Below are 49014 nucleotides of genomic sequence, written 5' to 3' on the forward strand. Positions count from 1 at the left end.
AACAAGAGAAAACATATCTACCTCTATGATCGTAACGGGACCCTGCTGGAGCATGTTCAAAAATCCTATACTATCGATCTTGTCGAAAGCGACAACGATGTCTTCATTGGCGGTGTCAAATATAGCAGGGGCAACAAAAAATATTCATTCGATGGTTGGCTCGACAAAGTGATGGTGTTTAGAAAAGTTTTGCAGCAGGGGGATATCGAAGATATTCTCAGGAACCAACTCCACGGGAAATATTACGATAGCCTGCCAATGGCGGTATGCCCGATATGCCCGGTTGCCGATTATCGGATGGATGTATGCGGTTTCAGCGGTTATCAGGGAGAGGTCGAAGACAGCAGTGGATACGAGCATAACGGAACGGCGCTTAACGGTGTCTCGACCGCCTCGGGAGCACTCTGTATGTCGGCGGCGCTGGATGGCGTGGATGACATGATCAAAGTGCCCGATTCTGATAAACTGGATGGAACGCGTCAACTGACAATAACGCTCTGGATGAATCCGGTAGAGCTGAGACAGACCAACGGAAGCAATGCCCGGGGCGTCATTTCCAAACGCAGAAGTGCTGGAAGCAATGAGTCGTACGGCATTTTTTTCTGGAATGGTCACCAGATGGCCGACGATGACGGAGACGGTGAATACGACAGGGCGAGACTCTACATCGATATCGATGGCAATAATGACCGTTTTGCTACACAGGCTTTTATTCAACGTGGAAAGTGGACCCATCTGGCCGTTGTCTATGATGGGTTCTCGCCGCCAAACGAGCGTGTAAAAGTCTATATTGACGGCCGGTTTGACAAAGCGGCGAGAGAGGGGAGCGATATCCTGGCGAACTACGCGTCGGATCTCTACATCGGCGATCTTCACTATCCCAATCAAAACAAAGTGTTCAAGGGGCTTCTCGATGAAGTCAAAATTGTTGATTATGCATTGACGCATGAAGAGATTCTGCGCATCTACGAGAATGAGCGCACCCATCACTCCTACGATGGAACATACAGAAACTGCCCGGACTGCAGCAATCCCGTAGTGGAGCAGTACCGTTTCGATGCCTGGGATACCGGGCGATCGATTGACGATCGGAACATTTCGACCAAACTCGTGAACGAACCGTTTTCTCTCCAGGTGGCATCGCTCAATGAAACCAATGACGGACTTGAAAATTTCGATGGAACAATCTGCATTCGTCTGAAAGACGACCGGGATACCCCACTGACGCCATGGAACACACTCCATTGGCAGGATCGAAACAGTACGGATCTTCTCTTCACTATCGACCATGCGGTTGGTGGTGCCCGGTCGGTTTTGGCCGATTTGCACTGGAAACAGGATGTCAATGAAAGCTGCCCGCTTCAACAGGAGGAGAATGCATCGACATCCAGTGACGCATTTTCCGTCCGCCCTCTCAAAATCGTATTTGTACAACCCGGAGAGGATGCGAATTTGACATCGGAACACCCCTATCAGTTTCCAAACGGTATCGAAGCGCTCGATACCCATGGCAATGTTGCCAGAGAGTACAACACGACACTCTCTCTCATCTATCGGCTCAAGATGAAGAACGGTGAAACCAACACTTCTCTGGCCGGCACTCTGAATCAGTCGCTCTCCTCCTTTGCCGACGGCATAGCCGACTACAATCTCAGTTTCGACGATGTGGCGATCGTCTCGCTGGAACTCAACGATACCCAATGGACGGCTATCGATGCGGACGACACCCCCGAGTCGAACCGGACAATCTATGGCGTACTCGATGTCCGGTTCATACCCCACCATTTCAATGTAACTTTTTCGTCGACCCCCGTGATGGAGGACAACGATACGGCCAACGGTTTCACCTATCTCTCGAATGATTTGACGATGAGTGCCTGGCTGCGCGGATTGAATATCGATGTTTCGGCACGGGGAGAAAACGATGGGGTGATGATGAACTTCAGCAATCCCATGGATCGTCTCTTTGCCGACCCTGTCGATATCGCACCGCTTTTGCAACTGCCCGATCGGCACTCCGCTCCCAATATCATGGGTGAACCACAGCCGCAGACAGGTGTCGATCTCGGTTTCGTTTCGGGCAACGCGGTTCTGACCTATTCGGATGTGGCTTTCAATTACGCTCGGCTCTACGATTCGCCGATCGATCCGTTTGCGGTACTGGGAAGCGAAGGGAATATCACGGTTGCGGTACAGGATTCGATTTTTCCCGGGGTCGTCGGCAATCTGTTGTCAAATTTCTCCGGCGGTGCACTCTTTTATTATGGCAGGCTGCGTGCGGAAGATATCCGAACGACCGAACCGAGTGTCGAGAACATTGTCGATTTCGAAGTATTCGACAGATACACGCCTGCCTATGTTGCGGGTTTCCGTCAGAATTCGCTCTACTGGTATCGTAACGAAAAGCATCGCAGTCGGATGAATGGTCACATCATCGAGGCCAACGCCACGGCGGATGTGCAGCTCGGCAGTGCGGCGGATGCGAATATGGTCATGCAATACGAGAGATTCGGCAGCGGCACGCTGACAATGGAGATCAATACGACGGAAAACGTTGCGAAAACCCGTGTGATCCATCTGAATATCGATCCGTGGCTCTGGTATGTTCCGAAAGGGTTTGGCGGCGATTATGCGTACACACCCGGTAGCGACTGTATGGTTCATCCCTGTTTCAACTATCGGTTCGATCGTCCGGGAGGCGGCCGACGGGTACAAAGTGGAGATTTCAACGGGTCCGATTTCGATGCCGGATCTCTCGATACAAACGTGACCTATCGACGTAAACACGGAGTCAAGGTTTTCCGATGAGGCGGGGAGTGACTCTGATCGAGTTGATTATCACGATGGTCATCGTGGGACTGGTCTTTATGGTCGTACCGAAAATTGTATTTGTGACCAACAAGAGTTTCGAAACGATCGTCAAAGAGGATGCACTCTACAATGCGATGGCGCTGATGGGTATCGTCATCCATCTGCCGTGGGACGAGGAGAATACGAAAATGGACCAAATTCTGAGTGTCTCCTCGGGCCATAGTTCCTACACATGCGATACGACTACCGGTTTCTACCGGATCGGAGGCTTCAAAGGGTCGCGCAACTGCATCGACAACAGTGTTGTACCGATGAATGCTTCGTCAGCGCCGGGGCGTGAAGATGCCTTTTTCAACGATATCGACGACTATGACGGGTACCGTGTCGAGACGGCGACACCGGCGGGGGCGAAATATCGGCTGGACGTGGGCGTGCGCTATCTGGCCGATCCCGCTCCGGGGAACAGTGTGGATCTTTCGGTGCTCTCTCCCGCATCCGGATCCACGAATGTCAAGGAGATCAATGTCACCGTATCCAATGCACCCGGCAGAAAAAAAGCCCCCTTCTCCACATCGATCTTCTACCATTCGGTCAATATCGGACAGGTCTATGTCAATAAAAGGGCATGGCGGTGAAACGGGCGTTCACGCTGATCGAGATCATTATGGTCATCGTCATTACCGGCATTCTGGCTCTCGGCACCTTCAAAGCGTTGAACGCCCTCTATATTCGAAGCGTCAAAGCGCAGGCCGTGACCGAGCTCTCTCTCGATTCGCAGGTCGTGCTCGATCAGTTGAGTATGCTGCTCTACAGCCGGGTACCGGCATCGGTCATCGGCTACGACACTGCCGATGCAACCTTCCAGCCTCTCGGAGAGCTTGCGGTGCCCAAACCGGTATTGGAGTGGCTCGGTGTGGCGGAGGAGTCTCTTGTCCGCCGGGACTACAGCGGTTTTATCGATATGAATGCCAGTGACACTCTTTCCAATACGCTGATCTCACCAAACAGCAACGGTTTGAAAGTCAATGCGACAGAAGCGTTGAAATTTGCTCTATCGAGTGATATGTTTGCCAACGATTCGATCCGCCTTGTGTTTGCGGGAACATTCGATACGGGCATATCGGGGCACCTCGATTTTCCAAATACGTTTGGCTGGCATGGCGGGGGAGCCGGTGAAATTTTTGCCATCGGCATGGATGCCGACGGAAATATCACACTCCAGGGCTCTCCGAGTTTTGTATACGAAAAATATTATCTCGTCGATACGGCCTACGGCGTGGCCCGGGGCGGGGAGATCGACAAAAATGCCCAGTGTATTCGTGATCTCGGTTTGAACCTGGATAACGATACGCTGCTTCTCTTTTACGACTATCGTCCGTGGAGAGCGGAAACCTTCTGTGCCGATCCCAATGGAAGCGGACAGTCCGGACGGGTTACCGTACTGGGGCGGAATGTGACAGGATTTCGTGCCGAACTGGTCAATTACACGATCCGTCTCAGTATCGATATGGTGCGCCCGATCCGCGGTTCCACTCCTGTGCATATCTCCAAGCAGAAGGTGGTGTTTTGATGATGGAACATGCTCCTTGTAAACCGTTGTTGTTTCGACTTCTTCCATCCCGAATGCGGTCCGCATTCGGGATCTGGCAGGCGATCATCATCATTCTGATCGTCGGAGGGATCATGGCCGTCGCGATGCGCTATGCCAGAATCGGAACCGTCCATACCGCCGACAGCTATATTCGGGAACAGGCGGAACTCTTTTTGCAAAGTGCTGTCGAGATCGCGATGCTGCAGATCAGCGGTCATGACAGAAGCAGCGGCTGCCTTGACCATCTGCAGGTGATGTCGCGGGATGGCAAATTTGTCGCCGACATCAATATTACACACTATTATCTGATGCAGGGAAGCGGCGATCTTGCCCGATGCGGATCGCTCGGCTATCCCATCGGTACCGAAGAGTCGCACGGCATGGTCATGATGGAAACGGTCGTGACAACCAATCCGGACCATCCCAAAGTTGTCCATCCGGTCAGACTCGTACGAAGGAGCCTTCAACGACCATGAAGATCCATGTGAGATATTTGCGGGCCTTTACATTGATCGAATTGATTTTCGTCATTCTGCTCATCGGTATTCTCGGGGCAGTGGGAACTTCGCTCTACCGGCCGCAGCATCTTCTTAACGACGCGAAATTCATACGGGCCAAAATCATGAAAACACGTTATGAGGCGGTCGGTTACGATCAACGAAATTTCGACGGCACATTTCGCGGAGACAATATCGGGTGTATAACAGTCGACAGAGCCGGAATCGAAGGAAATATTGCAAAAGCGGGTGCGTACCGGTTGCATAAACATACACAGATACGCTTGGCAGGAATGTCAGGGAACGTTATTTGCTTTGATGTGAGCGGCAGGCCTCACGATGGCGATTTCAGCCTCGTTTCACTCCTGCATGATGCGGCCGATATTAATGTAACTGACGGAAAACGGAGTTACAGTCTGAAACTCTATCCGCTGAGCGGGTATGTGACGATCGATTAAATGATAAAAACGGAAAAGGGATGGGAAAACACGCGGTCTTTATTTGTTCGGATGAGGAGAAGAGTCTTCTCCGATTCGATGGCAACCAATTTGTAGCGGCAGAATCGAGGCATGCAAAAAAAGGATATTGCGGTACGGTATTGCCGGTCGATCTGGTTCATTCGCATACCTTCAAAATTCCTTTGGGCACAAGCGAAGAGAAGCTTGCAACGATCGTAGAGATCACGATGTTCGAAGAGGGAGGACTCGATCTCGAGAAAGAGTACGCCATTGCATTCATCAAATATCCCCTCGATTTTGAATCCTCCTGGCTGGTCGAAGCATTTGCCGTGGAGCATGACCATCTTCATCAACGGTATGATCCTGCTCTGCGGGTTACCGGACATATCGATCTGCTGGCGATCCCCTACCTGATCTACGAAGCACTCTATCTGTTCGATAAAGCGGACAGCAGTGCCGTCGAACTCTTTCTCTATCTCGGGGATGAAACCTCGTATGCAGTGCTTTGCAAAGAGGGACGTTATATCACACACCGAAGACTTCCTTCGCTTGAATCGATTGCACTCAAGGCGGAGGTCAGTGTCGAAGCACTGAAAGACGCACTTCGAAAACGGGGATTGGAGAAAGAGAAATATGGAGCGGACGAAACACTTCTGATCGAGACGATAGAGGCATCCTTTACCGGTATTGTCGAACGTGTTTCACAGGCGGTCAACCATAAACGCGGTATCTTCGGAATAGGGAAGGTGGATACACTTCTGATCGACTTCGAGCAGCAGACAATTCCGGGCCTGTGGGAGATTTTCGACGGATACGGTTTTGAAACGAGCCGCAAGGGTACACTCAGCTGTTGCGAAACACTTGAGCCCTCCATGCAGCATAAAGGTATCGAGGCACTCTATATTTTTGCGGCTTCCGAGGGAAAAATCGAAGCACCGAATCTGACCATTTTCGAAAAACGTCCCGCTTTTTTCCAGACACATACCGGACGTTTTATCACGGTTGTTTCCGCCGCGGTATTGCTTACGGCAGGTATGGGAATTTTCAACGAGATCAAATTTGAAACGCTGCAGGCAAGGATAACCAATCTTCAGAAACAGCTCGACACCCTGAAACAGAAGTCGAAATATTTCAGCCAGAAACTGAAAGAGGAGAGGGATCTTCGGGATAAAACGGCAAAAAAACTGGAAGAGAGAGAGCTGGAGCTGATGGCATTTGACGAAGCGGCGGATACGATGATGCTGATCAAGGCTTCCAAAGCGAAGCGGCAGGCGATGATGCGTGATGTGGACAGGGCACTGGAGAAGTATCATCTTTCGGCGACCTCGATGGAGCAGAATGGTTCGAAAACGATGCGGGTGGATATTTTGACGAGCTATGCCAAACGTGACAGGATCGCGAAATTCATGAAGGAGTTGGTCGACAAGGGATACAGCAGTGTCGGGACACGGGCGATCCGACTCGATGAAGATGTCTACCAAAGCGGTGTGGAGATCGTACGATGAGTCTTCTTCGCGATACGGAAAATCAGTTCGAATCCTTTTCTCCGATCAAGCGATTGGCCGTGACAGTGGGTGCTGCCGTCATGATCGTGGCGATGGGGTGGTATCTGTGGATCGATCCGCTCAATGAAGAGATCGAGGCATCGTCGATCCGTTGTGATCAGATTCAACAGCAGATTGCACGTGTCAATCTGAGGCGTATCAGTACGAAACTCGAACAGGTCAAACGGGAACGGCTGAAACTGCAGGAGGATCTCCGTGAGGCGGAAGCCGCCAAGCGGTATCTGCAGAGTCGTGCCAGACAGCTCGATTTTATCTGGTTTGAGCAGAAGAGTTTTCTCGACATGCTGGATCGTGTTTTGAAACGTTCGGTCGATCTGGGATTGCGAATCGATCTGATCGAAAGTGTTGAGATCAACGGAGAGGTGATGCCGCTCATCGAGAAAAAAAAGGCGGTCCATATCGAAGGAGAAGGGCGGTTCGCGGATATTGTGAAACTGATTCAGTTTATCGAAAGCTTCAATGCATTGCTCAAAGTCGAACACATGAAAATATGGCTTGCTGAAACGGGCGAAACGCTTTTCCGCATCGATCTTCTCAGCTATGGAGCGAAATTATGAGAAACTGTATGGCCATTGTCATATCGGTACTCTATACGACACTGCTTGCAGCTGCACCTGTCGATGTTGCATCCATTGCGAAAAAGTTTGAAAAACTTGGAGAGTGGCAGCTGCCGCAGACGCCGGACTATACCATATACGATCCGTTCAGGCGGGCCGAACCTCTGATCAGGCAGGCCAAAGCGGTGAAACGCAAACCGAAACCAATCACGCTGAGAATTACCGCGATTATGAACGACCGTGCTTTTGTCAATGGCAGATGGGTACGTTCCGGCGATAGAATCGGAGAGTACAAGGTCGTTGGAATACGGAGCCGCGGTATCGTGCTGAAGGCACATAACCGCACCCTTTTTCTGCCGATGAGAGAGAAAAAGAGATTATTGAAAGTCAAGGAACCAGAACAATGAAACGGATTATAGCCGCACTCGTTTTTTCGGCACTCATGCTTTATGGGTCGGTCGATTGTCAAAACAAACTCTTTTCATTTTCAACCAGCAGCCAGAATGGCAGAATCACGATACTTGACATTGTGCAGAATCTTGCCGACACCTGTGAATTCAGCGTCATGTTCACGGATGAAGAGGCAAAAAAAGTGGTACGCACACCGCTGACACTGGTCCATATCCGAGACTATACGCTGAACGAGATGTTTTCGTTCCTCTTTGACGAACACAATATGTTCTATCGGTACGATCCGCAGCGTCGCCTTCTCTCCATCTCCTACATCGAAACGAAATCGTTTCATATCGACTATGTCAATCTGAGTGAACTGAAAACCGAGTCGATCAAGTCGATCACGGTCGGGGCATCGAATAACAACAATGACAATTACGGGGCATACGGCGGCGGATACAATACGGGGAACGTGGGAGGTACGGGCTATAATAATGAAAATGGCGGCGACAATTCGGATTACACGACGATCAAAACGGTGACGGAGTTCAAATTCTGGGACAATTTCAAAGAGCAGATCGACGCGATTTTGCAGCGTGATGAAGACAGCCATACGATCAAAAGCAAATCGTTGATCAACAAAGAGGCCGGTATTGTCACGGTTACAGGCACGAAACGGCAAATCGAGCGGGTCGAGGAGTATATCGATCACGTGACGGGACGCCTGCACAAACAGATCATGCTCGAAGCGAGTCTCATCGAGTTGCGTTATGCCGACAAAAATACGACGGGCGTCGACTGGAGCCGTTTCGATCTGAAACTCCGCGGTCTGGCGCGTAAGGGGGGCGCCTTCCTTTTCCCCGATGGCTATAAACTCGGATATCAGTTTACGATGGATGGTCTCCTCAATTTTCTTCAGCACTATGGCGATGTCAACACGATCTCCAATCCGAAAGTGATGACACTCAACAACCAGCCTGCCGTTATCAATGTGGGTGACCAGGTCAACTACAAATACCAGACCGGAGCCATTACGACCACGACGACCGGCAATCCCGTCGGGACGAATACCTATACGATCGGTTCGGTCTTCGTCGGTCTGACACTCAATATCGTACCGGAAGTGACGGATGACGGCTTCATTATTCTCAAAATCAACCCTGTTTTCAGCGAACCGATTCAGCAAAACGAAGGGCTCGATTACAATATGCGGTCGGATGAAGGAGATTTTCTGCCCATCGATCCGACCGACCCGGGAAGCGATTCGACGATACGCCAGATGCCTCCGGATGTCAAAATCAAGCAGCTTACGTCGATCGTCAAAGTCAAAAACGGACACAAGGTTGTAATCGGAGGATTGATCAGTAAGCGTGTGATCCACTCCAATACCAAGGTGCCGCTTCTTGGAGACATTCCGCTTCTTGGGCGCGCATTCCACCATACAGGCACAGAGGTGCAGAAGATCGAACTGATCGTCGTCATCACACCGAAAATTGTCGACGGTACCGCCGTGCCATCTATCGATGAAGCGCTTCAGATGGGAGTGGACTAGATGCGTGATTTTCAAAAAGCATCCCGACTTTTTGAAGACCGGGTCGACCGGGACGACTATTTCGATGCAACCAGTGCCGAAATCTCGAAAACGACCCTTCTCTCTCTCGTCGACGAACCGGAGCGCAAACTTCTTTTTCTGCTCGGTGAGCCGGGTGTCGGGAAGACGAAGATGCTGCATACGCTCAAAGCGGCGCTGCGCGAGAAGGGCGATGAGCGTCTCGTCGTACATCTGAATGAACCCTTTTTCGATCCGCACCCTTTTTTGCAGAGGCTATTGAAAGAGAGTGGTCTCTCCAGGGAGGGAACACTCGACGAATTGAAAGAGCGGGCAATAGAACATTTCGGTCAACATGAACATTTGATCATGATCGACGAAGCGCAGCTGATGAGCGAACCGTCGCTGGAGTTTTTGAGGATTCTGGCCGATACGAAGTCGTTTCGTATTCTGCTTTCGATGCATAAGGCGGAGGGTGAGGAGATTTTGGCGAAACCGCACTTCAAATCACGAAGTCACAGGGTTGTCGAAATCGGGACACTCTCGGGCGGGGAGGTGGGTGAGTATATCCGTACCCTTCTTGCGAAGGAGGAGATGACGGGAGTCGCCGAGATGATCGATGCCAAGTCGATCAAACGTATCCACCGCTATACGGGAGGGAACTTTCGGCATATCAAGCGAATGATGCAGGTACTTTTCGAATTGATGGATCATGCCAAAGCCAACGGGATGCGGAAATTTTCCAGGCCCAATCCCTGTCTGCTCGATATGGCGGCGATCGATCTGGAGCTACTGGATGCATAATCGATTCGAAACGCTGCTGACTCGATGCAAAAAGCGTAAAAGAAAACTCGTGTTCAAACGCATTGCACTCTTGATAACCGCCCTGCTCGTGATCGGCGGCGGTGTGGTTTATATGGAGATTTCATCGGTTACTCCGGTTTCAATGGATGGTGTCTCTGCGAGGCCGGTATCCCGACCTGTTCCTGAACAGCCGATTTCGAAGCCGAAAACCGATATGAAGAGAGCCAAAAAAGGTGAAGAAACTGCAAAAAAAGAGGGAACGTTCGTCAAACAGGAACTGATTCTCCTCAACAAAGCGGAGAGAACGATGTCGGCGGGCGCCGAACGATCTTCAAAAAGACCTGAAAAGCTGAAACAGACTCAACAAAAAGAGAGATTGAAAACAGTTGCACCAAAACAAATGAAGTCGGCAAACGAGGAGACGATTCTCTTTTCGGAAAGGAGAAAGGATGCCGCCGAACCGCATATCAAACCGGTGATCGAAGTGAAAGATGTAACCGATCTCGATGCACTTGTCAGGCAGTTCGACAAATATCCGCGTTATGCGACGGCACTGAAGATTGCACAGATACACTATGAAAAGGGTGATTTTGAGAATGCTTCCCTCTGGGCACGCAAAGCCAATCTTCTCGACCGGGACGATGAAGAGGCATGGATCCTTTATGCGAAATCGGAGTATGCGTTGGGCAGAAAAGAGCGTGCATCGCGTATTTTGAGACTCTACCTCGACTACAAGGACTCTCCCAAAGCGAGAACGCTTCTTCTGACATGGAGTAAAGAGTGAATATGGCAATGGGGGCATTCGGAAAAATCGGAGTCGGTGCCGAGGAGGAAAAGAGATGATACGGCAGACAATACGTCTGGGAGATTTGCTGGTCGAGAAGGGATTGATTGCCGACGAGGAGCTGCACCATGCCCTCCGTATGCAGAAAGAGAGCAACTTTTCGAAAAAACTGGGCGAGATTCTGATCGACGAGGGGTTCGTGACCGAAAGAGAGATCGCCGAACAGTTGGCGGAGCAGCTCCATCTGGAGTTTATCGATCTCTACGGGGTGGAACTCGATTTCAAACTGCTTGGACGGTTTCCGATACAGGTACTGAAAAATGCGTGGGCCGTGCCATTCAAAGAGGATGAGGAATACATCTATGTCGCCACGGCGGATCCGTTGAATTACGATGCTCTGGAGATACTCGAGCGGTCGGTCGTCAGCAAACCTCTCAAACTCTATATGGCGATGAAAGGGGATATTTTCCACATCTTCCAACGCCTCGAAATCATCCACAACACCAAATCGATCGTCGAAGAGGTCAAGCGCGAGATCAAACAGCATGGAATCAAAAACGAGAGTGAAGAGAGTGCCGTTCTCAAGCTGATTCGGCTCATTATCCGCGATGCGGTCCTGCGCAATGCCAGTGATCTGCATATCGAACCGGACGATCACGATGTCTCGATTCGGGCACGTGTGGATGGTGTATTGCACGAAACGTTCATTTTTGATCTGGAAATCTATACCGCACTTGCATCACGTATCAAAATTCTTGGAAATCTCGATATATCGGAACGGCGCCGTTCGCAGGATGGCCGTTTTATGCTGATCATCGACGGCAAGGAGTATGATTTCAGACTTTCGACGACACCGACACTGCATGGCGAATCGATCGTTATGCGTATCCTGGACCAGCAGAAGGTTCTGCTCAAAATGTCGGAGCTCGGTTTCGAAGATGAAAATCTCAAGACGTTTCAGGACGTGATCCATCAGCCGTACGGTATCGTTCTTCTGACAGGTCCGACCGGAAGTGGTAAGACGACGACTCTCTATGCCGCCCTCAACGAGGTCAAAAGTATCGAAAACAAAGTGTTGACGATCGAAGACCCGGTGGAGTACCAGCTTCCGCTTATTCAACAGGTCCAAGTCAACGAAAAGATCGGCTTCACGTTCGCCGAAGCACTCAAGTCGTTTTTGCGTCAGGATCCCGATATCATCATGGTGGGTGAGATACGGGATTTCGAAACGCTCAATGCGGCTGCGCAGGCGTCGCTGACAGGCCATCTTGTCTTCTCCACTCTCCATACCAACGATGCACCGAGCGCCATCAGCCGCATGATGCAGATGGGACTGGAACCCTATCTGATCGCGGATGCCCTGATCGCGATCGTTGCACAGCGGCTCGTCAGGAAAATCTGTCCCTATTGCAAAAGTGAGATCAAACCGCATCACGACCTGATACAAAAGGTGGAGAAATGGCTGCCTCCGCATCCGACATTTTATAAAGGAGCGGGATGCCCCCAGTGCGAGATGACAGGATACATCGGCAGAACGCTTATCGTCGAAATTCTGCGGGTCGACGAAACGGTGGCCCAAAAAATATCGGAAGGGGCGACCAAGCTGGAGATCGCAAAGATCGCGAGTGAACAGAAGGTCTACAGTCCTATGATCGAAAATGGTATCGAGAAGGTGATGAAAGGGGTGACAACCCTTGAAGAGATACTGCGTGTGACACGGAGCTGACCGATATGCGTTACTTCCGAATCGACTACCGCAACGGAAAACGGCGTGACTCCATTGTGCTGGAAGCCTCGTCGAAAATCGATGCGATCAAACTTTTTCAGCAGCGGACGCTGGGAGTGATGCTTTCGGTGAAGGAGGTTTCCAAACCTCTCTCCATCGTCATGGAAAAATGGATCGAAACATTTCGTTCTCCGGTGAAAAACAGGCGGATCGCCCAGGAACCCTATATCGCGGCCCTTCGTCAGATTGCTGTTATGCTAGATGCGGGTATTCCGATCAACCAGGCGATCGAGGAGGCGGTACGTTCGACCGACGATGAGATGCTCCGGTCGATTCTGAAGAATGTTCTGGCCGATGTCGAGAGCGGTATCAGTCTCAGTGAAGCGGTCGAGCCGTATGGGAGACAGCTCGGAAATCTTTCGCTTTCGATGTTCCATCTCGGAGAGCAGACGGGTACACTCTCGGAATCGATTATCAAACTGGCGGATATTTTGGAACAGATTCAGGAAAACCGTCGCCAGCTGATTCGTGCGACCCGCTATCCGCTCTTCACCATCTTCGCCATGCTTGTCGCGTTCACTGTTGTCATTCTGATGGTTATCCCGCAGTTTCAGGAACTGTTTGCCGAGAGCGGGGCGGAACTTCCCTATCCGACACAGTTTCTGATATGGATAGAACATGCGCTTGTCTACTACGGTCCCTATATACTCGTTGGCGCATTTCTCATGGCTACGGGATTTTCCTATCTATACAAAAAATATGACCGTGTCCGCCTAAAAACCGATGAGTGGCTTCTGCGGGTCTACATCGTCGGCAAAGTCACACACTATGCGATGATCGGCCGCTTCGTCTATATCTTCAACGTTCTTCTCCATTCGGGTATTCCGATTACCGATGCACTCGATGCGGCTGTGGGTGTTGTGGACAATGCCTATATGCGGGAACGTCTCTCCGGTGTCAAACGGGCGATTGAAGAGGGACGGCCACTCTACAGCGGTTTCGAAGAGAGCAATATGTTCAAAAACATGATAACCCAGATGATCAAAGCCGGTGAACAGGGAGGGGCGTTGACGACGATGCTCGAAAAGGTTACCCGGTATTATCAGAACCGGTATCAATACATTGTCGACAATGTCGCTTCGATGATCGAACCGATTCTGATTGCCGCAATTGCCGGTTTTGTACTGGTTCTCGCACTTGGAATTTTTCTGCCGATGTGGAGCATGGCGGAAGCGATGGGTATGTAAAGAAGGGGATTTGTGAATCGTGTGAAATGAAAAATCCGATTGAGGAATCACGCTTCACGAAAAAAAGGAGTGTCAATGGAGAGTGAGATCGGAACGATCGCGATTGCCGTTTTCAGTGCGGTGATTCTCGCTTTTGGTTTCTGGATTATCAAAAAAATTACGGAAATGTAAATGGGCTATTCATTGTTTTCGACCAACCTGAATTCGCCTGTCGCACTCTCGTAGACCCAGTAGTCGTCAAAATCTGGCTTGCCCCGAAGCTGCCGTTTGACTCCATTGTTGGATGCCGGCCCCCTGTAGTGCCCGCTACTCTCCCGTACCCATTTGACATTGGAACCGTTTTTCAGAATACGGTCGAGCGGTGTCGTGTCGCCGGAACCGAGTCGCAGAGGGTATCCGCTGCTGGCATTGAAGTCGGAAGGATCGGAAGGATCGATATCCTTGCCGCATCGAAAATTCCCTTCGTTGATGATCCATTCGCCGTGGCATGCATCGATGGCGGTTTGGACTGAGGCAGCTGTTGAGAGTTCGGAAGTGACTTTTGCGTTGTCACGCATTCCGGAAAATTTCGGAATAGCGACGGCACTCAACACCCCTATCAAAAGAATGACGAAGATCAGCTCGATAAGGGTGAAGCCGCGCATCGGTTTATTGCAGATCGATCGTAACGGCATAGGTGCCGTTGAACGTACCGGTGTTGCCCGTTACCAGTCGGCGCAGTTTTTGATATTTGAGATTGTTGGCATCGTTGACAACCGTAATCTCGGCGTAAAGCTGGGCGGGGGTGGTTCCGTTGTTGATCGTGATCGTCGCGTTCAGATCGTTTTTGGACGGATTGTTGTACTGCCATGCCGAGTAGCCGGTACTGTTGTAGTTGCTGTTGACAGTCCAGTAGGGTGAACCGCGCACTTCGAAAATATCGGTAATGTTGGCTTCCGAACCATTCAAATCCTCGAGGTTGAGGTAGGCAGGCGGAACGGACGAGATGGCATCCTGAACCACTTTGAAGACGTTCGTCACTTCGGCATTGTCTTTCATTCCCTTGTATTTCGGCAGTGCCACACCGGCCAAAATACCGATGATGATGATCACGAAGATCAATTCAATAAGCGTAAATCCTTTTCGCATTGTGAACTCCTGTAAAAATTGTCCTGTTAACAACCATATCGTCCATTGGACGGAAAAGATTATATGTGGAAACGCGCGATCGATACGGTGTGGACTTATACAGATGTTTGCATTTTTTTTCTAATTCAAGTATAATTGCATCCCTCCCCCTATGTAGCAGCGGTTCCGCAAATTTCCGGACCGCTGTTGTATGTGACGCCAAATCAATACACAAGGAAACAGTTATGAAAAAAGGGATCCATCCAGAGTATGTCGAATGCCACGTAAGTTGTGCATGCGGAAACAGTTTTACCGTACTCTCCAACAAGCCGGAAATGCGCATCGATATCTGCAATGCATGCCATCCGTTCTTTACAGGTTCTGAAAAGATCGTCGACGCGACAGGACGTGTCGAGAAATTTAAAAACAAATACAAACTGGGCAAATAACTGCTTACACTCCTTCCAACCCCGATCGGCAACATCGAAGACATATCGTTTCGTGCGCTGCGGGTTTTGGAAGAGGCGGAGATTCTTCTCTGCGAAGATACGCGTATCGCCAAAAAACTTCTTCATCTTCTTGTCGAACGCCACGGGCTTCGGCACCATATCCGAACATTCATTTCACTCCACAGTCACAACGAATCCGAAACACTGCAGTCGTTTGATCCATCTTTTTTCGATCGGAATGTCGTCTACATGAGCGATGCGGGCATGCCGTGTATCAGCGATCCGGGTGCGTTGCTGGTCGCCTATTGCCAGGAGCATGGTATCGACTACACCGTTTTGCCGGGCCCTTCGGCTTTTTCCACGGCCTATGCGGCCAGCGGCTTTCTCTCGCCGCATTTCATTTTTTACGGTTTTTTGCCGCACAAAGGGAAGGCACGCGAATATGCGTTACAGGCACTTCTGCACGAGCGTTTTCCCGTCATCCTCTATGAAGCGCCCCACCGTCTGCAAAGACTCCTCGACGAGCTGGAGCGCACCGTTCCCGACCGTCCCCTTTTCGCTGCCAAGGAGATCACGAAAAAACATGAACGTTTCTTCAAAGGAACGGCAGCCATGTTGAAGTCCGAAATCACCGGTCCGCTGCTCAAAGGTGAATGGGTTGTCATTCTCGAAGCGGCACCGTCGGCTGCCGGCGTGTCGGAGATCTCCGCCGACGATATCGAGAGACTCGATCTTCCACCGCGGCAAAAGGCGAAACTTCTCGCCAAGGCGACAGGGAAAAGTGTCAAAGAGTGTTATGAGATGCTTTTGAAAAGTGACGGGTAGGCGGAAAACCAAAATAGGAGGACCGTACCATTCCCGCCTATAGAGATGTTTGAGATGGGTTCTTACCACTTTTAATAATACTTTCGATAGAATCTATCCATGATAGTCTACGGCAAACAGATTTGCAGATTTCTGATTGATCGCCATCCGGAACTGATTGAACGGTTCATATTGGCCAAAGAGGTCGGTAAGAGAGAGTTTGCAACGATTCGACAAACCGGAAAACCGATTGAGCGTGTCGATGCCAAAAAAGCACAGGCTCTGGCCAGGGGCGGAAATCACCAGGGGTGGCTCTGTGAGATCAGACCCTATCGTTATGTCGATACCGGTCAACTGAAAGAGAGCGATTTTCTGGTGGTGTTGGCCGGATTGACCGATGTGGGCAATATCGGGGCGATCATTCGGACGGCGTATGCGTTGGGAGCCGATGGTGTGATTGTCAGCGGTATCAAACAGTTGCAGAGCGAAGCAGTCGTGCGTACAAGTGCAGGGGCGATGTTCGATCTTCCGGTTGCGGTTGTTCCGAATCTGTTGGATCTGCTCAACGAATTGAAACAGTGGGGGTATACACTGTATGGTGCCGGTATGGAGGGGGATTCCATCGAGGCGATCGAGATGGCTCCCAGGCGTGTACTGGTTCTTGGAAGCGAGGGAAGCGGCATCCCGAAACGGGCCATGGAAAAGGTCGACAGAGTTGTCACAATCGAAATGGCCAGGCCTTTCGACTCGTTGAATGTCAGTGCCGCAGCGGCGATACTAATCTACAGGATGAGAGATGTTTGAGACGATACTGGAAAAATATTCGATCGAGGTTGTAGTCAACCGGACCAAAATTTCAAGAAAAAACCTTGAAAAACTGAAAAACGGAAATTTCGAAGGCTTTACGCGGCCGCAGGCGTACGGATTCATCAGGATTTTGGAACGGGAATTCAACGAGAGTTTCGATGATCTGAAACGGGAAATGGATGCATGGTTTGAAGAGTTGCCATCCGAGATCTCCGAACCGATCTTCCAGCGGGAGGATCATCAGGAAGAGGGGAGCTCCAGAAAGTGGATCGTAGCGGGATTGGTCGCGATGGTTCTGCTGCTGGGGTTCTATCTTTTTCAGAAGGAGTTCGCATCTCCATCGCAGAAAGAAGCCGAGTCTCGGATCGCAGTGACGACGAAAAATATCACACCCGTCCAAAAGGCGGAAAAGCACGAAAGCGATCTCACACCCGAAGATCGGGGAGCTGCGATGGAAAAGAGTATCGCTTCTCCGGCCGAGTCGAATATGACACAGGAACCGGCAGCCAAGGCAGCGGAACAGGGGGTCGCCCAACCTGCCAAAGAAAAAGCGGAACCCGAGCCCTATGTGCCGCTTGAAGATGTGGCGTTGACACCGGTTATCAAACTTTGGTTCGGTATCATCGATCTCAAAACGAAAAAACGGCTTGCAAAAGTGTCGGATGCACCCTACGAAATCGAATCACGTGGGAAAAAACTGATCGTTACGGGTCATGGGCGTTTCGAGATCAGTGATGCATTTGGCAACCTTTTTAAATTCAACGATGCCAAAAAGCACTATTTTCTTATCGATGACGGTATGGTGAAAGAGATTGCAGAAAGTGAATTCAGGCGCCTGAACGGAGGAAAAGGTTGGTAAAAAAAGCATGTCTGATTCTACTGCTGGCTGTCGGGTTGTATGCCGACAGCCTGCTCGAGCGTGTCTCTTTGCTGATGGATCCGTCCGACTACGATTCCCACAAAAAACTGATCGCTCTCCTCTTTGAGGATGAAACGGCTTTCCGGGCCGGCCCGGATTACGATATGGTCAAAATCGCTACGGTACTTGAAGAGAACGGCTTGCTTCGTCTCTCTTTGGGAGAGAATGAAGAGATCGGCCTGATCTTCGAATACGAAGGTGAAAATCCTCTCTTTTTCATGAAATTGATTGCCGACACGTTGCGCAGTCTCGGACTCTCTTCGGTTTTGACAAAACGTGCATCGTTCGATGAAAACGGTTTTGTCTGGCGGGTCGGTTTCGTGTCAAGCAGTGTACCCGATCCGGTTCTGATTGCCGAGCGTCTCAAAAAACGAGATGCCAAAGTAGCAGATATCGAACGAATCGATGCCGCTCTCTGGCGCTATCGTGTCGATCTGAACGAAGCAGATATGAGTGCTCTGCCAATGGAAGCGGGAGATGTGAGAAAGATTGTTCGTCCGGTGCGGCCTGTCTGGATCGATGTTTCCCATATCAGAAAGTTGACGATTCGGGAATTGCCGGGAAGCCACTGGCATGCCGATGTCGTGGTTTATGATAAAATGCTGCATATTTTATCCATGCGACAGAACGATACGCGCACCCGTTTTATGCGGCTTCGGCTGCCTGGTGACGCCGCCTATGTGAAAATCAGTGATCGTTTTACACTGGAGAATCTTCGTAGCGGACTGAAACTGAACGCCCAGGGCGCGAGGTGACGGTTCCAAAAGGTAGACAAAAGCGATGTTTGACGAGATAGAATTTGAAAAGCTGAAGCGATTGCCGAAATATGTTTTTGCCGAAGTGAATGATCTCAAAATGGCTGCGAGACGCGCCGGTGAGGATGTCATCGACTTCAGTATGGGCAATCCCGACGGCCCGCCGTCTGAAAAAATTATCGAGAAGCTGATCGAATCGGCGAAAAAGCCGAAAACACACGGCTACTCGGCAAGCAAAGGCATCTACAAACTCCGCCTGGCGATCTGCAACTGGTACGAACGTCGATACGGCGTCGCACTCGATCCCGAAACCGAAGCGGTCGCGACGATGGGGAGCAAAGAGGGGTATGTCCACCTCGTTCAGGCGATCACGAATCCGGGTGATACGGCGGTCGTTCCCGATCCGACCTATCCGATCCACTCCTACGCTTTCATGCTGGCGGGTGGTGCGGTTCGCAAGATGGAGCTCGTTTTCAACGAACACTACGAAGTGGACGAAGATCTCTTCTTCATCAATCTCAGGAAAGCTCTGATAGAGTCGGTGCCGCGTCCCAAATATATCGTCGTCAACTTCCCCCACAATCCCAGTACAGCGACCGTGACCCCCGCTTTTTACGAGCGGCTGGTCGATATGGCGAAAAAGGAGCGTTTCTACATCATCAGTGACATCGCCTATGCGGATATCACGTTTGACGGATACAAAACCCCCTCGATACTCAGTGTGGAGGGTGCGAAAGATGTGGCAGTGGAGAGCTTCACACTCTCCAAAAGCTACAATATGGCGGGTTGGCGTGTCGGATTTATCGTGGGCAATCGCAAAATGGTGGGAGCGGTACAGAAGATAAAGAGCTGGCTCGACTACGGGATGTTCACGCCGATACAGGTCGCGGCAACGATCGCGCTCAACGAACTCGAATACGAGGTGCAAAATACGATCGAGAAATATCGCAAACGCCGCGATGTACTCATCGATGCTTTCGGCAAAGCGGGATGGGAGATCGAAAAACCGCAGGCGACCATGTTTGTCTGGGCCAAACTCCCGAAAGGGGCACTCCATCTGGGGAGCCTCGAATTTTCCAAAAAACTTCTGACCGAAGCGAAGGTGGCCGTCAGCCCCGGTATCGGTTTCGGTGAATATGGCGACCAGTACGTCCGCATCGCTCTGATAGAAAACGAAAAACGAATCAGGCAGGCGGCCCGGAACATCAAGAAGTACCTGAAAGAACTCAAATCCGAATAAATTTTCGACAAGAAGGGAACGAAGTGACCATCCATAAGTATTCACTATTCACCAGTCATTGTTCATTCCATGCGCAACGGAGTGGTGCATGATCCGGATAGGTATTATCGGAGTAGGAACGGTCGGGACGAGTGTCGCCGAAATTCTCGAATCCAATCGCGATATCATCTGCGCCAGAGCCGGGAAAGAGATTGTTGTCAAAAAGGGTGTCGTACGCGATCTGTCGCGTCAGCGCACCATCGATATTCCACTGACCGACAATGTCGACGACGTGCTTGACGATCCTGAGATCGACATCATTGTCGAGTTGATGGGTGGTGTCGAAGAACCCTACGCGGTCGTCAAAAAAGCGTTGCAAAACGGCAAGGCGGTCGTCACGGCGAACAAAGCCCTTCTGGCGTATCACCGTTATGAACTGCAGGAGGTCGCAGGGGAATTGCCTTTCGAGTTCGAAGCGAGTGTGGCGGGCGGTATTCCGATTATCAAGGCATTGCGCGAAGGATTGAGCGCCAACCATATCGAGTCGATCAAGGGGATCATCAACGGTACGGCCAACTATATACTGACCAAGATGATGAATGAAGGGGCTGATTTCACGCCGGTACTGAAAGAGGCACAGGCCCTGGGATATGCAGAAGCGGATCCTACGTTTGATATCGGAGGTTTCGATGCGGCACACAAACTGCTTATTCTCGCTTCGATCGCCTATGGCATCGAGACGAAACCGGAAGATATTCTGATCGAAGGGATCGAAAGTGTAACGCAGGATGATATCAGTTTTGCGAAAGAGTTCGGTTATACACTCAAACTGCTTGGCATTGCCAAAAAAGTCGGTGACTATGTGGAGCTTCGGGTACACCCTGCATTGGTTCCCCAGAGACAGATGATCGCCAAAGTCGACGGTGTTATGAATGGAATCAGTGTGATCGGCGACAAAGTGGGCGAAACGATGTACTATGGTCCTGGCGCAGGCGGCGACGCTACGGCGAGCGCCGTTATCAGTGATATTATCGCGATCGCACGCGGAGGAAAATCTTCGCCGATGCTCGGTTTCAAGCGCCCGCTCGAAAGCGGACTGGTACTACTCGAACGGGATGCCGTTGTCACCAAATACTATCTTCGTCTGAAAGTTGCCGACAGACCCGGTGTTCTGGCGAAAGTCTCCCAGGTGATGGGTGAGCAGAACATCTCGATCGAGACAATGCTTCAAAAGCCGGCTCGTGGGGATGCGGCGACGCTTCTGCTTTCTACTCACGCATGTAAAGAACGTGCGATGCAGGATGCCCTCAAAGATCTATTCAGGCTTGACAGTGTCAAAGAGAGGCCGGTAATGATACGGATAGAAGATTAGGGCCATCTCGAAAATTCCTGCATACTGCAACGGAGATGGATCCGGTCACAGAGTATTGAGCATCGTAACTCAGAAAGGGGAAAACCTTGCAGTTCAAAGAGATTGAAAGTGTCTGCACCTACTGCGGTGTCGGGTGTGACATCGTTGCACAGGTAAAGCAGAACCGTGTCCATAAAATCTATGCCGACAAAGATGGGTATGTGAGTCAGGGCAAACTCTGCATCAAAGGCAAATACGGTTTTGACTTTATCGACTCCGAAGCCAGAATACGTGAACCCCGTATCGCCAAACGTTTTTTGGAGAACAATCCCCATATCAAAGCCGAGATTGATTCGACTCTGAGGCCGCTCGACGAGCAGTGGTTCACGACCGATCTCGGCAGTGCTGTCAAGGCGGCGGCGATGAAGCTGAGCGAGATACGCGAAACCCACGGTGACGAGAGTTTCTGTGCGATCGGCGGGGCCCGGACGAGCTGCGAGAGTGCCTATCTGTTCCAGAAGTTTACACGCGATTCGATGAACTCCCCCCATGTCGACAACTGCGCACGCGTCTGCCACTCTCCCAGTCTCAAGGGGATGCGCGCCACGATTGGCGAAGGTGCCGCCACCAACCCGTACAACGATATCTATGAAACCGAATTCATTCTGATTATCGGATCCAATACGACCGAGGCGCATCCGATCGTCGCCAACCGCATCATCGATGCCGCACGTCTGCACGACAATGTCGCCGTGATCGACGTGCGCGACATCAAAATGATGAAGTATGCGAAGCACAAGGCGATCATTCCGCACGAAGCCAATCTGCTGGTGCTCAACATGATGGCGCGCGTTATCATCGAGGAGGAGCTGTACGACAGGAAATTCATCGAATCGCGGACGACGGGATTCGAGATGTACCGCGAAGCGATCATGAACGATCCCTATGCCGACCCGATCTTTTTCCGCTCCATTCCGGGGTACGAGCATCTGGCTACGAAGATACCGGTGATCGCGCGGGAGTATGCCCTGAAAAAGTCGATGATTTTCTGGGGTCTCGGTGTGACGGAACATCTCGACGGCAGTTACGCGGTCATGGCGATCACCCACCTGGCACTGCTGACGGGAAATATCGGCAAAACCGGCGCCGGCTTGATGCCCCTGCGCGGACAGAACAATGTGCAGGGTGCCTGCGACATGGGATGCCTGCCCTATTACGATCCCGACTATCAGACACCGAAAAAAGTCGGACTCATGACCCCACAACTCGTCGATGCGATGCTGGAAGGGAAGATCAAAGCACTGCTCAACATGGGAGAGGATATCGCGCATATCCATCCCAACCAGAACAAGATCGACAAAGCGTTGAAAACGCTCGACTTCATCATGGTACAGGAACTTTTCATGACCGAAATTGCCAAGCGGGCCGATATCGTCATCGGTGTCAAATCGGCCTATGAGAAAGAGGGAGTCTACGTCAACGCGATGCGGCGTCTGCATCTTTCACAACCGCTTGTGCAGAGCGATCTGCCGGATGATTGGGAAGTGATCAAGATGCTGGACAATGCGATGGGCGGAGACTACGATTACGAGAACAGCGAAGATGTCTGGAACGAAGTACGGGAAGTTGCGCACCGCCGTTTCAGCGGTGCGAGTTATCTGCGTTTGAAACGTCACCGCAAACGGGGATTGCAGTGGCCGGTCTATATCGAGGATACACCGGTTCTGCATCTTCTCGACTTCCGGACCGAGGATGGGCTCGGACGCTACCACTATCATCAGTACCAGCCCAGAGGAATGATCGCAGAGCTGATCGAAAAGGGTGCTGTGGAGCAAGGCTTCTACCTGACTACGGGCCGCACCCTTCCGCAATACAACAATGCGGCACAAACGAATCGAAGCGAAAAACTCAGCGGTCGTTATGGGGAAGATCTATTGCTCGCCAGCGAGGAAGACAAGAGTCGTTTTCCCGATACGGAGAGGGTTGTACTGAAGAGTGCATATGGTGAAAGTGCGCCGCTGCGCGTCAAATTCAGCGACAAAATCAGTCGGAATACTCTTTTCGTCACGTTTCACCATGCCGGGTCGAAGATCAATTCTCTCTTTGGCGATGCAAGCGACGAACTGATCCTGACGGCGGTGTTCAAATCGATCAAAGTCGGGGTATTGCCTGCTTGAGCCGCGTCAAAGGAGATGCCGCCGAGACGATTGCCTGTAACTTTTTGATACAGGAAGGGTGCCGCATTCTGGCACGAAATGTCTATTCAAGATTCGGCGAGATCGATATAGTTGCACAAAAAGGGGGAGTCATCCACTTTGTCGAAGTCAAAAGCGGTACGACGTATGAACCCATTTACAACATCACACCGGCCAAACTTGCCAAGCTTCAACGTTCGATTGATGTCTATCTCAAACAGCATCGCCCTGATTGTCCCTATCAGCTCGACGCCCTGATTGTCAAGGGGCACAGGTGTGAGTGGGTACAGAATATTACGATGTGACAGAAAGCTCTCTTTGTAACCGCCCGGGGGTCTCTTCGCGACGACTTCCGGGGATAAATATTTTACGAAATGGGTTAATGTCTGATAACAAAAAAATTTAAAGTTATACCCGCTATAATCTAACCATTAATTTTCTCAAGGAGTTCCGTAATGGGCAAATATATTGAACTGACAGGCAGCAATTTTGACGAAACAGTCAAAGAGGGTGTAACACTGGTCGATTTCTGGGCACCGTGGTGTGGACCGTGCCGCATGATCGCACCGGTTATCGAAGAACTTGCCGAAGAGTATGAAGGCAAAGCGAAAATCGCGAAAGTCAATACGGACGAAGAGCAGGATCTTGCGATCAAATTTGGTATCCGTTCCATTCCGAGCATCCTCTTTTTCAAAGACGGTCAGGTTGTTGACCAAATGGTCGGTGCCGCTTCCAAGCAGGCATTTGCCGAAAAACTCGACGCACTTCTCGGCTGATTTTCCACTACCATGCATCAAGGAAGGAGAAAATCCCTTTTCTCCTTTTCCTATGTGTTCGCCTCCTTTTTCGGGGCGGCGATGATCGCACTCGCTTTCGGCTATTTCAACTACAAATATTCCCAATACAAATTTATCAATTTCAAAGAGACGATACTCTATACTAAATCAAAACTGTTCGAGCCCGATAAAAAACGGTATATCGTCGTTGTCTACAGCTCGCATATGGGGGAGATCGACAAGACGCTGGAGCCTTTGTCGAGACAGAACAGCGTTCTGGCGATCGATCTGTATCAAAAGCGCAAAGCGCGAAAAGAGAATATCATCTATCTGACGGCAGGAACGAATACGCTGCTTAAAATCATCCATCGATTTCATATCCGGGAAGTACCGAGCTATTTTATGATTGAAAAACAGAACGAAAACGGACTCTACAAACAGGCAAGCAAGATCTATCTATTGGAGGTAAAATGATGTTGGATTTGGCGATTATCGGCGGAGGGCCGGCGGGATTGACGGCAGGGCTCTATGCCACACGGGGCGGTCTGGAACATGTCGTCATGTATGAAAAGGGCATGCCGGGCGGTGCCATCACCCAGAGCAGCGAGGTCGAGAACTATCCTGGGATTACCGAGGTGGTGACGGGTATGGAACTGATGCAGGATTGGCCGAAACAGTGTATGCGTTTCGGTCTGAAGCATGAAATGGCCGAGGTGACCCGAGTCAGCCGGCCGGAAGGACTCTGTTTCAAAATCGAGTTGAGCGACGGGAGCGTCGAAACGGCCAAAAGTGTCATCGTCTGTACCGGAAGTACACCAAAACGTGCCGGCTTCAAAGGAGAGGATGAATTTTTTGGGCGGGGTGTCAGCACCTGTGCCACCTGCGACGGCTTTTTCTACAAGGGCAAGGAGGTCGCCGTTATCGGAGGCGGCGATACGGCACTCGAAGAGGCACTCTACCTGGCCAATATCTGCTCGAAAGTCTATGTCGTGCACCGGCGCGACGAGTTTCGTGCCTCACCCGCCACGGTCAGGCGCGTCAAAGAGAACGAAAAGATCGAACTGGTACTCAATGTCGTGCCGGATGAAGTCTATGGCGACGCGATGGGCGTGCAGGGACTGAAAGTTCAAAAACGGGATACGGACGAGATCATCGATCTTCCTGTACCGGGCATCTTTATTTTTGTCGGCAACAATGTCAACAACGGTGTTCTGAAACAGGAGGACGGCACCTTTCTCTGCGAGGTGAACGAGTATGGTGAAGTGGTCGTGGACCTGCTCATGCAGACCAGCGAGAAAGGTCTTTTTGCAGCCGGCGATCTTCGTGTACTGGCACCCAAACAGGTTGTCTGTGCCGCCGGTGACGGCGCGAATGCCGCGATCGGTGCGATCGCTTACGTTGAACATCTACATCGGGAGAATCTATGCTAAAAGTCGGAGTCTATGGGGCGAACGGCCGGGTCGGTCAACTGCTCGTCAAAAATCTTTCGGATGATCCGGAAACCGAAGTCGCCGCGTTGTGCGAGCGTGACCGTATCGATTTTCATGCGCCGGAAGGATCGGTCGTGACCAACGATGCGAAAATTTTTCTCGACAGTTGTGAAGCAGCCATCGATTTTACCGTTCCGGAGGCGACCGAAGCGTTGCTGAGAGCGGCAATGGATCGTCCGCGTCCGCTTGTCATCGGAACGACGGGTCTCGATGATGCCCAGAAAGCGTTGCTTGAAGAGGCCAGCGAAACGATGCCAATCCTCTATGCCACCAACATGTCCGCGGGTATCGCATTGTTGAAAAAACTGGTACAGTTGACAGCCGAGAAACTGGGTGATTTCGATATCGAGATTGTCGAGCAGCATCACCGATTCAAAAAGGATGCACCGAGCGGTACGGCGCTGACGCTGGCCGAATTTGCCGCGAACGGCCGCGGCCTCGACCTCGACAGGGTACGGGTCAGCTGCCGCGACGGCATGACGGGCGAGAGGACAAAAGAGGAGATCGGTGTCATGGCGATCCGTGGCGGGGATGTCGTCGGGCGTCATACAGTCGGCTTCTACAACGATGGCGAATTCATTGAGCTCAACCATACGGCCACCAGTCGCGAAACCTTTTCGAAAGGGGCGGTTCGCGCCTGCAAATGGCTGGCGGACCAGCCGGCAGGGCTTTATGACATCAGTGATTGTCTGGGACTTTGATATGGAACGATTTCTGAATGAAAAGTGTGCGGTTGTCGGAGTTTTCGATGTCAAAGGGGCGGCGCAGATCGCTTTTTTCGGGCTTTTTGCCCTGCAGCATCGCGGCCAGGAGGCGGCGGGTATCTGCTCGAACAGGGACGGCAAGTTCCATCTGATCAAAGACCGCGGCCTCGTGACGCGGGTCTTCAGTGAGAAGAAGATCAAAAAACTGAAAGGTGACATGGCGATCGGCCACACCCGATACTCCACCGCCGGAGACGACTCCATACTCGATGCCCAGCCCGTTTTCGCCCGTTACGATCTTGGGGAAATCGCGATCGTCCACAACGGCAACCTGACCAATGCCCAGGAGGTGCGCGAGCAGCTCATCAAGCGGGGGGCCATTTTCCAAACCTTTATGGATACCGAAAATATGATCCACCTGATCGCCAAGAGCGAGAAGGATCGTCTGATCGACCGTATTGTCGATGCACTGCACAAGGTGGAAGGTGCCTACAGTTTCATCATACAGAGCCGAAGCAAAATGTACGCGGTGCGCGATCGGTTCGGTTTCCGGCCGCTCTCGCTCGCGAAACTGGGGGATGGCTATATGGTCGCCAGTGAAACATGTGCATTCGACCTGGTGGGCGCGGAATTTGTCCGAGATATCAGACCGGGCGAGATGCTGATTTTTGAAAAGGGAAAACCACCGAAATCGATTCAGGTGTTTGATCCCAATCCACACAAATGTATTTTCGAATATATCTATTTCGCACGCCCAGACAGTGTTGTTTTCGGCAAAAATGTCTACACGCTTCGCAAGAAGATGGGACGGGAACTGGCCAAAGAGCTTCCTGTGGATGCCGACATGGTCATACCGGTACCAGATAGCGGTGTCGCGGCGGCACTCGGATATTCGCAGGAGAGCGGCATACCGTTCGAACTCGGCATCATGCGAAACCATTATGTCGGGCGTACGTTTATCGAGCCGACCCAGGAGCTGCGCAATCTGAAAGTCAAAATGAAACTGAGTCCGATTCGCGAAGTGATCGAGGGGAAACGTCTGATCGTCATCGACGATTCGATCGTGCGGGGAACGACCAGCAAGCAGATTGTCTCGATGCTCAAAGAGGCGGGCGCGAAAGAGGTGCATATGCGTATCTCCTCGCCCCCTACGACAGGACCGTGCTATTACGGTGTCGACACGCCCGACAAAGAGAAGCTGATCAGTGCGCAGATGAGCACGGAGGAGGTCTGTGACTATATCGGTGCCGATACGCTGGCATTCATTTCGATTGACGGTATGATGAAGGCTGTGGGCGACGATCAGAACTACTGCAAAGCCTGCTTTGACGGAAATTATATTGTCTAAATAGATGTCCGATCTTAACATTTTGAAAAACCGTCCGGATATAATCCGGGCAATGTGTATGCACAATCAAAGGGGGAGTGTGAAGAAAGTATTCACGATCGGACGCTATTTTCGCAAAAAATTTGGCGAGGATGTCTACAAAGTACCGCTCAGTATTCTTGGGTTTACCTGTCCGAATATTGACGGCACTGTAGCCAAGGGGGGGTGCACATTCTGCCTGAACGAATCGTTCAGCCCCAATCTCGCCAAACCGTCGAAAAAGTTCTATCTCAACCCGGACTCTTCCGACAATCCGTTGCTCGAAAAACAGCTCGACCAGGTGCGTATCCAGTATCGTGAGACAAGTCGGCGACTGGCCGGAAAGTATGGTGTCAAAAAATTCCTGGCCTATTTTCAGTCGTTTACCAACACCTATGCCCCCATCGAAACACTCAAAGCGCTTTATGAAGAGGCGTTGCGCCAGCCCGGCTGCATCGGCCTGAGTATTGGAACACGCAGCGACAGCGTCACCGAGGAGATTCTGGACTATCTGGCCGAGCTTTCGGAAACGTATGAAATCTGGATCGAGTATGGCATTCAATCGATCTATGACGAAACTCTTGAGGCGATCAATCGGGGACATGACAGTGCCAATGTCAGGGCGTGGATCGCGAAAAGCAAGGCGAGGGGGCTCAATGTCTGCGGCCATATCATTTTCGGACTGCCCGGTGAAACGGAAGCGATGATGCTCGATACGGTTCGCGAGTCGATCGCATGGGGTATTGACTCGATCAAGATCCATCCGCTCTATGTCGTCAGAAATACGGCGCTCGCTGTCGATTATCTGAAAGGCAAATTTACACCGATCGACGAGGCGACCTATATCAGATTGCTGGTCGAATCGATCAGGATGTTGCCGCCGACGATCAGTGTCCAGCGTGTTACGGCAGGCATCGAAGACGACTCGCTGCTTGCACCCGAATGGTGCCGCAGCAAACACGAGCAGATGAAACATATCCGTGCCGCGCTCAGAGAAGCAGGATATATCTATTGAAACGAAGTGAACGGTAAACGAAGGAGGAAAGCCGGGGGGCTTCGCCCATTTTTATTTTGGATGAAGCTGACGTGTATCAGCTTCCACTACCCACTACTCAGTGGCAGTGCAGCTTATAGATTAAACGTGTTTTCGTGAAATAGGGAGGGTAGTGCATCCGTATCGTGAAAGGGCGCGTTTCGTCCGGCTTGAGGCGTTTGGCCACGATAAATTCCCTTTTGATGGTGTTGGGGCGCTCTTTCAGCTCTTTTTTCGATTTCAGAAAGTTTCCGAATCCGGAAGGCTGGTAGATCTGGCTTCCGCTCAATTTGCCGGATTCGACAGGATTGTTGATCATTTTGATCGTCAGTTTGCATTTCCCGATCATGAATTTCCCGACATTCTGCACTTTGCCTTTGAAAATGATCTCTTCCGTACGCAGGATTCTGTGATTTTCGACGGAGAGCAGTTTCCCCTTCTTGGTATATTTGTCGAGTACGAACATGCTGAACACAGCCGCCGTCGTCGTAACGAGAAACGATGCGAAGACCATCGACCAGAATACGTTGGGACGTGTCTCTTTTCTCGAGATGATAACGAGAAGAATGAATAGAGCCAAAAAAAAGAGAAGAACCAGCCAATGAACGATGGTCAGGTAGATCATGGGTAGCACCTCGCACGCACGCTTACATTGAAATCATCTTTGTTGCTAAAATGATCGACGATAATCTTGAAGGGTTTAGCTATCCCGCGCTCCAGTGGCATTTCGAAATGCTCGATGTCGACTCTGTGCGGCTTCAAAACGGCGGACCACTCTTTCAGCAGACCATTCGGCCGATAGACGGAGAGAACGATATCGCAGGATGAGAAATCGATCCTGCCACTGTTTTCGATCGTCCCTTCGACGATCAGTGAGCGGCTGAAATTGAGAGGTTTCACCTTTTCGATTGTGACCGTGGCGGCCCGCAGATAGAGATCCATGGCCATTTTAATGACAGGAGGACCGAAAAAGAGGAGAAAAAGGCCGAAAAAGAGAAGAGAGTAGGAGAGACTTCTGCGTTTGATGAAGGCACCGAGTACCATCAGAAGAATGGCCAGGAAAAGAATCCATCCGATGGCCATATAGTCGTATTTCGTCAATGAATGAAACGAATAGAGGAGATAGTGTCTGAGCAGTTCAGTCATCGGTGCGGCTGTTTTTCTCTTCGATTCCGCTCATTCCGAACCGGCGGGCCAGTTCCTGCCTGATACGGTCCGGTGATATCTCCGTCTTTCCCAGAGCAACCAGCACATGGTAAGTGAGATCGGCGCATTCGTAAACGATCTCCTCTTCATCGCCATCCTTGACGGCGAAGCAGAACTCCCCCGCCTCCTCGACCACTTTTTTCAGCATACTGTTCTCTTTGCCCTGCAGGAGCTTGGCGGTGTAGGAGCTGGCGGGGTCGCTATGTTTCCGCTCCAGAATCGTATGGTAGAGTGTGTCGATAACGCCATATACAGCCGTCGTGTCGATATCCGCTTCGCAGACCGTTTTTTCTGCTTTGATATCGGTAAAAAAGCAGCTTTTTCGGCCGGTATGGCAGGCCACACCCTGTTGATGGACGAGAAGCAGAAGCGTATCGGCATCGCAGTCGAGCAGCATCTGGGCAATCTCCTGCGTATGTCCGCTGGTTTCCCCTTTTTTCCAGAGCCGTTTGCGGCTTCGGGAGTAGTAGTGGGCAAAGCCGGTATCCCGGCTCAGCTCGAAAGCCTCCCGGTTCATGTAGGCGAGCATCAATACCTCTTTGGTATCGACATCCTGCACGATGACCGGAATCAGCGGACTCTTTTCCCAATCGATTTTCATGGTTTCACCCATTTTCTGCCTTTGTATCTTTCTCCGTTATTGGCCGACTACGGAGCTTCGCTGTTTATCTTTCGTGTCGATCCAGATATTCGGCACTGCACCGCCGGGTGTCAGGAATATTTTTGCATCTCTGTTGGTCTTGAGCGCTTCGTTGAATTTGCCCTGGACTTCGATCTGGCGAAGCCGGAGAAGTTCGTTGGTGAGCGAATTGCTGATCAGCTTGTTCGCTTTCGCCTGCGCTTCCGCTTCGATGCGGATGCGATCCGCTTCGCCCTGCGCCTGGATCTTTTTCGCTTCGGCGGTACCGTGTGCCAGTGCCGCTTTCTTCTCCGCCTCCTGCTTGGCTCTCAACACTTCGTACTTGACGCGTTCCGCCTCTTGCTTGGCGATCTGGACCCGTTCGATCTGCTCCTTGATCTTCTGCGGAAGGATGATGGAGCGCAGCTGCACGGCAACCAGTTCGACCGGATTGTGCTCCAGTTTGTCGATCTCTTTCGCGATGTCATTCTGAATTTTGATTGCGATTTCGTTCCGTTTGACCGGAAGCTCTTCGGCTTTGTACTGCCCGATGACGTTACGCACCACGTCACGCACGACGGGGTTGATGATTTTTTCTTCCCAGTTCAGGCCCCATTCGGCGACCGTCTGCGGGGCACGCATCGGATTGAGGCGGTACTGTACCGTCAGTTCGATGTTGACGGGAAGGCCCCGTGCGTCCAACACTTCGATCGCCGGTTTGATCAATACGCCGCCGCGCCGGTCAAAATCACCTTCGCCGGCCGTTGTCTTGTAGTTGACGATCCGCACACGCGTATCGACGACGATGACATCCTGAATGGCCGGAATGAAGAGATGCAGTCCCGGCTGAAGCGGATCGGGATTGAACTTACCCGCTGTTTTGAGAATGCCCACTTCACCCGAATTGATGACGACGAAAGGCTTGAAAAAGATCAGGAGTGCCGCAACGATGATCAATACATAGAGTACGGTCGCCTTTTTGCTGAAATCCTGGATAAACTGAGGGGGCTTCGGGGGCCGGTTCTCTCCCCCTTCGCCCCGCTGTTTGTTGAAATAGTCGTTCATGTCTGCTGGCATGATAATCCTTTTTTATTTGGTCGGAAGGTGAGAAGGTGAGTTCGCCGTTTCACGGCTGGTAAGAGGAGATGGTAAAGACTTTTTCTTTCCTACCCTCTCACCTTCCTACCCTCTCACTTGTTTTTAGATATAGGTCAAATAGTGTTCGAAATCTTTGTTGCGCCCGTAGACGACATTGAAATACTCCTGCTGCAAATGCTCGGTGATCGGGCCCCGGTGTCCTTCGCCGATGATGCGGGCGTCAACTTCGCGTACCGGTGTCACTTCCGCCGCGGTACCGGTGAAGAAAGCTTCGTCGGCGATGTAGACTTCGTCGCGCGTGATGCGGCGGTGCTCGACCGTATAGCCCAATTTTTCCGCCAGTTCGATGACGGTCGCCTGTGTGATCGATTCGAGACTGTTGTCGTTTGGCGGTGTGATGATTTTTCCGTTTCTGACGATAAAGAAACATTCGCCGCTTCCTTCGGCGATAAATCCTTCGTCATCGAGCAGGAGAGCCTCTTCATAGCCCGCTTCGAGTGCTTCGAATTTTGCCATCTGGCTGTTGAGGTAGTTGGCGACCGCTTTGGCTTTTCCCATCGTCGATTTGACCGAGTTGCGCGCGAACGACGAGATTTTGACACGGATGCCCTTTTCGAGCCCTTCGTCACCCAGATAGCTTCCCCACTCCCATGCCGCGATGGCGACTTCGACCGGGGCGTTGATATGGTAGAGACCCATCACGCCATAGCCCAGATAGATCAGCGGACGAATGTAGACATTGCCATCGAAATGGTTTTCACGCAGCAATTCAAGCTGTGCCGCTTCCAGCTCTTCGAGCGTATAGGGCGATTTGATCATCGTGATTTTCGCGGAATCGAGAAGACGCTTCGTATGGTCTCTCAGACGGAAAATGGCCAGCCCCTTTTCGGTTTTGTAGGCGCGTGTGCCTTCGAAAACGCCGTTTCCGTAGTGCAGTGTATGTGTCAGAATGTGAACATTTGCCTCGTCCCACGGAACGAGTCGGCCGTTCATCCAGATGGTATCGGCTTTTTTCATTCATCTCTCCAGATTGTTGTCGTTTCAATAAAAAGTGGTTGATTTTATCTTATAATAGATTAAAAGCAGTTTTGAAAAAAAACGAGGAGCAAAAAGGATGGTGAAAGCAAAAATATATATGGGTTCCAACGCATTGGAGAGTGACAAAAAAGGAGAGAGAAAGTCGCCTTACAGCGGTGAAACGGTGTCGAGCTATCCTCTCTGCGGTGCAGACGATGCCAGAGCCGCACTGAAAATAGCCGAACAGGCATTCGAGGATACCAGAAAAGCACCCCTGTCGCAACGTATCGCCTGGCTCAGGGACGTTGCCAAACGGCTGAGAGAGCAGAAAGAGATGTTTGCCAGAACCATTACGGACGAAATCGGCAAGCCGATCATGTTCAGCCGAATCGAAGTGGACCGCTGTGTCGAGACGATCGAATTGACGGCGGATGCCCTGACACATTTTCGGGGTGAAACCATTCCGACCGACGCGACACCGAGCGGGCGCAAGTCGACCGCGTTCTGGCGCCGCGTGCCGGCCGGTGTTGTCGTCGCCATCACACCGTTCAACTTTCCGCTCAATCTCGCCGCGCACAAGCTTGCCCCTGCGCTGGGAGCCGGCTGTAGCGTCGTGCTCAAGCCGACGCCGGAAGCGCCGGCGACGGGCTATCTGTTCGCCAAACTTTTTATCGAAAGCGACTATGCCGTCGAAGATGCCCTCAGTCTCGTATATGGTGATGCGGAAGTCGGCAGTGCGCTCGTGACAAACGATATTCCCCGTGTCATCAGTTTTACCGGCAGCGTACCGGTCGGCAATATCATCACGAAGAGTGCCGGTATCAAGAAGGTGAGCCTGGAGCTGGGAGGCAATGCGGCGACATTCGTCGAAAGAAGTGCCGATATCGGCTATGCTGCGGCGCGATGTGCCGTCGGAGCCTTCGTCAATTCCGGCCAGGTCTGTATCTCGCTGCAGCGCATCTATGTCGATGCTGCCATCTACGAGGATTTCGCTGCAGCCATGACCGAAGAGACGAAGAAACTGAAAGTGGGAAGCCCGTACGAGGATGATACGTTTATGGGGCCGTTGATCAATGAGGAGGCGCGAGAGCGGGCGATGAAGTGGGTCGAAAGCGCGAAAGGAGAAGGTGCCCGTGTCGTGGTTGGCGGGGAGCTTGTCGACGGTATATTCGCACCCACCGTAATGGGAGATGTGACAGACGATATGGCGATCGTCTGCGAAGAGGTCTTTGCACCGATCGTCAGTCTCGTCAAAGTCGAAAGTTTCGATGAAGCGGTAGCAAAGATGAACGATTCACCCTACGGTCTGCAGTTCTCCGTCTTTACCAACGATCTGAAGATGACACAGCGTGCACTCGATGAATTCGAGTGCGGCGGGATTGTCGTCAACGACGTTCCCACGGTGCGATTCGACATTCAACCCTACGGCGGGATGAAACTCAGCGGTGTCGGCCGCGAGGGACCGGAATTCGCTCTCGAAGAGTTCACGGAGATCCAGTCGGTGGTGATTTTCTGAGATGGGCTCTAAAAAAAGAGTTGCCGTCAGTGCCTGTCTGGCCGGCCATAACTGCCGCTACAACGCCGAACCGAAGGGCAATCCGGAGGTGATAAAAAAACTGGAAAAGGAGGGGTGTGAAATCGTGCTTTTCTGTCCCGAAGATGCTTGTTTCGGCACGCCGCGGGAAGCGATGGATCTCACCGCAACCTCCGAAGGAGTCAAAGCACTGACCAAATTTTCCAGAGAGGATCGCACGGGTCCGATTGTCGACTACGCTGAAAAGTTTTTCGATGACAATCCCGAAATCGATCTGTTTGTCGGAAAAGCGCGCAGTCCGAGCTGTGGAGTCTGTACGGGCAGACTGTATGACGAAGAGGGCAATCTGCTGAGCGAAAAAGAGGCGGGAATTATGACCGCTGAAGCGAAAGCGAGAGGCATTAAAACGGTAGATGATGAATCGCTATGACTCTTTTTTGAATTGCTGCAGCCACTCAAAATTCTCTTCCACCATCTTCTCATATTTCTCTTCCAGACCCTTTTTGATCGACTCGAGCTCTTCGATGCTGAAATAGGCGAGATAGTCCGGATTGATAGTGGTCGGATTGCCATCGAAACTCAGCAGCTTTTCGATCTCCTTGAGCAGTTCATCTTTTTCCATAATGGTATACTAACGCAAAAAAAGCGAGGAGGGATTGATATATGTTGGAAGTGGGTCAAAAAGCGCCGGATTTCTGTCTTCCGAATCAGGACCACGTCGAAATCTGTCTGCGTGATCTGAAGGGGAAATGGATCGTACTCTATTTCTATCCGAAAGATCTGACGCCGGGTTGTACGACGGAAGCGTGCGAATTTACCGAAGCGATGCCCTCATTCGAAGAACTCGATGCCGTCATTCTGGGTGTGAGTCCCGACTCGCCGCAGAAGCACCAAAAATTCATCGAGAAAAAAGAGCTGAAGATCACACTGCTGAGCGACGAGAACAAAGAGGTTCTCAAAGCGTATGGGGCCTGGGGTCCCAAGAAACTTTACGGAAAAGAGTATGAAGGGGTGATCCGTTCCACATTTCTTATAAATCCCGAAGGTAAAATCGTCGCAGTGTGGCCGAAAGTGCGTGTCAAAGGCCATGTCGAAGCGGTGAAGGAGAAGCTGGAAGAGTTAAAAACTAAAAACTAAAAGTGAAAAGTTGAAGATACGGATGCGCGGCTCACCAAAACGCAACTATCCACTAAGCCCGCGAAGCGGGCGTCTCACTATCGTTAAATAAAGCTGAAATTCAGCTGGTATTCAGTATTATTGCAATCCCTTTTTCCATAAGTGGGAAAGGAAACCTCGCATGTGTCAATCCTTGACAGGTTGCACGGAAAACCGTGTTGATGGGCACAGAGGAAGCGCATCAGGCGCTGAAAACCTGGCCATATGGCACAGTAAAACATTATCATTCAAGGAGAACCCATGGTCACTATGAAAGACCTTCTCGAGTGCGGTATGCACTTTGGACACCAGACACGTCGTTGGAACCCGAAGATGAAAAAATTCATTTTCGGCGTACGAAAAAACATTCATATTATCGACCTGCAGAAGACGCTTCGATACTTCCGTTACACCTACAATGTCGTTCGCGATGCGGCTGCCGAAGGCAAAACCGTCATGTTCGTCGGTACGAAAAAGCAGGCGCGCAATGCGATTGTCGAGCATGCACAGCGCAGCGGCATGCCGTATGTCCAGACACGCTGGCTTGGCGGTATGCTGACCAACTACCAGACGATCCGCAAATCGATCCGCAAACTCGAAGTGATCGAAGAGATGGAAGAGAGCGGAAAGATGGATCTTCTGACAAAAAAAGAGGCGCTGATGCTCAAGCGCAAAAAAGAGAAACTCGAAAACTATCTCGGCGGTATCCGCAATATGAAAAAACTGCCGGATTATCTCTTCGTCGTCGATGCAGTCAAAGAGCGCATCGCGATCAAAGAGGCCCAACGTCTTGGCATTCCTGTTATCGCGCCGCTCGATACCAACTGTGATCCGGATGTCATCGACTATCCGATTCCGGGCAACGACGACGCGATTCGTTCGATTCAGCTTTTCTGCCGCGAAATGGCTGATGCGATCATCGAGGGGCGTGAACTTGCGGCTCAGGAAGCCGAAGAGGAAGAGGCTGTGACCGAGGAGGAGATGGCTGCCGTGACGGAAGAAGCGGTTGCAGAGGGCGAAGCGGAAGGTGCGGAAGAGGCATCCGAAGAAACCGACGAAACAAAAGGAGAATAACCATGGCAGTAACAGCAGCGATGGTCAAAGAACTCCGCCAGCGAACCAACGCGGGGATGATGGACTGTAAAAAAGCGCTCACCGAAACGAACGGTGACATGGAAGCGGCCGTCGAGTGGCTTCGCAAAAAAGGGCTCTCCAGCGCCGCGAAAAAAGCGGGCCGTGTTGCCAGCGAAGGTGCAATCAGCATCGAAATCAGCGACGATCACCGCAAAGGGACGATTGCCGAGATCAACTCCGAAACCGACTTCGTCGCCCAGAATGACAATTTCAAATCGCTTGTAAAAAAAGCGACGCGCCACGTCCACTGCTCGACAGCGACGACGGTCGAGGATCTGCTTCAGACGGAGATCGACGGCACGACCTTCGAAGAGTATCTCAAAGGCGAAATCGCGAAAATCGGCGAAAACATTGTCATGCGACGCTTCGTCACGATCGATGCGGGTGAGAATGGCACGGTCGAGGGCTACATCCACGGCAACGGAAAAGTGGGCGTACTCGTCGCCGCCAAGTGCGACAGCGACAAAACCTGCGAAGCGGTCCGTCCGACTCTGAAAAACATCGCGATGCATATCGCTGCGATGAACCCCGCCTACCTCGATGAAGAGGCCGTTCCGGCCGAAACGATCGAGAAAGAGAAAGAGATCGCGATCGAGCAGCTCAAAAAAGAGGGCAAGCCCGAAAAGATCTGGGACAAGATTCTCCCGGGCAAGATCAAACGATTCCTCAAAGACAATACGCTCGTCAACCAGCCGTTTGTTATGGACGACAAAAAAACGGTTGGCCAGGTGCTCGACGAAGCGGCCAAAGCGGCGGGCGGTACGGCGAAAATCGTCGAATTCATCCGCTTCGAACTTGGCGAAGGCATCGAAAAGAAAGAGGAAGATTTCGCAGCGGAAGTTGCGGCACAAATGGGCCAATAATCTTTTATGCCTTTGTCAATCCCTTCCGGTGCGTCTGTCGACGCGCCGGTACTGCTTCAGGCAGAACAGCTCTCCCACGCATTCGACTATCCCCTTTTTGAAGAGATCGATCTATCCATCCGCGAAAATGAACGTGTCGCCGTCATCGGTGTCAGCGGCAGTGGAAAATCGACGCTTCTGCATATTCTGGCGACCCTTCTGCCGCCTCTTCATGGTCATGTCCGTCTGCTCGGTTCGGATGTCTACAATCTCGGTGCGAAAGACCGGCTTGCGATACGGCGGTACGAAATCGGTATCATTTTTCAGTTTCACTATCTTTTCAAAGGAATGAGTGCGGCGGAAAACATCGAAATCGCAACCCTTTTAAGCGATACGGAACCGGATGGGAAACTGATGAAAAGGCTGGGTATCGAAGGGGTACTGCATCAGCGTGTGACCGAACTGTCGGGAGGACAGCAGCAGCGTATTTCGATCGCAAGGGTTCTTTCGAAAAATCCGCGAATCATTTTCGCTGACGAACCAACCGGCAATCTCGATGACGAGACAGCGCATATCGTGATGGATGCCGTTTTCGAGCATATCGAAAAGGTCAATGGTGCTCTGTTCCTTGTTACGCACGACGAGAGAATCGCCAACAGCTGCGACAGAGTCTATCGGTTGGAACATACGAAACTGGAGCGTATCCGGTGAGCTGGTACAGCTTGCTGCAACCCGATCACATCTACACCTTTCTGCTGCTTTTTGTGAGGCTTTCGACGCTTTTCGTCTTCCTGCCGTTTTATAACCACATGTCAGTGTCACCGCAAATCAAGGCGGCATTCGCATTCTATCTTACACTTGTGCTTTACCCGATAGTACCCATTACGCCGGAGCCGATGGCGGCTTCACTTTTTATAACCGCACTCCTTTCCGAAATCGTCATGGGATTGATAGCCGGGGTTGCTCTGAATATTGTTTTCGGCATCTTCTCCTATGCCGGCGAGCAGATCGCTTTTGTGATGGGCTTTTCGCTCGCGAGTGTCATGGATCCGCAAAGCCAGATCCAGTCGCCGCTTGTAAGTCAGTTTCTGACAATGATGGCACTGCTCATTCTGCTTGCATTCAACGGTCACTACATGATATTGATGTGGATGGTCGAAGCGCTCAGGCAGGCACCCCTTGGCGGTTTTGTACTCGATCACGACATGTTTGACTATCTCATCAATGCGATGGGCCATCTTTTTCTGATGGGATTTTCGGTTGCATTTCCGATCGTTGCACTCTCTCTGCTTTCCGATATCATATTCGGCATGCTGATGAAAACGATGCCCCAATTCAACCTCCTCGTTGTCGGTTTCCCTATCAAAATCGCGCTTGCCCTGCTTGTCTGGTCCGTCGTGCTCGGTTCGATGATGCTGATTTTCAAAGATGAGTTTTTGAAAGCCATCCACATATTGATGGCGTGGATTTGAGATCTCTTTCTCAGTAGACTTCGGTTCGTTTTACCATTCTTTCGAACGCACGTTCCAACTGTTTGGCCATTCCATAATCGTCGATGAAACAGAGTACTTCATAGTTTTTTCCGAATCCCGAATAGGTCCAGTTGGCCGAACCCATGACGACACGGCGGTTATCGACGATCATCACCTTCATATGCATCAGCGCTTTTTCGGACCTATTCTTCCGATAGGGTTTTCCTTCCAGTACCAACGTTTCTATATTGCGGTATTTGGCGAGATATCCAAGCTGACTTTTTCGGTTGTGAAGATTGGCCGATTTGTCGAAAATGATCCGTATTTTGACACCGCGTTTGGCCGCTTTTGCCAAATGTTTCGCAATGGTTTTGTGGGTAAAACTGTAGATGGCCGCATCGATTCGATTGTGGGATGAATCGATTGTTTTGATTATCCGCTGAAGAGCGCTGTCGGCTTCGAAGGGGAGTGTATACAAGTGTGTGGATAGCGGCTCCGCCGAAAGGAACGAAAGGTGCGTGACGAGGAGTAGAAAGGTCCACAAACGGCACATGGTGGAATCCTAAAGCAAAAATAAATGATGTTGATTATACAATAAAACCAATGTCACAAACCATTTCAACCAAAGGCTTCCAATATGCATATGCTTCTGATCAACCAGAATCCGATTGTCTCCAAGCTGGCAGGGCTCAGTGCCCAGAAATCCGGTTTTGAAATTGTGGAAGAGCTGTCGGTCGATACGATCGAAAACGCTCCTTACGATGTGCTTTTCATTGACGATGCGAAACTCGAGAGTATGAGTCCCGAAGCGTTGAAAGAGAAGACGGGCGCCAAAAAAATCTGTCTGATCTATGCCGACGACGAAGAGAGGGCACCCGGCTTCGACTATTACATCAAAAAACCGTTTCTTCCGACGGAGATGGTCGATTTGATGGCCGAAATACATGACGATATGCTGCTGCCTGAGGTAGAAGAGGAGGGGGAGGGCGAAACGGTTCCCGAAACAGCGGTCGAAGAGAAAGAAGAGGGTGTCGTAGCCGAGGGTGAAAGTGTGGCGGAGATGCCCGAAGAGGTATCGCAAAAGGAAGAGGAGAGTGGTGAGTCCGAAGATTTCGATGCCCTTCTGGAAGAGTTGGAAGCTGAAAACTCCGAAAAGGGGAAAGAGGAGGAACCGGAAGAGGATTTCGAAGCGTTGATGGCTTCTCTCGAAGAGGAAGGCGGCGAGGAGAAAAAAGAAGAGGGAATGCCGCCAAGCGAAGAGGCTGCAGCGGAAGAAGCACCGAAAGAGGAGAAAAGCACGGAAGAAGAGAAGATTGAGGAACTCGACCTCGATGCACTGCTTGAAGAGGCCGAAGCCGGGGAAACGACGGAGATCATGGAAAGGGAGGAAGAGGAGGAACTCGATCTTGTCCTGGAAGGGCTTGACCTCGAAGGGCTGGAGGGTGAAGGTGCGGAAAGAGAGGAGCCTGCCACACTTCCGGAGACGGAAGAGCCGTTTGGTGGCGTTCTCGATGAAGAACTGGTCAGCGAAGTGAAAGAGTTGCTTGAAGAGGAGGTTCCTGTGGCCGAGGAAGAGAATGTCGCCGAAGAGGAGCTGCTTCCGGAAGAGCCTGGTGCCATGGAGAGTGAAGAGGAAGAAGAGGAAGCCGAGAAACCGGAAGAGGAGGAGACGGAGGCGGAAGAGCTTGCCGAAATCGCTCCTGCCGAGGAACTCGAAGCACTGGCGGAAATAGCATTGGAAGAGCCAAGAGAAGAGGAGCTCGATCTCCTTTCCGAAGAGGAACTTGCTACGGTGCTTGGAGAGCCCCTGTCGGAAGAGGGTGTCGAAGAGGAGAAAGGGAGAGAAGAGGCAGAAGAGGAGCTCGTTGCTGCGGAATCCGAACAGGAAAAAGGGGCTGGAACGGAAAAGGAGAGCGCATTGATTTCCACGTTGCTCGGAACCGATCCGAAAGCCCTCAGAAAACTACTGGCCGGTGCACAGATCACAATCAACATCACGTTTCCGAAAGATGTATAGATGGCGGATCGATTTGGATCGATACTGATCATCTCAGGTCCCAGTGGTGCCGGAAAAAGTTCGCTGATCAAAGCGGCAAGTGACAAAATAGGTGATTACTACTTTTCAATTTCCACGACGACGCGTTCCCCAAGAGAGGGGGAGCGCGATGGTTTCGACTACCATTTTGTCGACAAGGAGACATTCGAAGCCGATATCCGGGCAGGAGAGTTTCTGGAGTATGCACAGGTCCACGGGAATTATTACGGTACGTCGCTCAAGCCGATTCGTGAAGCGCTGGAGGCGGGAAAACTCGTCATTTTCGATATCGATGTGCAGGGACACGCCATTGCACGCGAGAGAATGGGGGATCTGATCACGTCGGTTTTTGTGACGACGCCGACGCTCGAAGAGCTCGAAAAGCGCCTGAAAAGCAGAGGAACGGATGATGAGAGCATTATTAAAAACCGTATCGAGAACGCCTTGATCGAAATCGAATATATCACCGCCTACGATTTTCTGATCGTCAACGATGATTTCGAAAGAGCACTTGACTCTTTCGTCGCCGTCGCCAAAGCGGCACGCCTGAAAAAAGGGCGCAAACAGACACTCCAATTCGTCAACGAGTGGCGCGGCACGTAACGCTTGCCGCGTAGATGGGTTCTATAAGGCCTGCAACAGGCAACGATAGATATAATAAATCGAAATTTTACAACCACAAATTATGAGGAGACAACTATGGGTATGCCATCAATGCCGGAACTTCTGATTATTCTCGCGATCGTCGTATTGCTCTTCGGTGCGAAAAAGATTCCCGAACTCGCCAAAGGAATGGGAAGCGGAATCCGCAACTTCAAAAAAGCGATGAAAGAGGAGGAAGAGGAGGAGCTGGCCGCTTCCGCGAAGGCTGAAAAACAGGTCGAGCAAAAAGCCGAAACGACCGAAACCGCCAAAACCGAAGAGAAAAAAGAGGCGTAACGAGCCGGCCAAAGGTAACGTTTGAAACGACGAGTCTACGAAGCCCTTCAGAAACACATCGATCATCCGATCGTCCTCGAGAAACCGAAAGACAAAAATTTCGGCCACTACGCGACACCAATCGCCTTTTCGCTGGCGAAGGTGCTTCGCCGCAATCCGATGCAGATCGCCGAAGAGCTTGCCGAAAAGCTGCGGGAAGAGGAGATGTTCGAAAAGGTCGATGCTCTTAAAGGATATGTCAATATCAAGCTGAGTCAGAATTTTCTGAACGACTATGCCACATGGGCCCTCGAACACGAAGAGGCGTTTGGAAAAGGTGACAACGGCCAATCCGTTCTACTGGAGTTCGTCAGTGCCAATCCGACCGGTCCGTTACACATCGGCCACGCCCGCGGAGCGGTATGGGGCGACGTACTGGCGCGTATTGGTACGCATGTCGGTTGCAGAATCGAACGGGAATATTATGTCAACGATGCGGGCAATCAGATCTATCTGCTTGGCCTTTCGGTCTATCTGGCGGGACGCGAAGCGGTGCTTGGCCTCGATGTCGAGTGGCCGGAAGAGTATTACCGCGGTGAATATATTCTCGATCTGGCCAGGGAAGCCGTCGAAGCACTCGGACAAGAGATGTTCATGGACGAAGGGTTCATTCCGGAGATCGCGGAGTGGGCGAAAGAGCGTATGCTGGAGCTCATCAACCGGAATCTTGCGGATGTCGGTATCTTTTTCGATCATTACGTCAGTGAAAAATCTCTTTACGAGAAATGGGACGAGATTTTGACGAAGCTGGCGGAGGCAGGCGCCGTCTACGAAAAAGATGGGAAATGGTGGCTGAAATCGACCGAGCACGGTGATGAGAAGGATCGTGTTGTCGTACGCGAAGATGGCCGGCCAACCTATCTGGCGGGCGACATTATCTATCACTACCTGAAATTCGAACGCGGATATGATCACTACATCAATATCTGGGGAGCGGACCATCACGGGTACATTGCACGTGTCAAAGCCGCCATTGCTTTTTTCGGTTACGATCCCCAGAAGCTCGAAATCATTCTTTCACAGATGGTCTCTCTGCTGAAAGGGGGCGAGCCCTACAAAATGTCCAAACGCGCCGGCAACTTCATCCTGATGCAGGATATCGTCCAGGAGATCGGAGCCGATGCACTCCGGTTCATATTTTTGACGAAAAAGAGCGATACCCATCTCGAATTTGATATCGAAGATCTGAAAAAAGAGGACAACTCCAACCCCATCTACTATATCAACTATGCCCATGCACGCGTCTTTTCACTTTTCGAAAAGGCCGGCAAGGAGCAGAAAGATGTTGTCCGTGTTTCACTAAACGGTCTGGGTGAAGATGCGTATGATCTTCTCTTTACCGCCCTTATTCTCCCGGAAGTGCTCGAAGACGCTTTCGAGAGTCGCCAGCTTCAGAAAGTGACCGATTATCTGAAATATCTGGCCGGCTTGTACCACAAGTTCTACTACGACAACAGAGTCATCGGAACGCCGTACGAAGAGAAACTGCTGAAGCTCTCGGCCATGGTGGCGCTCTCGTTGCGCGTCGGCCTGAAGATGCTCGGCATCACTGCCATGAAAAAGATGTGAAATCCCCATTCGAAATGGTGGAAGAGGCACTCAGGGAGTGTTTTCAATACTCAATACGCAAGTCTGGAACACTCTTTGCTTAAATACAGTGTAAGAGCCCCGGCCAGTTAGCTTGCATACTGTTCCGGTCAAACCGGGGCTCTATATCTGCCGGCAGCCGATGGGACTCGGTATCACTCTTCGTTTGAAGTTACCTCTCTTTTCCCGAGTGAATCAAGAAACTCTTCGAGGTTGTATTTTGCCCGATACTCGGGTACCATCAGATGGACCATGATGTCCCCGAGATCGACAACGGTCCACTGTTCTCCTTCGTCCACTGCAACGAAGGTTTCGCCCGCGGGCTTCAGATCCTCTTTCAGATAGTCGAGCAAAGCGAGAGTATGTTTGTCTCCCAGTGTTGTGGCGATAATGACAGCCTGTGTCAGGTATTCTTTGTCGTGCAGGTCGAACACCTGAATGTCTTCCGCCTTTTTCTGATCCAGAAGATCGACGATACGATCGACACGTCGTTGCAACTCTTTTTTCAATCCTACTCCTTCTTTGGAAAAACTGATTATATCTTCGACTTTTTGCTGTAAAACTTTACGACATCGTTTCGAATCGGTTCCGGTATCCACCGTGGGTCGATCGTTTTTCGAAGTTGTGTCGAACTGATGGGCATCTCGATCTCGAGACGGATGAATCCCTCCGGCACAGATTCCTCGTTGCGGGTGGCAACGACCCATCGTACCTTTTTGTCCAATTCGTCGAAACGGTGCCATTTGTGCAGATCTTTGAGATTGTCGGCGCCGATAATGAGGTAAATTGTATCAAAAAATTGTGCAAAATGGTTGACGGTATCGATCGTATAGGAAGGCCCCTCTTTTTTTATTTCGATGTCGCTGACCTCGATTCTCGGATCGAATGCCGTAATGGTTTTGAGCCATCTGTATCGCAGTTCGGGCGGAGCGGTATGCCCCTCTTTGAACGGACTGACATAGGCGGGTACGACAATCAGCTTGTCGATCTCAAGCTGCTGCAGCGCTTTTTTGATAATCTCGAGATGTCCCAGATGCGGCGGATCGAAACTTCCGCCGAAAATTGCGATGTTTTTATTCATTTAATGGTGATTATACACTTCATTTGATAAAATCGACGTAATTTTTTGACGCTAAGGACAACGGGTGGCATTGAGGATAGCGATAAACGGATATGGCCGTATAGGGCGAAGTGTGGCACGCATCGTATCGAAACGGGAGGATGTCGAACTGGTTGCCATCAACGATCTTGCCGATCCGAAAACGCTTGTCTATCTGACCAACTTCGACAGTATCCACGGTCCTCTCGATGAAGAGGCGGTGCTCGAAGGCGGGTGTCTGAACTATGCCGGGCAGCGGGTCAGAATCTTTCAGACTCCTGATCCTTCGGAACTTCGATTCGCCGATGCCGGTGCGGATGTCGTACTCGAATGCAGCGGCCGGTTCCTTCGCAGCGACATCGTGCAGACCCATATCCGCCACGGTGCCAAACGTGTCATCATCTCCGCACCAGCCGAGGACGACACTCCTACCTACGTTTTCGGTGTCAATGCAGATGCATACAAAGGCGAACCGATCATCTCCAATGCCAGCTGCACCACCAACTGTCTGGGACCCATCGCCAAAACGCTCGATGAGATATATGGGATCCGAACGGGGCTTATGACAACGATTCATGCCTATACGGGCGGCCAGAATCTGATGGATGCCCCCACATCCAGAGATTTGCGCCGCTGCCGAGCAGCCGCTGTCAATCTCGTGCCGACGACGACCCATGCGGCCGAAGCGATCTATAAAGTTCTTCCGAATCTGAAGGGAAAACTGCATGGCCAGAGTGTTCGGGTCCCTACGCCCGACGTTTCGTTGATGGATCTCAATCTCGTTCTCGAGAATGAGACGAGTGTGGACGAAGTCAATCTGCTCTTTCTCGAAAAAGCGAAAACAGAGCTTCGCGGTATTCTGGGTGTCGATGAGCGGTATGGGGTGAGCCAGGACTTCTGTGGCGATACGCGAAGCGCCATCGTGTCGACCGATCTGACACAGGTGATTGGGGGAAATATGTTGAAGATCATGGCATGGTACGACAACGAATGGGGGTACGCCAATCGACTCGTCGACATGGCACTGCATATCTTGCACTAAACAAAAATATGGCACAATCGATATCATAAGAACAAATCAAAACAAAGGGCAACAATGAAGCTTTTGACGATCAAAGATCTTGAACTTGCAGGAAAAAAAGTCTTTATACGATGCGATTTCAATGTGCCGCTCGACGAGTTTGGCAACATTACCGACGACCGGCGTATCCGGGCGGCACTTCAGACGATCCGGTTCTGTCTCGACCATGAGTGTGCCATCATTCTTGCGAGCCATATGGGACGGCCCAAGGGAGAGTTCAATGAAAAGTATTCGCTGAAACCTGTGGCAAAACGTCTTCATGCGCTTCTGCATCACGATATTGCCCTGGCGAAAGATGTGGTGGGTCCGGACGCCGTCGAAAAAGCCAAGGCACTGCAGGGTGGTGAAATTCTGCTGCTCGAAAATGTCCGCTTCGAGCCGGGTGAAACGAAAAACGATATGGATCTGGCGAAAAAGTTCGCCTCGATGGCGGAGTTTTACGTCAATGACGCGTTCGGTGTCAGCCACCGTGCCCATGCCTCGGTCGAAGCGATCACGCACTTCTTCGACGAAAATCACAAAGGGGCGGGATTCCTTCTGCAGAAGGAGATCAAATATTTCCACAAACTTCTGAAGAAACCGACACGCCCGTTCATGGCGATCGTCGGTGGAAGCAAAGTGTCGGGAAAACTCGAGGCACTCATCAATCTTTTGCCGAAAGTCGACAAACTGGTCGTGGGTGGTGCAATGGCCTTTACTTTCTGGAAAGCAAGGGGCTATGAAGTGGGGCAGTCGCTTGTCGAAGATGATCTGCTCGAGGATGCAGCGCACATTATGGACGAAGCGAAGCGGCTGGGTGTCAAATTCTATCTGCCGATCGATTTCGTCGTTGCTCCGGAGTTCAAAGAGGATTCACCGGTCAAGTATGTGACATTTCAGGAGATTCCGAAAGATTGGATAGGCCTCGATATCGGACTGGCTTCGACACGGCTTTTCCGTGAGGCGTTGGGGGATGTCCAGACGATCCTCTGGAATGGTCCGATGGGAGTTTACGAAATGGATAAGTTTTCCCGCGGAAGCTTCAAGCTGGCCAACTACGTCGCCGAATCGTACGCGACGAAAATCATCGGCGGGGGCGACACGGCCGACCTGATCCAGCGTGTCGGCGTGGACGACGAGATGACCTTCATCTCTACCGGCGGCGGTGCGAGCCTGGAGCTTCTCGAAGGCAAAAATCTTCCGGGAATCGCCGCCTTGCAGGTAGATGGAGACGAGGATGAGTAAAAAGATTCTCGCCGCCAATTTCAAAACCAACCACACACGAGCCTCGACACATGAATATGTCGAAGCCCTCGACAGTGCCCTTCAGAAGATGGGATACGGTTCGGAAGTCTATATCTTTCCACCTGCGACGGCACTCGACCGCTTCGCAACCCAAAGCGATATCCGCATCGGTGCCCAGAACGCCTATCCGACCGTCAAAGGTTCCTTTACCGGAGAGACAGGGCTGGAGCAGCTGGGGGAGTTCGGTATTGAAACCCTATTGATCGGGCATAGTGAGCGCCGTCACATTCTCGGCGAGACGCAGGAATTCATCGCCCAAAAATATGCCTGGTTCAAAGAGCAGAATTTTACGATCGTCTACTGTATCGGCGAACCGCTGGAAGTGCGTGAAGCGGGAGACGAAGCGGTACGACGCTATATAGTCGAGCAGCTCGAGGGCATCGACACGGTCTACGACAGGCTCATTCTCGCCTATGAACCGGTCTGGGCCATCGGGACCGGCAAAACCGCGACCCCCGATCTGATCGAAGCCACCCATACAATGATAAAAAATCTAAGCGAGCGTCCTCTGCTATACGGCGGCAGTGTCAAACCTGCCAACATCGCGGAGATTCTGGCCGTTCCGGGATGCGACGGCGCGTTGATCGGCACGGCGAGCTGGGAGGTCGAAAGCATGTTGGACATGCTTTCGAAGGTAAAAGGTGAAAAGTAAAAGGTAAAAGGTGGTACAGGGCGGTCCGGTCGGCAAGGAGAAAAGCTATCGGTTCGCCCTACGTGTCGTCAAACTCTGCAAATGGCTTCGGGAAGAGCATGGCGAATACATTTTAAGCAAACAGCTTTTACGATCCGGTACGGCAATCGGTGCTTTGATTTATGAAGCGGAGTTCGCACAGTCACGAGCCGATTTTCTCAACAAGCTGAATGTGGCTCTCAAGGAAGCCAACGAAACAAAGTATTGGTTGATGCTACTGAACGATTCGGAGTATCTGACGACGAAAATGTACGAAAGCATACGACCGGAGATTGAAGAACTGGTAAAATTGCTTGTGGCATCTATCAAATCTTTAAAAGATAAAAGGTAAAAAGCGAAGCGGTTTTCCATACCTTTTCCTTTTTACCTTTTATCTTTTACCTAAAAAAGGATTTTCTATGATAATGAAAGGCAAACGCGGCCTCATCGTCGGAGTCGCCAATAACAAATCGATCGCCTATGGCATCGCGAAAGCGTGCCATGAGCAGGGTGCCGAACTGGCATTTACCTATCTGAACGATGCATTGAAGAAACGGGTCGAGCCGATCGCGGCAGAATTCGGCAGCGATATGGTCTATCCGCTCGATGTGAGCAAGCCGGAAGAGTTCGAAAATCTGGCGTCGTCGTTAAAAGAAAAGTGGGGAACCTTCGATTTTGTGGTTCACGCCGTGGCGTTTGCCCCCAAGGAGGCACTCTCCAATCCCTTTGTCGAGACGACGCGCGATGCGTTCGGCATTGCGATGGATATTTCGGTCTACAGTCTCATCGAGCTGAGCCGATATATGCTGCCGATGTTGAACGATGGGGCTTCCATTCTGACACTCAGCTATCTGGGTGCCGAGAAATATGTGCCCAATTATAACGTTATGGGTGTCGCCAAAGCGGCGCTCGAAGCCTCTGTCCGCTACCTGGCTGCCGATCTGGGACCGCGCAAGGGAATCCGCGTCAATGCCATCAGTGCAGGGCCCATCAAGACACTCGCCGCCAGTGGCATCGGCGATTTTCGATTCATTCTCAAATGGAACGAAGCCAATGCGCCGCTTCGCAACAATGTCACGATCGATGAGGTCGGCAACAGTGCGATGTATCTGCTCAGTCCGCTTGCCGGCGGCGTGACCGGCGAAGTGCTCTATGTCGACGGCGGCTACCACATTATGGGTATGGCAGCTGTCGATGAAGAGGAAGGCAAAGCGATTCTCAACTGGGACAAAATCAACAAGTAAGT

Annotated in this window: 55 protein-coding genes; 44 read left to right on the top strand and 11 right to left on the bottom strand. The window is 51.2% G+C overall.

Going from position 1 to position 49014, the window contains the following annotated elements:
* The 13 genes from Q1K24_RS01390 to Q1K24_RS01450 form a co-directional block, all read left to right on the top strand.
* Window positions 1–2808: LamG domain-containing protein (locus tag Q1K24_RS01390; protein WP_300364870.1), on the top strand; the 2808-nt coding region annotated here is incomplete at its 5' end.
* Window positions 2805–3446 (top strand): type II secretion system protein, encoded by a 642-nt coding sequence (locus Q1K24_RS01395; protein ID WP_300364872.1) that lies wholly within the window; start codon window positions 2805–2807, stop codon window positions 3444–3446. The genes Q1K24_RS01390 and Q1K24_RS01395, both read left to right, overlap by 4 nt.
* Entirely contained in the window at window positions 3443–4381 is a 939-nt protein-coding gene (locus tag Q1K24_RS01400) for a type II secretion system protein (RefSeq protein ID WP_300364874.1), read from the top strand. Before Q1K24_RS01395 ends, Q1K24_RS01400 begins: the two co-directional genes overlap by 4 nt.
* Window positions 4381–4878: a hypothetical protein gene (locus Q1K24_RS01405; protein WP_300364876.1), complete on the top strand. Its 498-nt coding sequence runs from the start codon at window positions 4381–4383 to the stop codon at window positions 4876–4878. Before Q1K24_RS01400 ends, Q1K24_RS01405 begins: the two co-directional genes overlap by 1 nt.
* A gap of 8 nt (window positions 4879–4886) precedes the next feature.
* Window positions 4887–5357: a Tfp pilus assembly protein FimT/FimU gene (locus Q1K24_RS01410; RefSeq protein ID WP_300364878.1), complete on the top strand. Its 471-nt coding sequence runs from the start codon at window positions 4887–4889 to the stop codon at window positions 5355–5357.
* Between the two features lie 20 nt (window positions 5358–5377).
* Window positions 5378–6862 (top strand): OmpH family outer membrane protein, encoded by a 1485-nt coding sequence (locus Q1K24_RS01415; protein ID WP_300364880.1) that lies wholly within the window; start codon window positions 5378–5380, stop codon window positions 6860–6862.
* A complete protein-coding gene (locus Q1K24_RS01420) occupies window positions 6859–7479 on the top strand; it encodes a hypothetical protein (protein WP_300364882.1) in 621 nt (206 codons plus the stop codon). Before Q1K24_RS01415 ends, Q1K24_RS01420 begins: the two co-directional genes overlap by 4 nt.
* Complete coding sequence (locus Q1K24_RS01425; RefSeq protein WP_300364884.1) at window positions 7476–7886, top strand: hypothetical protein; 411 nt, start codon at window positions 7476–7478, stop codon at window positions 7884–7886. The genes Q1K24_RS01420 and Q1K24_RS01425 overlap by 4 nt, the downstream gene beginning before the upstream one ends.
* Complete coding sequence (locus Q1K24_RS01430) at window positions 7883–9424, top strand: pilus (MSHA type) biogenesis protein MshL (RefSeq protein ID WP_300364886.1); 1542 nt, start codon at window positions 7883–7885, stop codon at window positions 9422–9424. The genes Q1K24_RS01425 and Q1K24_RS01430 overlap by 4 nt, the downstream gene beginning before the upstream one ends.
* The gene (locus Q1K24_RS01435; RefSeq protein ID WP_300364888.1) at window positions 9425–10225 is read left to right on the top strand and encodes an ATP-binding protein; all 801 of its coding nucleotides are present in this window, start codon (window positions 9425–9427) and stop codon (window positions 10223–10225) included.
* Complete coding sequence (locus Q1K24_RS01440) at window positions 10218–11009, top strand: hypothetical protein (protein ID WP_300364890.1); 792 nt, start codon at window positions 10218–10220, stop codon at window positions 11007–11009. Before Q1K24_RS01435 ends, Q1K24_RS01440 begins: the two co-directional genes overlap by 8 nt.
* 55 nt (window positions 11010–11064) lie before the next feature.
* Complete coding sequence (locus tag Q1K24_RS01445; RefSeq protein WP_300364892.1) at window positions 11065–12735, top strand: GspE/PulE family protein; 1671 nt, start codon at window positions 11065–11067, stop codon at window positions 12733–12735.
* Window positions 12736–12740: 5 nt separating this feature from the next.
* Window positions 12741–13982 carry a type II secretion system F family protein gene (locus Q1K24_RS01450; RefSeq protein ID WP_300364894.1) on the top strand — a complete coding sequence of 414 codons (1242 nt, stop codon included), beginning with the start codon at window positions 12741–12743 and terminating at the stop codon, window positions 13980–13982.
* 176 nt (window positions 13983–14158) lie between these two features.
* Here the strand turns inward: Q1K24_RS01450 and Q1K24_RS01455 are convergent, their stop codons facing one another.
* Both Q1K24_RS01455 and Q1K24_RS01460 read right to left on the bottom strand, forming a co-directional pair.
* Window positions 14159–14656, bottom strand: a complete 498-nt coding sequence (locus Q1K24_RS01455) for a type II secretion system protein (RefSeq protein WP_300364896.1) — start codon at window positions 14654–14656, stop codon at window positions 14159–14161.
* Window positions 14631–15110 carry a prepilin-type N-terminal cleavage/methylation domain-containing protein gene (locus Q1K24_RS01460; protein WP_300364898.1) on the bottom strand — a complete coding sequence of 160 codons (480 nt, stop codon included), beginning with the start codon at window positions 15108–15110 and terminating at the stop codon, window positions 14631–14633. Before Q1K24_RS01460 ends, Q1K24_RS01455 begins: the two co-directional genes overlap by 26 nt.
* A gap of 224 nt (window positions 15111–15334) precedes the next feature.
* On the opposite strand from Q1K24_RS01460, the gene rpmE reads away from it, so the two are divergent.
* From rpmE to Q1K24_RS01535, 15 genes are all read left to right on the top strand, one after another.
* Window positions 15335–15538, top strand: coding sequence for a 50S ribosomal protein L31 (gene rpmE, locus Q1K24_RS01465; RefSeq protein ID WP_300364900.1), 204 nt, complete (start codon window positions 15335–15337; stop codon window positions 15536–15538).
* Complete coding sequence (gene rsmI / locus Q1K24_RS01470; protein ID WP_300364982.1) at window positions 15539–16363, top strand: 16S rRNA (cytidine(1402)-2'-O)-methyltransferase; 825 nt, start codon at window positions 15539–15541, stop codon at window positions 16361–16363. It begins immediately after the preceding gene.
* A 99-nt stretch (window positions 16364–16462) separates the two neighbouring features.
* Window positions 16463–17146: a 23S rRNA (guanosine(2251)-2'-O)-methyltransferase RlmB gene (gene rlmB / locus Q1K24_RS01475; RefSeq protein WP_300364902.1), complete on the top strand. Its 684-nt coding sequence runs from the start codon at window positions 16463–16465 to the stop codon at window positions 17144–17146.
* Complete coding sequence (locus Q1K24_RS01480) at window positions 17139–18008, top strand: hypothetical protein (protein WP_300364904.1); 870 nt, start codon at window positions 17139–17141, stop codon at window positions 18006–18008. Before rlmB ends, Q1K24_RS01480 begins: the two co-directional genes overlap by 8 nt.
* Window positions 18002–18823: a hypothetical protein gene (locus Q1K24_RS01485; protein ID WP_300364905.1), complete on the top strand. Its 822-nt coding sequence runs from the start codon at window positions 18002–18004 to the stop codon at window positions 18821–18823. Before Q1K24_RS01480 ends, Q1K24_RS01485 begins: the two co-directional genes overlap by 7 nt.
* A 25-nt stretch (window positions 18824–18848) precedes the next feature.
* A complete protein-coding gene (locus tag Q1K24_RS01490) occupies window positions 18849–20063 on the top strand; it encodes an LL-diaminopimelate aminotransferase (RefSeq protein WP_300364907.1) in 1215 nt (404 codons plus the stop codon).
* An 88-nt stretch (window positions 20064–20151) separates the two neighbouring features.
* The gene (locus tag Q1K24_RS01495; protein WP_300364909.1) at window positions 20152–21414 is read left to right on the top strand and encodes a homoserine dehydrogenase; all 1263 of its coding nucleotides are present in this window, start codon (window positions 20152–20154) and stop codon (window positions 21412–21414) included.
* A gap of 86 nt (window positions 21415–21500) precedes the next feature.
* Entirely contained in the window at window positions 21501–23570 is a 2070-nt protein-coding gene (locus tag Q1K24_RS01500; protein ID WP_300364911.1) for a molybdopterin-dependent oxidoreductase, read from the top strand.
* A complete protein-coding gene (locus Q1K24_RS01505; protein ID WP_300364913.1) occupies window positions 23567–23893 on the top strand; it encodes a YraN family protein in 327 nt (108 codons plus the stop codon). Before Q1K24_RS01500 ends, Q1K24_RS01505 begins: the two co-directional genes overlap by 4 nt.
* A 150-nt stretch (window positions 23894–24043) precedes the next feature.
* Window positions 24044–24364, top strand: a complete 321-nt coding sequence (gene trxA, locus Q1K24_RS01510) for a thioredoxin (RefSeq protein ID WP_300364915.1) — start codon at window positions 24044–24046, stop codon at window positions 24362–24364.
* 81 nt (window positions 24365–24445) lie between these two features.
* On the top strand, window positions 24446–24838 hold the full coding sequence (locus Q1K24_RS01515; protein ID WP_300364917.1) for a hypothetical protein: 393 nt from the start codon (window positions 24446–24448) through the stop codon (window positions 24836–24838).
* A complete protein-coding gene (trxB, locus tag Q1K24_RS01520) occupies window positions 24838–25794 on the top strand; it encodes a thioredoxin-disulfide reductase (RefSeq protein WP_300364919.1) in 957 nt (318 codons plus the stop codon). The genes Q1K24_RS01515 and trxB overlap by 1 nt, the downstream gene beginning before the upstream one ends.
* Window positions 25788–26555, top strand: a complete 768-nt coding sequence (gene dapB, locus Q1K24_RS01525; protein ID WP_300364921.1) for a 4-hydroxy-tetrahydrodipicolinate reductase — start codon at window positions 25788–25790, stop codon at window positions 26553–26555. Before trxB ends, dapB begins: the two co-directional genes overlap by 7 nt.
* 1 nt (window position 26556) lies before the next feature.
* Window positions 26557–27906: an amidophosphoribosyltransferase gene (gene purF / locus Q1K24_RS01530; RefSeq protein ID WP_300364923.1), complete on the top strand. Its 1350-nt coding sequence runs from the start codon at window positions 26557–26559 to the stop codon at window positions 27904–27906.
* A gap of 79 nt (window positions 27907–27985) precedes the next feature.
* Window positions 27986–28939 carry a TIGR01212 family radical SAM protein gene (locus Q1K24_RS01535; RefSeq protein WP_300364925.1) on the top strand — a complete coding sequence of 318 codons (954 nt, stop codon included), beginning with the start codon at window positions 27986–27988 and terminating at the stop codon, window positions 28937–28939.
* A gap of 97 nt (window positions 28940–29036) precedes the next feature.
* Here the strand turns inward: Q1K24_RS01535 and Q1K24_RS01540 are convergent, their stop codons facing one another.
* The 5 genes from Q1K24_RS01540 to Q1K24_RS01560 form a co-directional block, all read right to left on the bottom strand.
* Window positions 29037–29582: a DUF2393 family protein gene (locus tag Q1K24_RS01540; RefSeq protein ID WP_300364927.1), complete on the bottom strand. Its 546-nt coding sequence runs from the start codon at window positions 29580–29582 to the stop codon at window positions 29037–29039.
* A complete protein-coding gene (locus Q1K24_RS01545; protein WP_300364929.1) occupies window positions 29579–30103 on the bottom strand; it encodes a DUF2393 family protein in 525 nt (174 codons plus the stop codon). Before Q1K24_RS01545 ends, Q1K24_RS01540 begins: the two co-directional genes overlap by 4 nt.
* Complete coding sequence (gene hisIE, locus Q1K24_RS01550) at window positions 30096–30776, bottom strand: bifunctional phosphoribosyl-AMP cyclohydrolase/phosphoribosyl-ATP diphosphatase HisIE (protein WP_300364931.1); 681 nt, start codon at window positions 30774–30776, stop codon at window positions 30096–30098. Before hisIE ends, Q1K24_RS01545 begins: the two co-directional genes overlap by 8 nt.
* Before the next feature lie 24 nt (window positions 30777–30800).
* A complete protein-coding gene (locus Q1K24_RS01555) occupies window positions 30801–31859 on the bottom strand; it encodes an SPFH domain-containing protein (RefSeq protein WP_300364933.1) in 1059 nt (352 codons plus the stop codon).
* Between the two features lie 123 nt (window positions 31860–31982).
* Window positions 31983–32897: a branched-chain amino acid transaminase gene (locus Q1K24_RS01560; RefSeq protein ID WP_300364935.1), complete on the bottom strand. Its 915-nt coding sequence runs from the start codon at window positions 32895–32897 to the stop codon at window positions 31983–31985.
* 97 nt (window positions 32898–32994) lie between these two features.
* Here Q1K24_RS01560 and Q1K24_RS01565 point away from each other — a divergent pair, with 97 nt between their 5' ends.
* The gene (locus Q1K24_RS01565) at window positions 32995–34413 is read left to right on the top strand and encodes an aldehyde dehydrogenase family protein (protein WP_300364937.1); all 1419 of its coding nucleotides are present in this window, start codon (window positions 32995–32997) and stop codon (window positions 34411–34413) included.
* A gap of 1 nt (window position 34414) precedes the next feature.
* A complete protein-coding gene (locus Q1K24_RS01570; protein ID WP_300364939.1) occupies window positions 34415–34861 on the top strand; it encodes a DUF523 domain-containing protein in 447 nt (148 codons plus the stop codon).
* Here Q1K24_RS01570 and Q1K24_RS01575 read toward each other — a convergent pair.
* Window positions 34856–35053, bottom strand: a complete 198-nt coding sequence (locus Q1K24_RS01575; protein ID WP_300364941.1) for a hypothetical protein — start codon at window positions 35051–35053, stop codon at window positions 34856–34858. The two genes, Q1K24_RS01570 and Q1K24_RS01575, sit on opposite strands and share 6 nt — an antisense overlap.
* A 41-nt stretch (window positions 35054–35094) precedes the next feature.
* On the opposite strand from Q1K24_RS01575, the gene bcp reads away from it, so the two are divergent.
* The 5 genes from bcp to fliR all read left to right on the top strand — a co-directional run bounded on the left by bcp (window position 35095) and on the right by fliR (window position 39034).
* On the top strand, window positions 35095–35568 hold the full coding sequence (gene bcp, locus Q1K24_RS01580; RefSeq protein ID WP_300364943.1) for a thioredoxin-dependent thiol peroxidase: 474 nt from the start codon (window positions 35095–35097) through the stop codon (window positions 35566–35568).
* Between the two features lie 279 nt (window positions 35569–35847).
* Window positions 35848–36660: a 30S ribosomal protein S2 gene (gene rpsB, locus Q1K24_RS01585; RefSeq protein WP_300364945.1), complete on the top strand. Its 813-nt coding sequence runs from the start codon at window positions 35848–35850 to the stop codon at window positions 36658–36660.
* 2 nt (window positions 36661–36662) lie between these two features.
* Window positions 36663–37583: a translation elongation factor Ts gene (gene tsf, locus Q1K24_RS01590; protein ID WP_300364947.1), complete on the top strand. Its 921-nt coding sequence runs from the start codon at window positions 36663–36665 to the stop codon at window positions 37581–37583.
* Between the two features lie 6 nt (window positions 37584–37589).
* Complete coding sequence (locus Q1K24_RS01595; protein ID WP_300364949.1) at window positions 37590–38273, top strand: ABC transporter ATP-binding protein; 684 nt, start codon at window positions 37590–37592, stop codon at window positions 38271–38273.
* The gene (gene fliR, locus Q1K24_RS01600) at window positions 38270–39034 is read left to right on the top strand and encodes a flagellar biosynthetic protein FliR (protein WP_300364951.1); all 765 of its coding nucleotides are present in this window, start codon (window positions 38270–38272) and stop codon (window positions 39032–39034) included. The genes Q1K24_RS01595 and fliR overlap by 4 nt, the downstream gene beginning before the upstream one ends.
* 10 nt (window positions 39035–39044) lie before the next feature.
* Here fliR and Q1K24_RS01605 read toward each other — a convergent pair whose 3' ends face one another.
* On the bottom strand, window positions 39045–39587 hold the full coding sequence (locus Q1K24_RS01605) for a phospholipase D-like domain-containing protein (protein WP_300364952.1): 543 nt from the start codon (window positions 39585–39587) through the stop codon (window positions 39045–39047).
* An 84-nt stretch (window positions 39588–39671) separates the two neighbouring features.
* Between Q1K24_RS01605 and Q1K24_RS01610 the strand changes: the two genes are divergently transcribed.
* From Q1K24_RS01610 to argS, 4 genes are all read left to right on the top strand, one after another.
* On the top strand, window positions 39672–41051 hold the full coding sequence (locus Q1K24_RS01610) for a hypothetical protein (RefSeq protein WP_300364954.1): 1380 nt from the start codon (window positions 39672–39674) through the stop codon (window positions 41049–41051).
* The gene (gene gmk, locus Q1K24_RS01615; RefSeq protein WP_300364956.1) at window positions 41052–41672 is read left to right on the top strand and encodes a guanylate kinase; all 621 of its coding nucleotides are present in this window, start codon (window positions 41052–41054) and stop codon (window positions 41670–41672) included.
* 96 nt (window positions 41673–41768) lie between these two features.
* Window positions 41769–42008: a twin-arginine translocase TatA/TatE family subunit gene (locus Q1K24_RS01620; RefSeq protein WP_300364958.1), complete on the top strand. Its 240-nt coding sequence runs from the start codon at window positions 41769–41771 to the stop codon at window positions 42006–42008.
* A 21-nt stretch (window positions 42009–42029) separates the two neighbouring features.
* Window positions 42030–43616 carry an arginine--tRNA ligase gene (argS, locus tag Q1K24_RS01625; RefSeq protein ID WP_300364961.1) on the top strand — a complete coding sequence of 529 codons (1587 nt, stop codon included), beginning with the start codon at window positions 42030–42032 and terminating at the stop codon, window positions 43614–43616.
* Between the two features lie 173 nt (window positions 43617–43789).
* Here argS and rsfS read toward each other — a convergent pair whose 3' ends face one another.
* A complete protein-coding gene (rsfS, locus tag Q1K24_RS01630) occupies window positions 43790–44131 on the bottom strand; it encodes a ribosome silencing factor (protein WP_300364985.1) in 342 nt (113 codons plus the stop codon).
* 38 nt (window positions 44132–44169) lie between these two features.
* A complete protein-coding gene (gene nadD, locus Q1K24_RS01635; RefSeq protein WP_300364964.1) occupies window positions 44170–44715 on the bottom strand; it encodes a nicotinate (nicotinamide) nucleotide adenylyltransferase in 546 nt (181 codons plus the stop codon).
* A 64-nt stretch (window positions 44716–44779) separates the two neighbouring features.
* On the opposite strand from nadD, the gene gap reads away from it, so the two are divergent.
* The 5 genes from gap (at window position 44780) to fabI (ending at window position 49012) form a co-directional block, all read left to right on the top strand.
* A complete protein-coding gene (gene gap, locus Q1K24_RS01640) occupies window positions 44780–45775 on the top strand; it encodes a type I glyceraldehyde-3-phosphate dehydrogenase (protein ID WP_300364967.1) in 996 nt (331 codons plus the stop codon).
* Window positions 45776–45829: 54 nt separating this feature from the next.
* On the top strand, window positions 45830–47038 hold the full coding sequence (locus tag Q1K24_RS01645; RefSeq protein WP_300364970.1) for a phosphoglycerate kinase: 1209 nt from the start codon (window positions 45830–45832) through the stop codon (window positions 47036–47038).
* Entirely contained in the window at window positions 47031–47750 is a 720-nt protein-coding gene (locus Q1K24_RS01650; protein WP_300364973.1) for a triose-phosphate isomerase, read from the top strand. Before Q1K24_RS01645 ends, Q1K24_RS01650 begins: the two co-directional genes overlap by 8 nt.
* 10 nt (window positions 47751–47760) lie before the next feature.
* Window positions 47761–48120: a four helix bundle protein gene (locus tag Q1K24_RS01655; protein ID WP_300364976.1), complete on the top strand. Its 360-nt coding sequence runs from the start codon at window positions 47761–47763 to the stop codon at window positions 48118–48120.
* Between the two features lie 67 nt (window positions 48121–48187).
* Window positions 48188–49012 carry an enoyl-ACP reductase FabI gene (fabI, locus tag Q1K24_RS01660; protein WP_300364979.1) on the top strand — a complete coding sequence of 275 codons (825 nt, stop codon included), beginning with the start codon at window positions 48188–48190 and terminating at the stop codon, window positions 49010–49012.
* Window positions 49013–49014 lie beyond the last annotated feature (2 nt).

It is taken from the genome of Hydrogenimonas sp. (genome assembly GCF_029932565.1).
Taxonomy (GTDB): domain Bacteria; phylum Campylobacterota; class Campylobacteria; order Campylobacterales; family Hydrogenimonadaceae; genus Hydrogenimonas.

Coding starts and splice junctions, on each gene's coding strand:
- Q1K24_RS01430 (WP_300364886.1), top strand. CDS start 7,883: ATGAAACGGATTATAGCCGCACTCGTTTTTTCGGCACTCATGCTTTAT.
- Q1K24_RS01605 (WP_300364952.1), bottom strand. CDS start 39,587: ATGTGCCGTTTGTGGACCTTTCTACTCCTCGTCACGCACCTTTCGTTC.
- hisIE (WP_300364931.1), bottom strand. CDS start 30,776: ATGGGTGAAACCATGAAAATCGATTGGGAAAAGAGTCCGCTGATTCCG.
- purF (WP_300364923.1), top strand. CDS start 26,557: ATGGAACGATTTCTGAATGAAAAGTGTGCGGTTGTCGGAGTTTTCGAT.
- Q1K24_RS01405 (WP_300364876.1), top strand. CDS start 4,381: ATGATGGAACATGCTCCTTGTAAACCGTTGTTGTTTCGACTTCTTCCA.
- Q1K24_RS01650 (WP_300364973.1), top strand. CDS start 47,031: ATGAGTAAAAAGATTCTCGCCGCCAATTTCAAAACCAACCACACACGA.
- Q1K24_RS01570 (WP_300364939.1), top strand. CDS start 34,415: ATGGGCTCTAAAAAAAGAGTTGCCGTCAGTGCCTGTCTGGCCGGCCAT.
- Q1K24_RS01460 (WP_300364898.1), bottom strand. CDS start 15,110: ATGCGAAAAGGATTTACGCTTATTGAATTGATCTTCGTGATCATCATC.
- Q1K24_RS01610 (WP_300364954.1), top strand. CDS start 39,672: ATGCATATGCTTCTGATCAACCAGAATCCGATTGTCTCCAAGCTGGCA.
- Q1K24_RS01575 (WP_300364941.1), bottom strand. CDS start 35,053: ATGGAAAAAGATGAACTGCTCAAGGAGATCGAAAAGCTGCTGAGTTTC.
- bcp (WP_300364943.1), top strand. CDS start 35,095: ATGTTGGAAGTGGGTCAAAAAGCGCCGGATTTCTGTCTTCCGAATCAG.
- Q1K24_RS01415 (WP_300364880.1), top strand. CDS start 5,378: ATGGGAAAACACGCGGTCTTTATTTGTTCGGATGAGGAGAAGAGTCTT.
- Q1K24_RS01420 (WP_300364882.1), top strand. CDS start 6,859: ATGAGTCTTCTTCGCGATACGGAAAATCAGTTCGAATCCTTTTCTCCG.
- gmk (WP_300364956.1), top strand. CDS start 41,052: ATGGCGGATCGATTTGGATCGATACTGATCATCTCAGGTCCCAGTGGT.
- Q1K24_RS01490 (WP_300364907.1), top strand. CDS start 18,849: ATGTTTGACGAGATAGAATTTGAAAAGCTGAAGCGATTGCCGAAATAT.
- Q1K24_RS01565 (WP_300364937.1), top strand. CDS start 32,995: ATGGTGAAAGCAAAAATATATATGGGTTCCAACGCATTGGAGAGTGAC.
- dapB (WP_300364921.1), top strand. CDS start 25,788: ATGCTAAAAGTCGGAGTCTATGGGGCGAACGGCCGGGTCGGTCAACTG.
- Q1K24_RS01455 (WP_300364896.1), bottom strand. CDS start 14,656: ATGCCGTTACGATCGATCTGCAATAAACCGATGCGCGGCTTCACCCTT.
- Q1K24_RS01555 (WP_300364933.1), bottom strand. CDS start 31,859: ATGCCAGCAGACATGAACGACTATTTCAACAAACAGCGGGGCGAAGGG.
- Q1K24_RS01495 (WP_300364909.1), top strand. CDS start 20,152: ATGATCCGGATAGGTATTATCGGAGTAGGAACGGTCGGGACGAGTGTC.
- rpsB (WP_300364945.1), top strand. CDS start 35,848: ATGGTCACTATGAAAGACCTTCTCGAGTGCGGTATGCACTTTGGACAC.
- Q1K24_RS01435 (WP_300364888.1), top strand. CDS start 9,425: ATGCGTGATTTTCAAAAAGCATCCCGACTTTTTGAAGACCGGGTCGAC.
- Q1K24_RS01440 (WP_300364890.1), top strand. CDS start 10,218: ATGCATAATCGATTCGAAACGCTGCTGACTCGATGCAAAAAGCGTAAA.
- Q1K24_RS01480 (WP_300364904.1), top strand. CDS start 17,139: ATGTTTGAGACGATACTGGAAAAATATTCGATCGAGGTTGTAGTCAAC.
- rpmE (WP_300364900.1), top strand. CDS start 15,335: ATGAAAAAAGGGATCCATCCAGAGTATGTCGAATGCCACGTAAGTTGT.
- Q1K24_RS01645 (WP_300364970.1), top strand. CDS start 45,830: ATGAAGCTTTTGACGATCAAAGATCTTGAACTTGCAGGAAAAAAAGTC.
- Q1K24_RS01395 (WP_300364872.1), top strand. CDS start 2,805: ATGAGGCGGGGAGTGACTCTGATCGAGTTGATTATCACGATGGTCATC.
- Q1K24_RS01450 (WP_300364894.1), top strand. CDS start 12,741: ATGCGTTACTTCCGAATCGACTACCGCAACGGAAAACGGCGTGACTCC.
- Q1K24_RS01425 (WP_300364884.1), top strand. CDS start 7,476: ATGAGAAACTGTATGGCCATTGTCATATCGGTACTCTATACGACACTG.
- Q1K24_RS01595 (WP_300364949.1), top strand. CDS start 37,590: ATGCCTTTGTCAATCCCTTCCGGTGCGTCTGTCGACGCGCCGGTACTG.
- tsf (WP_300364947.1), top strand. CDS start 36,663: ATGGCAGTAACAGCAGCGATGGTCAAAGAACTCCGCCAGCGAACCAAC.
- Q1K24_RS01560 (WP_300364935.1), bottom strand. CDS start 32,897: ATGAAAAAAGCCGATACCATCTGGATGAACGGCCGACTCGTTCCGTGG.
- Q1K24_RS01445 (WP_300364892.1), top strand. CDS start 11,065: ATGATACGGCAGACAATACGTCTGGGAGATTTGCTGGTCGAGAAGGGA.
- Q1K24_RS01540 (WP_300364927.1), bottom strand. CDS start 29,582: ATGATCTACCTGACCATCGTTCATTGGCTGGTTCTTCTCTTTTTTTTG.
- Q1K24_RS01545 (WP_300364929.1), bottom strand. CDS start 30,103: ATGACTGAACTGCTCAGACACTATCTCCTCTATTCGTTTCATTCATTG.
- trxA (WP_300364915.1), top strand. CDS start 24,044: ATGGGCAAATATATTGAACTGACAGGCAGCAATTTTGACGAAACAGTC.
- nadD (WP_300364964.1), bottom strand. CDS start 44,715: ATGAATAAAAACATCGCAATTTTCGGCGGAAGTTTCGATCCGCCGCAT.
- Q1K24_RS01620 (WP_300364958.1), top strand. CDS start 41,769: ATGGGTATGCCATCAATGCCGGAACTTCTGATTATTCTCGCGATCGTC.
- trxB (WP_300364919.1), top strand. CDS start 24,838: ATGTTGGATTTGGCGATTATCGGCGGAGGGCCGGCGGGATTGACGGCA.
- fabI (WP_300364979.1), top strand. CDS start 48,188: ATGATAATGAAAGGCAAACGCGGCCTCATCGTCGGAGTCGCCAATAAC.
- rlmB (WP_300364902.1), top strand. CDS start 16,463: ATGATAGTCTACGGCAAACAGATTTGCAGATTTCTGATTGATCGCCAT.
- Q1K24_RS01515 (WP_300364917.1), top strand. CDS start 24,446: ATGATCGCACTCGCTTTCGGCTATTTCAACTACAAATATTCCCAATAC.